The organism is Catalinimonas locisalis (genome assembly GCF_038039535.1).
Taxonomy (GTDB): domain Bacteria; phylum Bacteroidota; class Bacteroidia; order Cytophagales; family Cyclobacteriaceae; genus Catalinimonas.
This window is the reverse complement of record NZ_JBBPHP010000025.1, coordinates 1-57671: the sequence shown is the minus strand read 5'-3', so window position 1 is coordinate 57671 and position 57671 is coordinate 1. Positions and strand designations below refer to the sequence as shown.

Here is a 57671-nt window from a genome sequence, read left to right as displayed (position 1 = left end):
GTACTGTTGAGATAAGGGGTTACCTTTTCCAGGCAACCTGTACATTTGATGTTGGATTTAAATTTTAGAGTTTTCATATTATTTAATTTTATATCATATAGTAAAGGTACTATCTGCACGGGTTTTACTTTTACATCATTACCGACAAGTGTTTCAAAATTCATTGATAGCTTAAAGTGATTTTCTTAGTTTCGGCTTTAGATGAACAAAGCAGTACATAACCTTCCTGTAATTGTTTATCTGTCAAGGCATAATTTTCTACCATATTCACTTTACCTAAAAGTAATTTGATTTTACAGCTGCCGCACATGGCTTCCTGGCAAGAGTAAGGAAGAGGAAGCCCTTGTTGCAGTGCCTCCTGTAAAATGTATTTGTCCTGGGAAAGCTGAATTTTGAAAGCGTGTTCTCCCTTCAAAAAGGTAATCTCAGCCTTTCCTGAAGCATTTTTGGATACAGCATTAACTTTGAGGCTGAAAGATGCAAAAGACTCAGTGTAAATATGGTCCTTCCTGAAATTCAGTTCCTGAAGATGAGCCAGCATTGCTTTCATCATAGCTTCTGGCCCACAGAGATATACTTCAGGAGTACGACTTATCTCAGAATAAAGTACCTGCTCTACAATGGCTTTGCTGATGTACCCGTGATGATAAGCAAAGTTGCTTTGGATAGAATATTCTTCCAGAAAATGATAAATGTTAAGCCGCTCTTCATGAAGTTTTTGTAAAGCTTTGAGTGATTCCTGAAAGATGATGGACTTTTCGCTCTTGTTGGCATAAATCAAGGTAATTTTTACTTTTTCAGACTTGTACAGCGCGGATTTAAGCAGTGCAAACAAAGGTGAAATGCCACTACCTCCGGCAATCATTATCAGATGTTTATCATCCAGATTATGGTTTTTCAAGCTAAACTTACCCATGGGTTCACTAATTTTTAATAAAGAGCCTTTCTTCACAGTGGCTATCAGATCAACGGACAGTCTGCCTCCCGCCATTTTTTTGATGGTAATGGCAGGCAACTCATCTGCTTCAGGAGATGATGAAAATGAATAAGACCTGCTGAGCATTTTTCCTCTATGCACTTTGAATATATTGATGAACTGCCCCGGAGTGTATCCTTCAAATGCTGGACTTGCTTCAAAACGAATTGTGATAGCATCTTCTGTCTCATAGTCAACGCTATGTATTTTGACTTTAAATTCCATAATGATATAGTGGTTGAGCTTGCACTACTTTTCCACCCTCAGCATTTGTATACATTGAACAAGGGGAAAAGTAGCGCAGCAATGGGTGAGGATATTAAATTTTGGCAGCTTTAAGCCTCAGGCTGTTGGCTACTACCGAAACTGAGCTAAAGGCCATGGCAGCTCCGGCAATCATTGGGTCCAGCAGAAAACCATTAATAGGGTAAAGAATACCTGCTGCCAGTGGTATACCAAGCAGGTTATAAATAAAGGCCCAAAAAAGATTCTGACGAATTCCCAAGACAGTCTTTCGTGAAAGTTGCAAAGCTTTTGGGATAGCGTTCAGATCTGAAGTAATCAGCGTCATTTTGGCAACATCCATGGCAATATCTGACCCTTTACCCATTGCTATACTTACATCCGCTTGTGCCAGAGCATGTGAATCATTGATACCGTCACCCACCATAGCTACTATTTTACCCTTTTGTTGCAATGCTTTTACAAATTCAGCTTTGTCAGAAGGGAGTACTTCTGCTTGGAAAAGGCTCAAGCCTACCTGCTTGGCTACTGCTTCTGCAGTTTCCTGGTTGTCTCCGGTAAGCATATAAACTTCAATACCTCTCTGCTGTAAGTGCGTAATTGCTTCCTTTGAAGTTGCCTTTATCTTATCAGCAATGGCCATGATGGACAGTACTTCTCTGTTATTGGTAAAATATATGACTGTTTTAGCCTGCTTTTGCCATTGATTTGCTTTTTGCAATAGGGCTGTGTCTATATGGATGTTTTTTTCTGTAATAAACCTCTTATTACCTACAAAATAGGCTTCATTCTGATAAAGAGATGTAACTCCCTGACCTGTGATACTCTCAAAATCGGTGATTGCTCTTACACTTATTTGCTCATTTTTAAGATGGTTTACCACAGCTTCGGCTAAAGGATGTTCACTTTGGGATTCCATGCTGAGTAGGATGCCTTTATAAGTATCCAAAGCCTGTTTTTCAAGCCAAATTGCCTCAGTGACTTCAGGTTTACCTTCGGTAATCGTTCCTGTCTTATCCAGAATAACAGCATTGACTTTATGCCCAAGTTCCAGGCTCTCCGCATCCTTGATCAGAATATTATTTTCCGCACCCTTACCAACACCTACCATGATAGCTGTTGGTGTAGCTAATCCAAGTGCACAGGGACAGGCAATGACCAGTACGGTTACTGAAGCAAGCAATGCATGCGTAAATGCATCTTCTCCACCTAATATCATCCAACTCACAAATGTGACGATGGAAATGCCCAAAACAATAGGAACAAATATTCCAGCGATCTTATCTACCAATTTCTGGACAGGCGCTTTACTTCCCTGAGCTTCCTGCACCATTTTGATGATGCTTGCCAACACTGTGCCTCCTCCAACTTTCTCTGCAATCATCTTAAAGCTTCCTTTTTGATTGACTGTTCCGGCAAAAAGCTTATCGCCAGCCGACTTGGCAACAGCTAATGGTTCGCCGGTAATCATACTTTCATCCACATAAGATTGGCCTTCTGTTACTCCTCCATCCACAGGAATCTTTTCACCAGGACGTACAATCAATACATACCCTTCTTTTACTGCTGAAATGGGGATTTCTACTTCCTCACCTTCTATCCATGCCTTTACAGTTTTGGGCTGTAGACCCATCAGCTTTTTGATGGCAGAAGAGGTATTGGATTTTGCTTTTTCTTCCAGCAGCTTGCCTAAAGATATAAAGGTAATGATCACAACAGCTGCTTCGTAATAGACATGGGCATGTATGCCCCTGCTATGCCAGAACTCAGGAAAGAAAGTATTGAATACGCTAAATACAAAAGCGATTCCAGTACTTAATGCTACCAGCGTATCCATATTGGCTTTACCATGACGGGTCTGCTTCCAGGCTGTTACAAAAAAAGAACTCCCGAAATAAAATAAGACAATAGCCGATAATCCCATGGAAATCCACTTGCCAGCCTCCCATTCCATCATAAACATACCAATGATAAAGACAGGGAGTGTCAAAATGGCTGACCAAATGAATCTGGTTTTAATGGTTTGATAATGTTTAGCCTGTATGTCTGCATGAACCTGTGAAGGATCTTCCACATCTACAATCAAATCATAACCAATAGACTGGATAGCTTGTCTTAGGTCTGCTGTGCTAGTCTGTAAAGGGTCATATTCTGCCCAGGCTGTTTGAGTTGCAAAATTTACGCCTGCACTTACTACTCCTGGAGTAGTATTAAGCATAGATTCTACACTCACGGCACAGGCAGCACATGTCATACCTGTCACTGGAAAGGTTTGTTTTATAATGCTGTTAGCCTCATCATTAAGGGGCTCAGTTTGTAAGATTTCTGTTTTCATGTCAAATAATATTTTTCTCAAAAGTAGAATGAAGCTCTCAGCAGAGCTTTACAAAATTTTGGGTTTGCGTTTCAGATTTACCTGGCCAATTGAACGGTGTCTGACTTCTTTTTCTTAATGTCTCTTAGAGTAGAAGGAGATAGACCTGTATTTTTCTTGAATTGAGATGAGAGATGGTGTGCACTGCTAAAGCCTGTTTGGAAAGCAATTTCTGAGAGGGAAAGATCCGTATATACTAGGAGTTCTCTCACTCTATCCAGTCTGATGGCTATGTAGTACTTTTCTATGGTCTTTCCTTCATACTTGCTAAAGAACTCCCCTAAGGAATCGTAATTTTTGCTGAATTTTTGGGAAATAAATTCGGAGAGTTTCAATTGCCTCAATCCATCTTCACTGGCTGAGATCCATTCCCGAATGGCTTGCTTGATAGCCTCCAAACACTGCTCGTTTTTATCCGAGATCAGTTCAAAACCCAAACTGCTGAGGAGTTGGGCTACCTCTTCTTTTCTGTTTATTTCAATGGCATTGCTAAAAATTACTTTGCCCAGTGAAATTTGCTGAACAGCATACCCTTTTTGGGTAAGTAGACCTTGAATAGTAGATATGCACCTGTTGCATACCATTCCTTTGATGTTGATTTCAGTAATTGTTCCCATCCTGATATTGTTTTATGCAAAGCTCAGGAGTTTGATGGCAGGAAGTGTTATAAAATAACCTGATAGGCTTACATGTTTATATGATATTGTCCAGGGGTTTTCTTAAGCTAGTCTGGCGGGATTCTTTGAATTCAGATGGAGTGAGTCCGGTAATTTTTTTGAACTGAGAAGAAAGGTGTGCTACGCTACTATAGCCCAACTTGTAGGCAATTTCTTTCACCGATAGCTCGTCGTAGAAGAGGTATTCTTTGACTTTTTCAATTTTTTGTTTGATGATATACTGTTCCAGGGTAATGCCTGTCACACTTGAAAAAAGGCTGCTAAGGTAGTTGTAGTCATAATGGAGTTTTTCGGAAAGAAAAAGTGACCAGTTGATATGCATTTCAAAATGCTCCTGACGATGAATGGCCTCAATGACAGTGGCTTTGATTTTTTCAAGCAGCTGGCTTTTTTTATCATCTATCCTTTCAAAACCATTTTCTGCGAGTAAACCATCAAGTTGTGCTTTTTGATCCTGCATAAGCGTTTCTTCTTCAATTTTTACTTCTCCAAGGCTTACAGACAGTGGTTTCAATCCTGCTTGATGGAAAAGCTGTTCTACCACCATGATACAGCGGTCACAAACCATGTTTCTAATATGTAGAGTGGGCATCGCTATTATGTTAAAATACTAATCTTCTTATAAACAATGTTAAGCCTAATTGAAGTCCATGCAAAGAGAAGTATGCACAAAATTTTTAAAAAAGATTCGATTTTCCCGTGAAATCTAAGTTTAAGTGTACTAGATTGATGTCATATTATAACCAACAACCGATGAAGCCTTTTATACTTTTCTTATTTCTGAGTGCTATGCTGTTCCAGCAGGCGTTTTTTCAGGCAAATGCACAAAACATGCTGGCAAAAGGCAGACAAGCTCAAGTATCTGTAGATCCTCAAGGCGTAATGCGTATCGTGTTTGGAACCAATGATTCAATCATGGTAATGAACTCTTCAGATCAAGGCAAAACTTTCTCAAAACCTGAACTTATAGCCCAGCTGGAAGGAATGCACCTGGGTATGTCCAGAGGTCCTCAGATAGCCAGTTCTGCTAACTATACGCTTGTCACTGCTATGAGTAATGATGGCAATATTCACACCTTTCAGCTTAATCATGTAACTAATCAATGGAAAAAGATCGCCAATGTAAATGATGTTCCCGCATCTGCCCCTGAAGGTCTGATGAATATTGCTGCTGATGATCAGGATAATTTTTTTGCGGTCTGGCTTGATGTCCGATCAGACAAAAGTAACAAGATTTATGTAGCTAAGAGAAAAACAGGAGAGCAATGGTCAAAAAATGTAATGGCCTATCAATCCCCTGATGGAACCGTCTGTGAGTGCTGTAAACCTAACATTGCTGTGGGCGACTCTAAGGTTTATGTGATGTTTAGAAACTGGTTGGATGGCTCCAGAGATATGTATGTGATGCAATCTGAGTCTGATAGACTTTCATTTGCTCCCCCAAAAAAAATGGGTGAAGGGAATTGGCCCTTGAAAGGTTGCCCTATGGATGGTGGTGGAGTTTTGATTGATGATCAAAATGAAGTGCATACCAGCTGGCAGCGGGAGGGCAAAATATTCTATGCCCAACCTGGAAAAAAGGAAATGCAAGTTGGAGAGGGAAGAGCCAGTAGCATCAGTGGGCAGAAAAACCCGGTGGTTGCCTGGCAAGATGGCGGTACATTAAAAATCAAGTATCTGGATTCAGGCAAAGAAATTCAGGTAGGAGAAGGCGCTTTTATTGAGGTAGTAACTTTGAAAGATAATAGTATCTTCTGTGTATGGGAAAATGAGGGTGAAATTTATTCCAAAAGAGAATAGAAAATTGGAATGTCAACTTTGAAAGTGATGACCGCATACTTACTGTAGAGACTTTTGATCTAACTGAAGAAGAAGTAAAGAAAACGGTGCAGAAAGCGGGTTTTAAGACTGAGGCCTTATAGCACAAGGACTTCTGAGATCCATTGGGTTTAAGAAGTGCACCTTTTTCTAGTAGTCCAATCCAACTTTGCAATACCCTTGCATTGCATTAATCCGTATATTTGTAATAGTGAAAATTGCGTGCTACATATTGAGCTTCTACTTCATGGCCTTGGCAGGGGTAGCCTGTGCCGATACAGTACCTCAGAGGGATACTTCAGAAAACATCACGGTAGTTAATACTGCTAATAACAATCATGACCATGATCACAATCAGGGTTGGGACGGTTGCTCCCCACTTTGCGTTTGTCATTGTTGCCACGTACATTTCTTATTTACTTCGGGAGTTGACTTCACACAGATTGTTGTGAAATTACCTGCTATTTACACTTCTTATTTTCAGGATTTCAGAAGCATTGAAATCTCTGGATTTCTCAAGCCCCCAAGATCATAATCCTTCCTGCCTGATAGGATAAGTATGCGCTGTCGTTAAAGTCCCCTTTATCAGGACTGATCAGGCATTTTACTTACCACTCAGGCATTTTCTTTAATGAACCTTTAATCTTCAAAGGCATCCTTTCATTGTGTTCAATCTTATTCAGAAAGTTGAAAAAATTGAATAAAAACAAAACCAAAAAAAGGAAAAAGAGAAGGAAGAAAGTCACAGTCAATCAGATCCTAAAGTGGTTTTTTATTGTGTTGGTCTGCATCATACTGATAGTAGCTATGATTGCCAAAGTTTATCACTTCTTCTCTGTCCATTTCAAATAATTAAAAGTCATATGATCAATAAAATCATTTCTTTTTCAATAAAGAATAAATTCATCGTGGGCCTGCTTACCCTGGCCCTCATTGGAGTTGGAATACACTCCATGTATACGGTCAATCTGGGTTCTGTACCTGATATCACCAATAACCAGGTACAGGTAATGACCGTATCGCCCAACCTTGCCACAGAAGATATAGAACAATTTGTGACCTATCCGGTGGAACTGGCCATGGGTAATTTGCCAGGGGTAGACGAAATCCGCTCTATTTCCAGGTTTGGCCTATCGGTAGTCACCATTGTTTTTGAAGACGATATGGGTACTTACCTGCCCCGTCAACTGGTGCAGGAAAAACTGAACGAATTAAAAGAAGCCATTCCGGAGAAATTTGGCAGCCCTACTATGGGGCCGATTTCCACTGGTTTAGGACAGATTTATGAATACACTATTCAACCACAAGAGGGTTATGACTCGCTGTATTCACCAATGGAGTTGCGTACAATCCAGGATTGGATTGTTAAAAGGCAACTGACCTTGCTTGATGGTGTGGTTGAGGTAAATTCTTTCGGTGGCTACATCAAGCAATATGAGGTAGCTATTAGCCCGGATAAACTCAATGCGCAGAATGTGAGCATCTCTCAGGTATATGAGGCACTGGCCAGAAACAATGTCAATACCGGTGGGGCGTACATTGAGAAGAACAGGATGTCCAATTTCATCCGGGGAGAAGGATTGGTGCGCTCTCTGGAAGATATCAGAAAAATTGTCATAAAAACGGAAAACGGAATTCCAGTCACCATAGGAGACGTGGCTTCTAAGGTACATTTCGGCAGTCAGGTACGATATGGGGCTTTCACACAGGATGGAAAGGAAGCTGTTGGGGGTATCATTATGATGCTGAAAGGATCTAATCCCAATGCGGTAATCCAAAATGTAAAAGAGCGTATGACCGAGGTAGAAAAGTCCCTGCCCGAAGGATTGGCCATTAATACCATCATAGATCGGAGCGACCTGATTTCCAGAACGACAGATACCTTAAAAACCAACCTGTTGGAAGGCGCATTAATTGTGATTTTTGCCCTGGTAATTCTATTGGGTAGCGTCCGTGGTGGTATTATCACTGCTACCACCATTCCGCTTTCCTTGCTTTTTGCTTTCATCTTGATGAAGCAGTTTAATGTGTGGGCCAACCTCATGAGTCTGGGGGCTATTGACTTTGGGATCATCATTGACGGGGCGGTGATCATCATTGAAGGTACGGTCTACGAAATCCAGAAACGCATCCGATCAGGGAAAATTAAGTTCAATCAGGGTGTGATGGACGAGGTGGCTTATGATGCCGGTAGTACCATGATGAGTTCGGCATTTTTCGGACAGATTATCATCCTTATTGTTTTTGCTCCTATCCTATTCCTCACCGGTGTGGAAGGTAAAATGTTCCAGCCCATGGCCTACACCTTTGGCTTTGCCATGATTGGTGCCATTATCCTGTGCCTTACCTATGTACCGATGATGTCGGCCTTATTCATGAAACCTATTCAAAACAAAAAAAACTGGTTTGGACGATTTGAACGCTGGCTGGAAAGGGTAAGTGATAAAATCATTGGTGGTATTCAAAAGGCTTATCTGCCCTTGCTAAAAAGCGCCCTGCGTTTTAAAGCAATTGTGATTATCGTAGCTATTGTGCTGCTGGGAACAGCCGGGTTTATTTTTTCACGAATGGGAGGTGAGTTTGTGCCTCAGCTTGATGAAGGAGATATCGCCATGCAGGCACTCATCAGGCCCGGAAGCTCCCTAAGTGAATCAAAAGAGGTATCTATCAGGATTGAAAACCTTTTGTTGGAAAGTTTCCCCGAAATAAAAACAGTAACTGCCCGGATCGGGGTGGCGGACATCCCTACCGACCCTATGCCGATGGATATAGCCGATATGTACCTCATCTTAGAAAAAGATAAAGACCAATGGGTGTCTGCAGAGACTAAAGATGAACTAATTGAGCAAATCAAGGATAAGCTTGAGACGCATCTTACAGGAGTAAACCTGGTATTTACCCAGCCGGTAGAGCTGCGTTTTAATGAGTTGCTGGAAGGGGTACGGGAGGATATTGCCGTTAAACTCTATGGTGAAGACCTGGAAGTGCTTTCCGAAAAAGTGCAGGAGATGGCCGATATCATTTCTACCGTGCCAGGAGCTGGTGATGTAAACCCCGAACGGACATCAGGACTTCCCCAAATGACCGTTCGTTACAACCGGGATAAAATTGCACAATACGGCCTGGATATTCAAAAGCTCAATGAGTATGTAAGCTCTGCTTTTGCCGGTGGTGTGGCCGGGGTAATTTTTGAGGGAGAAAAAAGGTTTGACTTAGTCATCCGCTTTGATGAGGCGCACCGTCAAAGTATAGATGACCTGCGCACACTCTATATTGATCTGCCCGATGGCACACAAGTACCCATCAAAGAAGTCGCTGATATTAGCTATGTACCGGGTCCTATGCAGATATCGCGTGACAACACCTATAGAAGAACTTATGTTGGAGTCAATACCAGGGGACGTGACGTAGAGTCAGTGGTGAATGAAATACAGGAGAAACTGGATACACAACTAGATTTACCTCCAGGCTATTACATTACCTATGGCGGTGAATTTGAAAACCTTGAACGGGCTAAGAGCAGATTAGCCATTGTTGTTCCAATAGCACTGTTTCTGATTTTCGTTTTACTCTATTTTGCTCTACAGTCATTTTCACAATCCATCATGATTTATATCGCTATACCCCTGGCAGCTATTGGGGGTGTATTTGCTCTATGGATTAGAGATATGCCATTTAGTATTTCAGCGGGCGTTGGTTTTATTGTGCTTTTTGGAGTGGCTGTGTTAAATGGCCTGGTCTTGATTAACCGCTTTAATTCCCTAAAAGAGGAAGGAGTCACCAGCATCAGAGACCGCATTTTTACAGGAACAAAAGAACGAATCAGACCCATTATGCTTACCGCAACAACAGATATTTTCGGATTTCTGCCCATGGCTTTTTCAGCATCTGCAGGAGCTGAAGTGCAGCGGCCTTTGGCTACTGTAGTGATTGGTGGTATGCTTACCGCAACTTTGCTTACGCTGGTAGTGCTGCCCGTGCTATACACTTTTGTAGAAGGCAGAAGTGACAGAAGAAAAAGCCTGAAAGCACCGAATGCCAACGTGATTGTTGTCCTGATCGTTTGCGGTGGATTGCTAGGATTACCGGCTGTGTCCAATGCCCAACAGCAGGAACAAGAGCAAGACAGCCTGCCTACAGTCACATTAAAACAGGCCAGGAAGCGGGCGGTAGAGAGTTATCCTAAAATTCAATCGGCACGTCTGGAAATTGAAAGCCAACAAGCCCTGAAGAAAACTGCCTGGGATTTTGGCAATACCCAAATATTCACCGGGAGAGAAGAGGTAGGCAATGGTTCGGAGGTGAGTGCTGAAGGAGTGTACACCCAAATAGGCATTCAACAACAACAGATTGACATTTTTGGGATAGCACCCCGTTTGAAATTGCAAAAAGAACGGGTGGCACTGGCCGAATCCGCCCTTGACCTGTCCGTGATAGAGTTGGAAAGGGAAGTAAGCCAGGCATGGGCAATGGTATATGCAGCCAAAAATAATTATCAGGTCTATGAGCAGTTGGATTCTGTCTTTACGGATATTGAGCGGGCAGCCAGAATTAGGCTTGAAGTTGAGGCTACCTCCAAGCTAGAATACTTGGCAACTTCTAACCAGGCCAATCAGGTGAAGATTCAAAAAGAGCAGTATTATCGTGACTATTTGAGTGCTTTACAGCGCCTCAATTTATGGTTTGTCAATGACACCTTGTTCACTGTACCGGACATTCCCGCAAATCAGTTGGATGAACCCTTAAACTATGTAGCCGACTCTCTCGGTAGTCATCCTGTACTCAATGTTTTTCGCCAAAGAGTGAACGTGGCCGACGCAACCATAAAGGAAAGGCGTTCTCAGTTTTATCCCCAACTACAAGGCCAGTACGGAAAACAAACAGTAGACGGACAAAGTGGTTTTTATACCTATCAGCTTGGGGTGCGGATTCCCTTGTTTTTTGGACCAGAATTAGGTAGGACTCAAGCGGCAAAAATTAACCGGGAAATTGCCAACCAAGATTTGCAACAAACTCAATTGGAATTAAATACAGCCTATCAAAGTATGCGAGAGCAGTACCTGAAATGGCTCAATTCCTGGAATTATTACCAGGAAGAAGCCTTGCCCTTGGCACAAGAACAGCGAGCAGGTGCCCTTACAGCTTACCGGGAAGGCGCTATTGATTATGTTTCTTTCCTGCAAAATATCCGGGATGCTATCCAAATAGAGATAGATGCTTGGAATGCGTTTGGCAACTACCTGGATAGCCGCTACCAACTGGAATACTACTTAAAAACATCAAATTAAGCATTTAATAAAATCTGAATGGATAATCAGATTAAAAATATAAGCAAAATGAAAAAGCAAATTATATATATACTGACCCTGGTACTGATTGTATCGGTATTTACGGGTTGCGGAAGCAAGTCGGCTGATAACCAGGATGAAGCTTCCCATGAAGCGCATAATGAGGGTAAAGAGGGGCAGGAAGGGGAAGGTCATAGTGAAGAAGGAATGGCCGAGCTCCACCTTTCGGACCTCAAATTTGAAAGCTTGGGCATCAAAGTTGACACACTACCCACCCGCCCACTATCGGGTGTGGTAGAAGCCAATGGCCAGTTAGAAGTGCCTCCTCAGCATGAGGCTACCGTTACGGCTATTCTGGGAGCCAATGTTACTTCCATAAAAGTGATAGAGGGAGACCAGGTGAGCAAAGGGCAGGTATTGGCATATCTCTCCCATCCCAACCTGTCTAAATTGCAGACGGATTATATACGAGCTTACAGCCAACTACAGTTTCTGGAAAAAGAAAACCAACGACAAAAAAGGTTGTACGAAGAGGAAGTAGGTTCCGGAAAAACCTACCAGCAAATACAGGCGGACTACCAAGCCATGAAAGGGGAAGTAAAAGGCTATGAAGCTCAGCTCAGGCAACTCAGCCTGAATGAGAATAAGGTGCAAAGCGGTGATATTTATCAATACGTACCCGTAGTGAGTCCCATAGATGGATATATTGAAAAAGTAAAAGTTCAGGTCGGTCAATATGTAGACCCTCAGACCGAGATGTTTATGATTGTCAATACCGACCACATTCATGCCGACCTGATGGTGTTTGAAAAGGATGTATATAAAGTGAAGAAAGGGCAGAAAGTGTCCTTTACTGTGGAGTCTGTTCCGGGAAATACGCTGACTGCCAAAATTTATTCAGTGGGTAAGCAGTTTGAGCAAAATCCGAAAGCGGTGCATGTGCATGCAGAGATCGAGAACAAGGAAGATTTTCTGATCCCGGGAATGTATATCAATGGTAAAATCCACACAGAAAATGAGGAGGTAAAAGCACTGCCAGAAGCAGCGATCATTGAAGAAGAAGGCAAACCCTACATTTTTATGGCGGAAGCCCATGAGGAAGAGGGAAAAACGGAATGGGCATTTACCCCTGTTGAAGTGCGAACCGGTATTACTGACGAGGGCTGGACCGAGATCAACCTGCTAGAGCCGCTTCCTAATGGCACTTTGGTAGCTTGGAATAATGCCTATTACCTGATTTCAGAGATGCAGAAAAGCCAGACTTCACATAGTCACTAAATAAAGCAGTTGACAAGAAAACATGTCAACTGCCAAACTTTGAAAAGATTAAAAACTGAAAAAAATAGCAAGATGAAAGAAATCAAAGCACTTATAAAGCCGAAAAAAGTACAAGTAGTGGTAAAGTCTCTGCGCGATGCAGGGTTTGAAAGTGTGACCTTATCTAAAGGAGAGGGAACAGGAGCTCATAAAGATCCCGATGCATCTCCTTCCCTTGACTTTCACTTTACCGATAGCGCGATTGTCAAATTAGAGCTGGTCTGCCAAAATGAAGAATTGGAAAAAGCAGTACAATTAATATGTGGCAAGGCACAAACCCCTGAACCAGGCGATGGGATCATTTACGTCTCTGAAATAGATGATGCGTATAGAATAAAGACATGTGATTCTTTAAAAGAATAATCTCAAGCAAATGATCAAGGATTTAGAACAAAACTTAAAGGCTCACAATATCAAACCTACAGCTATGCGGTTGTTGGTATTAGAGTACCTCATGGGTAGGGAAGCCGCAGTAAGCCTGACCGATCTGTATAAAGACTTTGAGAAATCGGACCGGACGACTATCTACAGAACGCTGAAGGCTTTTGAGGATAATGGCTTGGCACACAGCATTGATGATGGTACAGGTGTTCCTAAATACGCCTTGTGTGAAGAAGGTTGTAAATGCGAAATTGAAAGGGACTTACATCTGCACTTTCACTGCAGAATATGTGGACAAACCAAATGTCTGACCAGTTATAAAATTCCCGAAGTGGATTTGCCTCCGAAGTATGTTCCTGAAGAGGCCAACTTAGTGGTAAAAGGTGTTTGTGATAATTGCTCAGAAGATAAATAGAGAAATTATGAAAAAATTACAAATAAATATACCATTGCTCCTGCCCGAAGTACCGGATGAGAAGGATCAATGTGTGCAAAAACTTATTCAACAGCTTCAAGACAAAGAAGGCCTGGAAAAAGTGCATGTGGCTGACGAAACAGACAATGGTGTGCCTCAGCTTTGCTTTCATTATGATCCTGAAGTCATTTCTATTGACCGCATTCAGTCGATGGCAGAGCAAACCGGGGCGGAAATCACTCAGAAATTTGGACATAAACTCATAGAGGTAGAAGGCATTCGCCATACCCGTCATGCCCGTCACATTGAGCGTGACCTTCGGGATATAGCGGGTATTATGGAAGCCTCAGTATCGGCATCCGGTATGGTGCGGGTAGAGTATGATACGGCCAAGGTGGATGAGGCGGAAATCTTGAAAGCGATGAGAAAAGAGGGGCTTGATATACCGGATACCCAGGTAAGTGCCGAACGATTTCTTGAGCAGGTAGAAAAAACTGAAAAAGAGCATGACCACCAAGAAGGTGATAGTCATGGAGCAGGTGAGGAACATTCTCATTCGCATGGGGGCATTTTCGGTAAAAACACCGAGCTGATTTTTTCCATTATCTGTGGAGCATTGCTCGGAATTGGCTTTGGATTGTCTTATGTAGAGGCTGTGCCTTCCTGGGTGAGCCTCGCATTGTATATCGGAGCCTATTTCTTTGGCGGATATTTCACGGCCAAAGAGGCCATTCAAACAGTGGCAAAAGGCGGCTTTGAAATTGATTTCCTGATGCTGGTAGCGGCCATTGGTGCAGCAATTTTAGGCGAATGGGCCGAAGGTGCTTTGTTATTGTTCCTATTTAGCATGGGGCATGCGTTGGAACACTATGCCATGAACAAAGCCCGTAAATCCATTGCTGCTTTGGCAGAGCTCGCTCCTAAAACGGCATTGCTTAAGAGAAATGGTAAGACCAAAGAAGTCGGTATTGAGGAATTGAGCATCGGTGATATCATCGTGGTGAAGCCCAATAGCAAAATTTCGGCCGATGGGGTGGTTGTCAGCGGTACCAGTAGTGTCAATCAGGCTCCTATCACCGGGGAAAGTGTGCCGGTAGATAAAGAACCGGTGGATAATCCTGATAAAGACTGGTCGGAGGAAAAAGACATCAAAGACGAGAACCGTGCTTTTTCGGGTACTATCAATGGCAACAATACGCTGGAAATCAAAGTGATCAAAGAAGCCAAAGACTCTACACTTTCCCGATTGGTGAAACTGGTGAATGAAGCCCAGACCCAGAAATCACCTACACAGCGGCTCACCGACAAATTTGAGAAGTATTTTGTGCCTTCTGTATTGGTCTTGGTGGTCATACTCAATTTCGCTTTTTTGGTACTGGACGAAACGTTTAGCGAAAGTTTCTACCGTGCAATGGCCGTATTGGTGGCAGCCAGCCCTTGCGCTTTGGCCATTGCCACACCAAGTGCAGTGCTAAGCGGAGTAGCCAGGGCAGCCAAAAGCGGGGTGCTTATCAAAGGTGGCCGTCCGTTGGAAGATCTGGGTGTACTCACCGCCCTGGCTTTTGACAAAACCGGAACACTAACAGAAGGTAAGCCCAAGCTCACCGAAATAACTCCTTTAGGTGATGTAAACGAGCAAGAACTGTTAAAAATAGCAGTAGCCGTAGAAAACCTCAGTGACCATCCACTGGCCAAAGCTGTAGTGCGGGATGGTAAAGAGCGATTGGATGGTACTGATATACCTGATGCGAAAGATCTGGAAGCGGTGCTTGGTAAGGGGATCAAAGCCTCCTTGGGTGATGACAAAGTGTACATCGGCAACCTGGACCTGTTTGAATCCCTGGATGATAATAAGCCGGAGAAGGAAACAGAAGAAAAAGTAAAGTCACTGGAGTCAGATGGCAATACCACCATGCTGATCCGTCAAAATGACAAATACATTGGCATAATTGCCCTGATGGATACCCCGAGGGAAGAAGCTAAAAACACATTGGAACGACTGAAAGAAATCGGTATCAAGCGTATGATTATGCTTACGGGTGATAATCAGAAAGTAGCCGATGCAGTGGCCAAAGAGATTGGACTCACGGATGCTTGGGGCAGCCTGCTGCCGGAAGAAAAAGTAGAAGCCATTAAAGAACTCAGAGAAAAAGAATCCAAAGTGGCGATGGTCGGTGATGGCGTAAATGATGCTCCGGCCATGGCCAATAGTACTGTGGGTATTGCAATGGGAGCAGCAGGCAGTGATGTAGCCCTGGAAACAGCTGATATTGCCCTGATGGCCGACAAGCTGGAAACACTGCCTTTTGCTATCGGTTTAAGTAGACAAGCCAAAGGCATTATCAAACAAAACCTTTGGGTCAGCCTGGGTATTGTAGGTATTTTAATTCCTCTGACGATTTCAGGCATTGCGACCATCGGGCCTGCTGTGTTGATCCATGAAGGTTCCACTTTGCTGGTAGTCTTTAATGCGTTGAGATTGTTAGCTTATAAGAAGTAGCATATAAAAATTAAAAGGATGAAACTAAATACAAGAATGCCCAATTCGCTCAAACCCTACTTTGAAGAAGAGCTGAATCAGTATAGGTTTTATAAAAATCAAAACGATCTACGTACTGCATGGTATCATCTGGAAAGGGCGCACATTTTAGGCCAGACTTATCCCTGGCACCACAGTTATGTTCACTGGAAAATGCTCCTGTTTGGAATCCATATTAAGAACACCAAAGAAATTATTGGACAGATTCCTCGGCTTTTAGTTGGAGGTGTAAAATCATTTGTGGGTCATATTCCGGTTGGCAATACCGGAGGGGCGAATGTTCCGCCTCTTAAGCCAATGACGATTCCCGATGAAATTATGGATATTTTTAAAAGATCCGGTGTAAAGCCGCTCGCATAAATAGAATGAAAAAAACCACATTCCATATCAGCAAAATGGACTGCCCCTCAGAGGAGCAGATGATCCGTATGAAGCTGGAACCTTATAAAGAGGTAAAGCAGCTTTCTTTTGATATCTCAAACCGTAAACTGGAGGTATATCACACGGAAGAAGTAGACAAGATCCATCAGGCCATTAGCGAACTCAAACTCAACGACCGGCTGGAAAACACAGAAGATGAAGCTGAGTTGCCATTAGCTGCTGACGATTCTCACCAGCGCAAAATCCTGTGGTGGGTACTGGGCATCAATTTCGGGTTCTTTGTTGTAGAGATGACTACCGGATGGATTTCCCGTTCTATGGGCTTAATAGCCGACTCTCTGGATATGCTAGCGGATTCCATCGTCTACGGCCTGAGCTTATTTGCTGTAGGTGCAGCTATGTCTCGCAAGAAAAAAGTAGCCAAAATCAGTGGGTATTTTCAAATGGGTCTGGCACTATTAGGCTTTTCAGAAGTATTGCGCAGGTTTTTCAGCGAAAGCGAAACACCTCTGTTTCAGTGGATGATCATCATATCAGTACTGGCCCTCATCGGCAACCTGGTTTCACTCTGGCTGATCAATAAAGCCAAAAGCGATGAAGCGCATATGCAGGCCAGCGCCATTTTTACCTCTAATGATATTATTGTTAATGGCGGAGTGATCCTGGCCGGTGTGTTGGTTTATTTTCTGGAAAGTAAATGGCCTGATCTGGCGATTGGTGGGATAGTTTTCGCCTTTGTGATGAGGGGGGCAGTAAGGATTTTGAAATTAGCTAAATGAAAATGCATGCCTGTTAAAGGAAAACTTTACCTTAAAGAAGCTGCTATTGTTGGCGAAAAAGATGGCAAGACTTTATGAGCGATACTGAGATTCGGTGTTTTGATAAATTCTGGAAAAATAAGAAAATGAAATAATATCAACTAAATGTATATGGAGAAGCAAAGGGAAAAATACCTCAAAAAAGCTCGTAAAGTTCAGGTTTACAATATCATTTATGATACGATTGAAGTAATAGTATCTCTGATCGCAGGTTTCACTTCTGGCAGTGCTGCTTTAATCGGTTGGGGATTAGACAGTGTAATTGAAGTGGTATCGGCAAGTACATTGTGGTGGCGCTTGCACGGAGAAATAAAAGACATTAAGGAACAACAGGTGCGGAAGCGGGAAAAGATAACCTTTTTTGTTATTGCCTCTTCCTTTTTACTGGTGAGTTTGTTTATTACCTACGATTCTATTTCAAAGCTATTAGCTCAGAAAACTCCTTCATGGAGTACAACAGGAGTAATTATACTTGTCATTTCCCTTGTAGTAAATCCTATTCTCATTTGGTACAAATACCGCTATGGCAAAAAGCTGGATAGCAAAGAGCTTATTGCAGATTCCAAGGATACCTTTGTATGCCTTTATCAAACCATTGCGGTATTGAGTGGTTTGCTTGTTGTTCGCTATTTAGATTGGTGGTGGGCCGATCCCGTTGCGGCCTTTCTAATTGTACCCTATGCTCTTAAAGAAGGATGGGAAGCTTTCCAGAATGGAAGAAAGATTTCATATGATCCAAGCAAATAAGAAAGTTTGCGGTAAAGCAAGACAATAGAGTAGCAAGTCGGGCATTTTAAATTTGAAGTAATAAAAATGACAGAGCACTTATTCAACGACTATAAGCACCGTCTCAATGCATTGGATGAGGATATCAGGAAGCTGGCTTTAAAATATGCCGAAGAATTCTACGTCCATGATAAATGCACAAAGGCAGAAGCCATAGACCGGGCAATTGCGAAAGCTGAAATGAAAAAAAGAAAATTATAACTTAACTATTGACCACTATGCTACAGATACTTGAATTCACCAAAAAACAATATAATAGCCACCAGGGCTGAGGATAACCTGACAAAAACGGATATCCAGAAAATACATCCGCTGATTCATAATATTGTGAATCGTGAACAAAAAGTACGGTGGTACTTTGAGATGGAGAATTTTTCCGGATGGAAATTCAATGCGTTCTGGAAGGATTTAAAAATGGATATGTCCCATGCCAGTGATTATGAAAAAATTGCAATGGTAGGCGAAAAGAAATGGCAGGATTGGATCACTCAATTCATGAAACCGTTTACCGATGCAGAGATCCGTTACTTTGATCTGGAAGAAAAAGAAGAAGCAAAGGAATGGATTGGGCAGTAGAAAATAATATAGGAGGAGGTTTTAGAAAAGAGTCAGGCCAAAGCAATCCTTCGGCTTGACTTGAATTATGCTTCACTTTCTCGCTACTAGCAATTGATACTCACAAGGTATCACCACCAAACTCAAAATCCATCACTCTATTTGGGCATACCCACAAGCTCTACCATCGCAAACTCTCATACAATGTGGAGAAAGCCTCCAAAGTCGTGGAAGAAAGTGTATTGCTAGATGCTTATACGAGGCTTTTAGGAAAGCCCGCTAGGATATTTTTACGCTTCTTACACTTTTTGTTTTTAAGTTCAGGTTACTATATTTCTTTATGATTGCAATCTTAAAGTCTATTTTCTTATTTATTCTGGCAGGACTTTGTGAGATAGGCGGGGGCTATTTGATCTGCCTTAAGGGAAAACAAATCGTGGTGGGTTGGTGCTATTGGAAGCCTAATCCTCATTGGTTATGGTGTAGTTGCTACCTGGCAACCTGCTAATTTCGGCCGTGTTTATGCGGCTTATGGTGGAATCTTCATAATCATGGCCATACTGTGGGGATGGAAAGTAGATGGTATTATTCCGGATCGGTATGACATTATTGGTGGGATAATCGCCCTTCTTGGTATGTTAATCATTATGTACGCACCGAGAGCGCATTAAAGTATTTAAGCATTTGCTTAAACTTTAATCTCTTATCTTCGTTATTTAAGTAGTTGCTTAAATATTAAGAGATATGAGTAAATCGTGTATTCGTGTTTTTGCAGATGTTGAGCAGATCCAGCAATGTAAAATCGAAATAGACCGTGTGAAGCCATCAATCGCAAGTGTTGCCAATGCCTTGAGCTTATCGGGCAATGAGGTCAGGCTTAAAATCCTTTACCTACTCAGCAGGGAATTAAAGCTATGTCCCTGTGACCTGAGTGACATTTTGGAAATGACCGTGCCTGCCATTTCCCAACATTTAAAGAAATTGAGAGAAGGAGGTCTTGTAACCAGTGAGAAGGTGGGGCAAACGGTTTTCTATTCACTTCATGAAGAAAACCTGAAGGTAATCAACCCAATTTTAAAAAGTCTTGCTCTAAGTGAACAAAAATCTACTGCATCATGAATACAAGTAACCAACATTCCAAACAGACAGATTTATCAACTAAAAGCGCTGGTGCTGGATTATTCGCAGCAATTATAGCTTCATTATGTTGCATTACTCCTGTTTTTTCATTGCTAGCAGGTATCAGCGGTATTGCCGCCACCTTTTCATGGATGGAGCCATTCAGACCCTATTTAATAGCACTGACAATTGGGGTTTTGGCTTTTGCCTGGTATCAGAAATTAAAACCATGGACAAAAGAAGGCATTGAATGTGCCTGTGAGGAAGATGAGAAACCTTCATTTTGGCAATCAAAGAGATTTCTTGGCATTGTCACCGTTTTTGTAGGGTTAATGCTCGCCTTTCCTAGTTACTCACAAATTTTTTATCCTGATTCGGATAGTTCAAGTTCAGTAGTTGACGAACAGCCGTCAGATGTCAAACAAGCAGCTTTCAAGATAAAAGGAATGACTTGCTCGGGATGCGAGTCTCATGTCAACAATGAGGTTGGCAAATTAGAAGGAGTTCAGGAAGTAAAAGCCTCTTATGAAAATGAGAATGCAGTAGTTAAGTATGACCCTGAAAAAGTAAAAGAGGAACAGATTGTAGAAGCAATTAATAAGACCGGATACAAAGTAGTTGACAAACCTAACGAGAATTAGCATGGAGAAAGAAATCATTTTACAATCCATTATTACCTGTCCCTACTGTGGACACGAGAAAGAGGAAACCATGCCCACAGATGCATGTCAGTATTTCTACGAATGTGAAAATTGTAAAGAAGTAATCAGGCCTGAAGATGGAGATTGCTGTGTTTACTGTTCCTATGGTACAATCGCTTGCCCACCTATTCAGGAAGGCAGTAAAAACAATTGTTGCGGATGAAAAAATACGATGTAATAATAATCGGATCAGGCATGGCGGGGATGACCATTGCCAATAAATGCGCCAAAAAAGGACTAAAAACTGCCATAACCGATTCCCGCCCTTATGGAGGCACCTGTGCTTTGCGTGGCTGTGACCCCAAGAAAATATTGGTAGGAACTGCTGAGATCATTGACCGGGCCAATAAAATGAAAGGAATCGGTATTGAAGGGGATATCTCCATCAATTGGAAGGATTTGATAGCTTACAAAAATGAGTTTGTCTCCAAAATGCCTAAAGGCGTGGAGAAGGGCTATGAAAAAGCGGGTGTAGAAATGTATCATGGATCAGCCAGCTTTGAGTCGGAAAACACGGTACGCATCGGGGAAGATTTGCTTCAAGCTGAGAAAATAGTCATTGCAACGGGAGCAAGACCTGCAATACCAGGCATTCCCGGAGGTGATCTTTCGATAGACAGCACTTGCTTTTTAGATTTAGAACGACTTCCCAAATATATTACGTTTATCGGAGGTGGATATATAGCTATGGAATTTGCCCATCTGGCTGCCAGAGCAGGTAGCAAGGTTACTATCCTGCATAGAGGGAAGCTGCCTTTGGAAAACTTTGAACCCGATATTGTGAAACACCTTGTGAAAGCTACCGAAGAATTGGGGATTGCCTTGCATCTAGAGTCAGAAGTGGTAGCCATTGAAAAAGTAGATAAAGGGTATACGGTAAAGGCTCAAGCAAAAGATGGTGAAAAAACCATACAAACGGATTTGGTAGTGAATGCAGCCGGTAGAGTACCGGAACTGGATAGCCTTAATCTGGAAAAAGCTAATATTTCCTACGGAAAGAAAGGAATTGAAGTAAATGAATACCTACAAAGTGTAATAAATGAGCGGGTGTACGCAGCAGGTGATGCGGCTGCTAGCAAGGGGCTTAATCTAACCCCAGTGGCCGTATTGGAAGGTCATGCAGTGGCAGCCAATATTATCCGGGGAAATTCCAAAAAGCCTGACTATACGGAAATGCCGAGCGCAGTCTTTACCTTACCCACACTTGCTGCGGTTGGCATGACGGAAGAACAGGCAAAAGAGTCAGGCGTTGAATATCAGGTAAAAGGCGGCTCTGCATCAAAGTGGTACAATGCCAAACGGATCAATGAATCAACCTATGCTTATAAAGTCATTTCTGACAAAGAAGGATACATTTTAGGAGCACACATCATCGGGCCTCATGCAGAGGAAATGATCAACCTTTTTGCGATGGCCATTCGTGGAAAACTTAAAGTATCTGATATACGAAACATGGTTTATTCCTATCCCTCCATGGGATCGGATATCGGGTCAATGGTTTAATTGAAATTAGAAAAACCACAAAATTTGTTGTTTACCACCCCGGAAGGAAACGTACCTTTAACAAAAAGCGAAGTATTATGATACCCAAAGACCTAACAAAGGATATAAAAACCCGCCTGCAAAGTATCAAAGGCCAGGTAGATGGTCTGATAAAAATGCTGGATGAAGGAAAAGATCCGGAAAAAATTTTGATACAGTTCAAAGCAGCCCAAAAAGGGTTGGACAAAGCCCATTATTTATTACTGGATGAAGCCTACCGCAAAGCATTAGCCATTAAAATATCCGAAACCGTAGAAGCCTGTCCGGGCAATTGTGGTAATGAAGACCGTATAGAATTTATCCGTCAACAATTTCCTAATCTAGAATTGGACAATCTTACCACTATGATGAATGAGATTGCTAAATTAAAACAGCGCATAGGCTCAGATAATGGCCAAGAGAAGGAATAATTCAGTTTTCTTATTCATGAACCCTTCACAAATATCGATCTTTCTCCATTTTTAGCCATTTCCGTGCTTCCTATACTAACCTTTATCCTTACAAAAAAAATAAATCAAATTTTCTAGCCTTATTCACTTGGCTACCACCCCCTCCCTGAACTTACCTTTGAATTGTTCTTATCCAGAGAGACCCTCAAACATATAAAACTGTACATTTTAAAAGGAGGTAAAGATGAAAAGACAAGTAGAAATATTTACAGCAAACTGCCCTGTTTGCGATCCGGTAGTTCAAATAGTGAAAGATTTGGCATGTGAGCAATGTGAGATCACAATTTATGATTTGGTAAAACAGTGTGAGGACAAAACCTGTCTGAGCAAGCTGGAAGAATATGGAATCAAAAAAGTACCTGCTATTGCTGTGAATGGCTCACTTTTATCCTGCTGTGAAAATCAGGGGATTTCTAAAGAAGAGCTGATCAAAGCGGGTATAGGACAAGGGTAAAAACAAGTAAGGCACGGCTTACATTATATTTTCCCCTTGCTGCCGTGCAGGCAAGGGAATTCATTTAAATCACAAAAATTATGAAACCATTGAGTAATGATTTACAACAATGCATTGACAATTGTAACGAATGTATCACCGCAGCACGCATCTGTCTGGATCAGCACTTAGGCGAGCCGGACATGAAAAAGTGCCACCAGCTTTGCCTGGATTGTATTGCCCTTTGTACGGCATGTACACAGATGTTGGCCTCCCAGTCCGATTACGCCCGCAGGGTATGTGCTATTTGCGCGGATCTTTGCAAGGCGTGTGCAGAAGAGTGCGGCAAATTTGACAGTGAAGTGTGCAAGCAGTGTGCAGAAAAATGTGCAGCCTGCGCAGAAAGTTGTGCTAAAATGGCGGCATAATCTTATGGAAGTCTTAAAATCATTAAAGCAGGATTTCGTCAGCATAGCTTCCTTATTTACATCAGTATCTACCTTGCTGTGCTGTGCCCTTCCATCATTACTGGTGGCTGTTGGTATGGGAGCGGTAGTGGCAGGATTAGTTTCGGACTTTCCGGCATTGATTTGGCTGAGCAAGTACAAGGAATGGACTTTTCTAGGAGCCGGAATATTGATCGGATTTAACTTTTGGCTGTTTTATGGACGTAAGAATAATCAGGTATGTAAAATTGACGAATATGGCAATGAAACACCATGTGATACAGCCGCCCGATGGAGCAAAGTGATTCTTTGGGTTTCATTTGGGCTATACATACTCGGATTATTCTCTGCTTATCTATTGCTTCCGCTTCAACAACTTTTAGGAATGTGAAATGCATACGATGAAAAGAACAATCTTTATAACATTACTAACAATTATAGTCATTTCTCAGGTAAAAGCTCAGGGACACGGACCGCTTTATGGTTTACAAACCCCCACATTGGTGAAAGGAGGGGTAGATTTTAATGCAGCAGCCATGAGCTTAGCCACCGAAGATGATCAATCCTTTATGCTTAGATACATCTGGTCGTATGGGGTGACTGAAGATCTGCAACTCAACATTACAACACCCACCATGATCAACAGACTGTCTGAAGCCCCCAGAACAAGAGGTAACAGCAATATGCCAGCGAATGGGGACATAGAAGCATCTGTCTGGTATCGTTTCTTTTCTAATGCATTTGGCGTTGGCAAACGCTTTGAATCCACCGCCATTTTAAGTGTTTCGGCACCAACGGAGAAAACCCGAGGAGAGATCAATGTAAGCAACTCCATTTACGGAGCGATCTCTACCGGCTATGCTTCCCGTATCTGGTACGCCTGGATAGGCGGTGGTTATCAGTATTACTTCAAAGAGTCTAATGATCAGTTGGGTGACCTTCCTTATGCAAGTCTGGTAGTCGGTTATCGGCCGAATATATTTATGGGTGATTATCCAAAGCCGGACTGGAGAATGTTTGTTGAATCACTAGCGGAGTTTCCGGGAGCTAATACCCTTGAAGGTCAGCTTACTCCCGTTGACCAAAGAGGGAAAAAAGTAATGATTGGGCCTTCATTCCTCGGGCTTTATGGAGCCTGGGGTATATCCTTCGGAGCTTTATTTCCGGTCTATCAGGATGTAGTGCAAAGCCCCAAAGAGCGATACAGACTTTCAATGAATATCAGTTATTGGTTATAACATTAAATAAACAAAAATATGAAAAAGATAGGAATAATAGTAGCATTAACCATTTTCAGCTTCAGTAGTTCAATGGCTCAGTTGATCAAAGTAGATCAGGAGGTATTTGGAATGGACTGTGCTCCGTGTGCCTATGGTCTGGAGCGTGGGCTCAAGAAAATGGATGGGCTGGAAAGTGTAAAAGTAAGCCTCAATGACGGCAAAGCTTATCTTACGCTTGCTACCGACAATGAACTTACCTTGCAAAAAATCCAGAAAGAAGTGAAGAATAATGGATTTTCAGCCAAAAGTGCGGAAGTAATTTTGCAAGGCGAGTTACAGCAAAAAGGAAATCACTGGCAGGTCAATGTAAACAACGAGACCTTTCAGATAGATTCAGATACTGAGGGCAGGATTACTACAGCTATGAAACCTGGAACGGTAAAGCTAAAAGGATTAGTTCACGATGAAGAAGAAGACAATGTGGAAAATTTATGGAAAATTGAGGTAACAGAAATCTATTAGAGTGATGATGACTTGTTACCAAGACTGTGAATAAAAGTAAAAATTTCCAATACGGATTTAAAAGCTTAATATGTGTTTATCGCTCCTTTGTTTTAGGGCATAATAAGCAAGCTTACTTATGCAATAGGTAAAGATATGCTCATTCATTTGCTGCATTTAATTAGTAACTTTGTTAGCAATAATTCTTAAGCTAAGGCTAAAATTGATAGAACTCTTCACAATTCATACTTAGGTTCTTTCAGTAATATAAGCCTTCCAATAGCCTGGTTCCACTTCGAATGAAGAACATTTTTTTATAATTAAATAATAGAAAAGTACAAACTCTTTTTGTGCTTTTAAATACTTTTTCACTATAAAATGAATAATCATGAGGAACTATGCACTAAACAACGAACCCGGGGCTATTACTTATCGATCAACAGCTACCAAACTATTTGTCATTTTTGCTGTCTTTGCTTGTATATCAGGCTGTCGCTTTATAGATGACTTGGAAGATGTGCTGGATGACAAAAAAGACAAGGCAAAAAAACCAGCTCTTGAACTGGTTGCTGAAGGACTCACCGCGCCAGTTATGGTCACTGAGGTACCTGATGGCAGCGGAAGATTACTTGTTGTGGATCAAATTGGCCTGATTCGGGTAGTGATGCCGGATGGGACACTCCGGGAAGAGCCTTTCTTAGATATCCGCGACAAATTAGTAGAGCTCAATGAGCATTACGATGAGAGAGGGCTGCTGGGATTAGCCCTGCATCCCGACCATCTCAGCAACGGTAAATTATATGTTTACTACAGCGCACCGCTGCGGGCAGAGGCTCCTGATGATTGGGACCATACCAATTATGTATCTGAGTTCACCGCCTCGGCAGCACCTTTGATGGCTGATCCTAATTCGGAGAAGACCCTCTTACATTTTGACTTCCCTTACTCAAATCATAACGCCGGCACACTGGTCTTCGGGCCTATGGATGGCTATCTCTACATCTCTGTAGGCGATGGTGGCAATCGGGATGATGAGGGCATGGGCCATGTAGATGACTGGTACGAAGATAATGCTGGTGGTAATGGACAGGATATCACAGAAAACCTGCTGGGTAATATCCTGAGGATTGATGTGGATGGTGGTGATCCTTATGGCATACCGGCTGATAATCCTTTTGTAGATAAGGAAGGACTGGATGAGATTTATGCCTATGGCTTCCGGAATCCGTATCGCTTTTCCTTTGACATGGAAGGCCGCCACCAACTATTTGCAGGTGATGCAGGGCAGGAACTATGGGAGGAAGTAAGCATTGTAAGAAAAGGAGGCAACTATGGTTGGAATGTAAAAGAAGGCTCCCACTGCTTTGATGCAGAAAACCCTGAACATGTTCCTGCTGATTGCCCGGATACCGATCCGGAAGGAGATCCGCTGATTGATCCTGTCATTGAATTTAAAAATTCTAAACAACCTGGTGGTTTAGGTCTTGTGGTAGTGGCGGGATATGTTTACAGGGGAGATGAATTACCAAAATGGAACGGCCAGTATATTTTTGGTACCTGGAGTGCCACTCATGAAGCACCTAATGGATTGGTGTTCATAGCAAAACCCAAAGGGAGTGCAGGGCTATGGGATTTCCATCAGATAGAATTTACTAACACACCCACTGGTGATTTGAACTCTTACTTGTTAGGCTTTGGACAAAATTCCAAAGGGGAAGTCTACATATTAACTTCTGATACGGAAGGTCCAAGCGGCCATTCAGGTAAGGTATATATGATGGTTGAAAAAGATAAATAAGGCCAGGTTCTTCCAGCCCTCAGCGTGCTGATAGCCTTAGTCATTAATGGAAAGTAATCATACTGATCATTTGGGCTGTCAGCTTTTGTGGTCTTTGGCCTCTTTGCTGTACGATAAAAATTAATATACTTTTCTTACTTAAGCTCCCAAATCAAATTTATCCATATCAGTTAGCTTTTACTGTAAGAGAAAGAAGAGCATGAAATGTCCTTAAGTCAGGAAAATTATTTTATCTTTGGCTTAATGAACTGGCGATCTACCATAGCAAGTACTTTGATGCTTATTCTTTATGCAGGTGTATTGTTGCATAATGCTATACCTCATGTACATATTGAAGCAGAAGAGGTGGATCATTCCGTAACGCATCATCATAGTGATGGATCACATCATCATCACGGCGAAAGTTCAGAGAATAATTCTTCAGAAGATACAGATTCGCTTCTGGGTCTAACCAGCTTACTGGCGCATGCCAATATGGGAGTGAACCATTTTACCGACTTTACCAGTAACAAAAGCTTGTTTGTTCCTCTGGTAGCGGTCCTGTTATTCCTGCTCTATAGCATTGCCTGGAGCCTCTTTCTTTTATTCAAGATTCCCAAGCCTCCCGAATGGCAACACCATAAAGCACTTCAACTTTTATATCTCAACACTACTTCCCGCCGTGGCCCTCCTTCATTTTCTTAAATGTTGCATGGGATCTTTATCACATTACAGGTAAAGGTCTGTCTTTTCTATTCCCTTGTTTTAACATTCAAATTTTTAAGAAAATGAAAAGCTTCTTATATATCGCTTTACTATCAATTCTATACCTATCTGCCTGCACTGGTACATCTACTGATGATCATGGACATAGCCATGATGAAGGCACCCATACTCACGAAGATGGTTCTACCCATGCCGATCATGAAGATCATGAGCAGGAAGAATTCAGTGTAACCGACTCTACGCATCACGAACAGATGCACGAGGACGGAGAGGATCATGACCATTAAGCTCATCTAAAAATTACATTTCTTATGTATAAACCAGTTTGCTTACTGGTGACCATAGCCCTTTTGGGTTATGGTTGCCAGACTAGTCCAGATGAGGAGCATACGCATGGAGAGGGTGGGCACGAACATGGTGCTGAGGCTTTATCCTATACCGTATGGACCGATAGCCTGGAGCTATTTGTAGAATTCCCGCCTTTGATAGTAGGTCAGCTCAGCTCTTTTGCCGCGCATTTCACCCGATTAGAAGATTATAAGCCTTTTACAGAAGGTTCTGTATCAGTGAGCCTGGTGCAGGGAGATAAGGGCATACGTCAAAAGGTAGATGCGCCTTCTTCACCCGGGATCTTCAACCCTGCCTTACAGCCCAAACAGGCAGGGCAAGCCCAGCTTATTTTTGAATTGAATGCGCCTGGTATGCAGGAGCGTATTATCATTGATTCACTGGAAGTATATGCCACTACCGAAGAGGCTGTGGAGCATGCCCCCGAACAGGAGGAAGGAGAAGTCACTTTCTTGAAAGAGCAAGCCTGGAAAGTCAATTTTCAGGTGCAGGAAGCCCAGAAAAGAGACATCCATGAAGTAATCAAAACTTCCGGGCAGATCATGCCCGTTCCAGGGGAAGAAAGAGTGATTAATGCCCGGACCAGCGGTAATGTTACTTTTGCAGGTTCTCAGATCGTAGTAGGTAAGCCTGTGCAAAATGGGGAAAGAATTTTCAATATTCAGTCTGCGGGTTTTACCGAAAACAACCTTGGCACCCGCCTGCAACAGGCAAGGGCTGAATTTGAACGGGCACAGGCCGATTATGAAAGAGCACAGGCACTGGTAGAAGATCAGATCATTTCAAGAAAAAACTTCCAGGAGATCAAAGCCGACTTTGAAGTTGCCCAGGCCAATTATAATAACCTGGCAAATAATTACGGCGCTCAGGGACAGCAGATACAGTCACCTATCCGGGGGTTTATCAAAAACATACTGGTAGAAGAAGGAGCTTATGTCAACAGTGGTGCTCCATTGGCTACTATTTCACAAGATCAGCGGCTGATGATCAAAGGAGAAGTATCCCAAAAGTACTTTCAGAAGCTTCCCCAGATACGTTCAGCCAATTTCAAGACTTCTTATCAGGAGCAGGTACATGATCTGGACAGCTTTAATGGTAAGCTGCTATCCTATGGAAAGAGTGCCGGAGGAGATGCGCATTATCTGCCAGTCTACTTTGAGCTTGATAATCAGGGAAATCTGCTTTCCGGTTCATTTCTGGAGCTTTACCTCAAAACCCAAACCCTGGAGAATGTACTGGTCATCCCCAAATCAGCACTGATGGAAGACTACGGCACCTATTATGTCTATGAACAGATCAGCGGTGAGTCTTTTGCCAAAAGAGAAGTTCGGTTGGGTGCTGATGATGGATTGCAGGTACAAGTGTTAAAAGGCATAGCTCCGGGGGCTATGGTGGTTACACAAGGGGCCTATCAGGTCAAAATGGCTTCTATGTCTTCTTCTGTACCGGCGCATGGTCATTCCCACTAAAGCAGAACAGCTATGCTGAATAGAATTATCAATGCATCTTTACAAAACCGCCTGCTGGTCCTTTTTCTGGCACTGGCAGTTTCTGTAGCCGGTACGGTCATTGCCCTTGAAATGGATGTGGATGTCTTTCCTGACCTCACTGCTCCCACCGTAACCGTGCTTACCGAAGCACATGGTATGGCTACTGAAGAAGTGGAACGTTTGGTGAGTTATCAGATAGAATCTGCACTCAATGGGGCTCCCAATGTACGCAGGATACGCTCTTCTTCTGCGATGGGGATTTCCATCGTATGGGCAGAATTTGAATGGGGAACGGAAATCTACCGAGCCAGGCAGATTGTCAGCGAAAAGCTTACTCAGGTAGAAGAAAACCTGCCCCCGGGTATCGGAAGTCCGGTGCTGGCACCGGTATCTTCTATCATGGGAGAGATTATGCTTATTAGTGTGAGTTCTGATGAAGTTTCCCCCATGGAACTGCGCACCCTTTCTGACTGGACCATCCGGAAACGTTTGTTATCGGTAGGTGGAGTTTCTCAAGTAGTTGTCATTGGAGGAGATTATAAGCAGTATCAGGTACTGGCCTCACCGGAACGGATGAAGTATTATGGTGTCACTTTCTCAGAACTGGAAGAAGCAGTGGCCGGAGCCAATGTGAATGCTTCCGGGGGCTTTTTGAATGAATACGGTAATCAATACATCATCCGTGGAGAAGGGAAAACCACTGCGCTTCCTGAGATGGGGCAATCTGTCATCAAAGTAGTAGACCAAACGCCAGTCACCATCGCTGATGTGGCTGAACTCACCATCGGCGCTGCTCCCAAGATCGGGGATGGTTCCATGAAAGGAGAAGATGCGGTGATTTTGACCGTGCTCAAACAACCTGAAACCAATACGCTGGAACTCACCGAGCGCATAGACTCAGAACTGGCGGATATGCAGACGCAACTTCCTGAAGGGGTTAACATCAATACCCACATCTTCCGGCAGGCCAACTTCATCCAGGCTTCCATTGACAATCTACAAAGAACCCTGCTGGAAGGAGCCTTTTTTGTAACGCTGGTGCTCTTTCTGTTTCTGCTCAACTTTAGGACTACCATCATTTCTCTGCTGGCTATTCCGCTCTCTTTGTTTGTGACCATCATTGTACTTAAGCTATTGGGATTGACCATCAATACCATGAGTCTGGGAGGGATGGCCATTGCCATTGGGGTGCTGGTAGATGACGCCATCATAGATGTGGAGAATATCTATAAACGACTGCGGGAGAATGCCCGAAAGTCTGAAGCTGAGCGTATGCCAGTCGTACAAATTGTCTATCAGGCATCCAAAGAGATCAGAAACTCCATCATGATCGCTACGCTGATCATCATTGTAGCCTTCATTCCTTTGTTTTTCCTTTCCGGTATGGAAGGGCGACTGCTGCGTCCTTTAGGAATCTCTTTTATCACCGCCGTACTCACTTCTTTGCTGGTAGCCGTAACCCTTACTCCGGTACTGAGCAGCTATCTGCTCAAGAATCGGGACCGCCTCCTCAAACAGGCGGAAGGTAGTAAAGTAGAACGCTGGTTATCTCACCGTTACCGCTGGGTGCTGGAACGCGTACTGAAATTGCCCAAAGCAGTGCTGGCGGGTACGCTAGTGCTTTTTGCAGTAGCACTGGTGATGATGACGCAGCTGGGCAGAAGTTTCCTGCCTGAATTTAACGAAGGCTCGTTAGTGATCAGCGTAGTGACGCCTCCTGGAATTTCATTAGAAGAATCAGATAAAACCGGTACACTGGTGGAAGAGATACTGCTTTCCATGCCTGAGATTGAGGTCACTTCACGCCGTACGGGCCGGGCAGAACTGGATGAACATGCGCAAGGGGTCAATGCCTCTGAAGTGGATGCACCCTTTGTTTTGCAGGATCGCTCAGAAGAAGCCTTTCTATCAGACTTAAGGGAAAAGCTCAGTGTAGTGCCGGGGGCTAATATTACCATAGGCCAGCCTATTGCCCACCGCATTGACCATATGCTCTCCGGCACAAGAGCCAATATCGCCATCAAAATCTTCGGTCCTGACCTTTCTCGCTTATTCAACCTGGGTAATGAAATTCAAACGCAAATTGAAGGGGTGGAAGGATTGGTAGACCTGAATGTAGAGCAGCAGATAGAAGTGCCTCAACTCAGGATTAAACCCAAACGTGCACTGCTGGCCAAATATGGTATCCGTATGCAGGAACTCATGGACTTTGTAGACGTGGCTTTTGCGGGAGAAACAGTTTCTCAAGTGTATGAAGGACAGCAAAGCTTTGATCTGGTCCTGCGCTATGAAGAGGAGAGCCGTGGTGATTTGGAAAGTATCCGCAATGCCCCACTGGATACTTATGAAGGTAAAAAAATACCCCTCTATTATGTAGCTGATGTCAGTGTAGCCGGTAGTCCGTATAACGTCAACCGGGAAGATGTACAGCGTAAAGTGGTAGTATCCGCCAATGTCTCAGGAAGAGATTTAAGAGGAGTAGTCAATGAGATTCAGCAGCGCATTGCTGAAAATGTAGAACTACCTCAGGAATACAGGATAGAATATGGTGGACAGTTTGAAAGTGAGGCCAATGCTTCCCGTTTACTTCTCCTGGCTTCTATTGCTGCTATGATCATTATCTTTCTCTTACTCTATCTAGAGTTTAATGATCTGACGTTATCCGGGATTGTACTGCTTAATCTGCCACTAGCACTCATTGGTGGGGTGATCATTGTCTTTTTTACTTCCGGTATCGTATCCATTGCTTCCACCATTGGTTTTATCAGTTTGTTTGGCATTGCCACCCGTAATGGCATATTGCTTATTTCGCATTACCAAAGTCTGCTCATTGAAGGAAAAAACCTGTATGAAACCCTGATTGAAGGTTCTCTGGACAGGCTGAATCCCATTCTAATGACTGCTTTTACTACGGGGCTGGCCCTGATTCCTCTGGCCTTATCCGGGGCAGAAGCAGGCAATGAAATACAAAGCCCTATGGCAGTGGTGATATTGGGAGGTTTACTCAGTGCTACCCTGCTTAACCTGGCCGTCATTCCGGCAGTGTTCTTTCTGCTCTACCGCAAAAAATACGCATGATTAACGCATCCTATGCTATGAAAAAATATTGTTTTTTTATCATCCTGCTGACTATAATCTTTGGCTTGAATCGGAAAGTAGAGGCACAAAACACCGTGGAGGAAGTATTACGTGCTGTGGAGCAAAATAATCCTACACTACAAGCCAGAAGACAGTACGTTGAAGCGCAGGCTTTGTCCTTTAAGACAGATATTTACCTGCCCAACCCAATGCTTGCTTTTGAATACCTGCCCGGCACACCTGCTGAGGCAGGAACGCAGAAAGACTTGACCGTATCCCAGGCTTTTGACTTTCCTTCTGTTTATTTCAGAAAAAAAGACTTAGCAGAAGCACAGATCAACCAACTCTCTTTTGTATTGGATTCATTGCGTCAGCAAGTGCTTTTGGAAGCCAAACTGCTTTGCCTGGAGTTAATTTATGCACGTAAACAACAGGCTCTATTTAACCAACGCCTTAGCAATGCTGAGCAATTGGTACGGGATTATGGGCGCAGATTAGCGCAAGGGAATGCCAATATCTTGGAAGTCAACAAAGCCAAATTGCTGAGGCTCAATTTGAATAATGAACTCATAGTATTGGAAAGTCAGATTGTGCAAATGACAGAAAAGCTTACAGCCCTGAATGGAGGGGAAGAAATGTTGTTTACTGCCGATAACTATCCTGAGATGGATAACATTCCTGAGTTTGAGGTACTGGAGCCTCTCACCGAAGCCAATGATCCGACACTTAATTATTATGAGCAGCAGCAAGAGGTCAGTCAGGAACAGTTGTCAGTAAACCGGGCATTAGTTTTACCTTCTTTTCAGGCAGGTTATCGGTACCAGGCTATCTTAGGTCAGCAATACAATGGCTTTATGGCTGGCATTTCCATTCCACTTTGGGAAGATAAAAACAAAATTAAGCTAGCGCAAGCGCAAATCAATTGGAGTAATCAGGCAGTGGCAAGAGAAAGGACTGAGCATCTCTATACAATTCGCAGATTGTATGAGAAACAGCAGACTTTACAGAACACTTTGCAGGAATATGAGGGATTGCTTTCAGAACTAAACAATACCGCATTGCTGGAAAAGGCTTTGCGCTTGGGAGAAATCTCATCCATAGAATTCTTTATGGAAATCATGTATTTCTATGAAGCAGAAGACAAGTATCTGAGACTGGAAAATGAGTATCAGCAGGCTGTGGCAGAATTGCTGAAGTATCAGCTATGAACTCACGTAAATGAGTTCTCTTATTGATGGACTATTATTAAATACGAACTGAAATTTTATTTGTGTAACAGCCACGATCGTTTTAAGAAAATCAAATCAACAACAAGATCAAATCACTTTCTTACTATATTAACAGGAATCATATTTGTTTATGAAGGTTCTACTCATTGAAGATGACTCTACACTATCAGAAGCGATTGTTAGTTTTCTTAGCAAGGAAAAATATCTCTGTGAGATTGCAAGTGATTATAAGGCCGCCGAGGAGAAAGTCAATATGTACGAGTATGATTGTATTCTGGTAGATATCACTTTGCCGGGTGGAAATGGATTGGAGATTATCCGCACGCTAAAGAAAATTTACTCGTTGGCAGGGATCATCATCATTTCGGCAAAACATTCCCTGGATGATAAAATCACAGGACTAGATATTGGTGCTGATGATTACTTAACCAAACCCTTTCACCTGGCAGAATTAAACGCCCGCATCAAATCTTTGATTAGAAGGCGAAACTTTCAGGGCAACAATGAAATTAACTTTCAGGATATACTGGTTATCCCTGAGCGCAAAGAAGTTTATGTCAATGGCCATGCTGTAGACCTGACGCCAAAAGAATATTTACTGTTAGAGTTTTTTATGGCCAATGCGCAGCGGGTCATTTCCAAAGAGGCTATTGCCGAACACTTATGGGGTGACCATATGGATGTAGCCGATTCTTATGATTTCATCTATTCCCAAGTCAAAAACCTGAGGAAAAAGCTGAATCAGTATAGTCAGAACCACTACCTTCATGCTGTTTATGGAATGGGGTATAAATTCGTCAAAGATTGAAGCTGCTCTCTAAGGCCAACCGCTATTATCTGCTGCTCGCTACGCCTGTATTTCTGACAGCAGGCCTGATGTTTTATTTTATGATACAGGCAGCCATTAGGGAGGAAATCTCTGAAATCCTGGATTTTGAGATAGAAAAGAAGATAGAAGAACTTAGAGCGCAAGATATACCGCTGGAAAATATTGCTGAAGTAGAGTTTGAAATCAAACAAGTTGATACTTATCAGGATACCCGCACATTCCAGGATACCGTACTATGGGACCACTACCGGGGGCAATGGATACCCTATCGGCAGATCACCGTATACGAAACTTTTGAAGGTCAGCCTTTTCAGCTCACTTTTAGGGAGTCTTTGATAGAATCTGATAAATTACTGCTTGCAGTCACAGTGTCTCTGGTATTGTTGTTTATGCTCATGGTCTTGGCACTTTTGCTGGTGAACTACTTTCAGATACGAAAACTTTGGGCAGGTTTTTATGAAAATATTCAACTCTTGCGCAGCTACGAACTAGATAATCCCCAGGCCGTTAAAGAGACCCAATCCGATATCCAGGAGTTTCAGGAGCTTAATGCAGCCATCAGAAAAATGACTGATAAGATCCACGGAGATTATTTGAGGTTAAAAGAATTTACTGAAAATGCCTCCCATGAAATACAAACACCGCTGGCGGTCATCAAAAGTAACCTGGACCTTTTACAGGAAGAGATTCAGCAGGAGAAAGCCGCTAAAATTGTAACTAAAATCAGCCAGGGGCTTCACCGCATTTCTAAAATCAACCAAAGCCTGCTGTTGCTTTCTAAAATTGAAAACCGGCAGTTTAAGCATCTGGAAAAGATCAATTTAAAGGAGGTCATCAGCAACACCCTGAAAGACTTTAAGGAGATGCTTGCCGATAAACAGCTGAGCATCAAGTTTATTTCGGAGGAATATACGCGGACATTTCCTATAAATCCAGCCCTTGCAGGCATACTCATCAATAACCTGATGAGCAACGCTATCAAACATAATATAGCAGAAGGGGAGATCAATATTTACCTGGATAACCAAGGACTAGAATTCAGTAATACCGGACTGGCTTTGACGAATCCACCGGAAAAACTTTTTGAGCGTTTCGTCAAAGAAAATCCCAGTCATGAATCATCGGGCCTGGGGCTTTCACTGGTGCAAAAGATTTGTGAGACTTATCACTGGAAAGTCACTTATCAACAAAAGGAGCAAACCCATACCATTCATATTCTTTTTTGAAAGCCACCTCAATATCCAGAATTTCTACAGAATTACTTCATTCATTTGCATAACTCAAAGCAGGCAAATGAAGCACTACATTTTTTTACTCGCACTGATGTTACTTTCAGCATCATTGACGGCTCAGGGAGACAATACGATTTCCGGAAAAGTATCGGAGGCCAGTGCTAATGAACCGCTTCCCTATTCGTCCGTCTCTGTTTTTTCTGTCCCGGACAGTACCTTGGTGAGCGGAGTGATTACTGATGAAGAGGGGCTGTTTTCTATTGAAGGTTTAAGGAAAGGTAAATATAGCCTGCATTTTTCTTTTGTCGGTTATCAGCCCAGGAATGTGGATGTTTTGTTAGGTGAACTCAATACGTATTTTGATGTAGGTACTATTGCGCTGGAGGCAGTTAGCGCTCAACTGGATGAGGTAGTGGTGGAAGGGCAAAGGGAAATTGTATCCTCCGGCCTTGATCAAAAATCCTTTAATGTAGACAATATCCTTTCCCAGTCTGGCGGCTCAGTACTGGATGTGATGAAAACCATGCCCGGCGTAACGGTAGATCAGGAGGGAAAAGTAATCCTCCGGGGGAGCGATAAAGTGGCAGTCCTGATAGATGGTAAGCAGTCCAGCCTTACCGGTTTTGGCAACCAGAAAGCCCTGGATAATATTCCCGCTGCCAATATTGAACGCATTGAGATCATCAACAACCCATCTGCTAAGTACGATGCCTCAGGCATGGCCGGTATCATCAATATCATTTATAAGAAAGAAAAAGAATCCGGTTTCAGCGGTGATGTGGGATTAAGTCTTGGTTTAGGCGCGTTTTCAGCACCACCCAGGGAAGATCTGCCCACCGAACTTGGCAGCTTCCAAAATAACCCTAAGGCTATCCCCAGCCTCAACCTGAACTATCGTACACCCAAGCTCAATTATTTTCTGCAATCGCAAGTCATTTTGCAGGAGGCGCTTCCCAACAATGAATTTACCATCCGTAACTATAGTGATGGGCGGAATACCATTTCACAGGTACCTGAAAACCGCCGACAGGTACACTATATCCTGAACGGAGGCGTAGACTGGAACCTGGATGACAATAACACCCTTACCTTCTCTGGTATTTATGACTTTGAAAGACACGTGGATACAGCACAGGTGGCCTACATTGATCAGAATGCAGAAAGGCGCTACCGCTACTACGCCTGGAATGAGGAAGAGGTAACCGGCTATATCAATCTCTCAGCACAGTACAAACATAAATTTGAATCCGCCGGGCATACGCTGGACGCTGGGCTTCAGTACACCCGGGGCTGGGAAGACGAAACCTATTCCCTCAACGATAGCTCAGCTGTGCGACAAGGTAAAGACAAGACCAATATCCTGGCGATTGAACATACCACCACCGCCAGTATTGACTATGTGAAACCGCTGATGAGCGGCAGGCTGGAAGCCGGTGCCAAAGTAAGAATCAGAAGACTGCCGGTAGAGTATGCCATCACTCCCGGAGAAAATTCTATCATTTATCCTGATCTGGGCGATTGGTCCAGATGGGGAGAAGATCTCTATGCTGCTTACCTTAACTATATCTTGGAGCAGCCCTTCTATGATATTGAGGGCGGTATAAGGGCAGAGCAGACCGAAGTGTTTTATAATCTGGACCCGGCTAATGCTTATTATCCCACCAATGATGCTTATGATTATTTCCGGCTGTTTCCTAATATCCGCTTCACCTACAAAATCAATGAAAGCAACCGCCTTTCAGCTTTTTACAATAACCGGGTAGACAGAACCGGCGAGCCCGAACTGCGGGTCTTCCCCAAATTTGATGATCCTGAACTGCTCAAAGTAGGTAATCCTTACCTTCGCCCTCAATTTACCCAGACTTTTGAGCTGGCCTATAAATACCTCTGGGCCACTGGTTCTATGTATGTGGCGGGCTTTCATCGTATTATTGAAGATCCTTTCATGCGTATTTTTGCCATTGACAGCAGTAATACTGATTATAATATCATCAACAAAACTTATCAAAACACCGGGGGGGCTACCAATACTGGGGTTGAACTTATCCTTACCCAGGATATCAATGAATTTGCCAAGCTATCGGGTAGTTTCAACTGGTACAACAATCATATTGATGCCTATACGGGCACAATACTTTTTCCTTATGAACGTCCATTTAACATCAATGAGTATGATGATAATACCTGGGATTTCAAACTCAATGGCCTGTTCAACTTGCCTAGAGATATTCAGCTTCAACTGACAGGAATCTATTACGCACCGAAAAATATTCCCCAGGGAGAGCAGCTTTCCCGTTCCTCAGTGGATTTAGGTATCAAAAAAGGCATGATGAATGGCAAAGGAGAACTCACCTTCTCTATCAGCGATATGTTTTACAATTTTGGTATCCGACAGGATATTGTGGAGGAAGCCTTTACAGCTCGTTATGAGAACAATTACGAGACGCAGGTAATGCGACTAGACTTTAACTATAAGTTTTGATTTAAGCAATGCAAATTATTTAAGTAGAGCATGTAATTGACTTTAATTTTATGAAAGATTCAGTAAACGAAGGAGTGAAAGATATCTCCGAAAAGACTATTGATATTAAAGATGAGGTGTTTAAAGAACCTACCAACCGGGTAGATGACTTTAAATTCAGCAAAAAAGTAGCTACCGTCTTTGATGACATGGTGAGCCGTTCTGTTCCCTTCTACGGGGAAATGCAGCGCATGGTGGCTGAAATCGCCGCTGATTTTGCTATGCCCGGCTCAGTGGTTTACGACCTGGGCTGCTCTACCGGTACCACTATGATTGGTATGGACAGCATGCTGGACAACAGTATTAAATTTGTGGGCATAGATGAGTCGGATGATATGCTCAGCAAGTGTGATGAGAAGCTCAAAGAAGCAAATTTCACCAGAGCGTACGAATTAAGGAATACGAATCTGCACCAAGGTATACAATTAGAGAATGCTTCCGTGGTGGTGCTTTGCCTTACCCTTCAGTTTGTGCGTCCCCTTTACCGGGACAAACTGATCACCGAGATTTATGAGCAGATGAACCCCAATGGCGCATTAATCCTGGTGGAGAAAGTGCTGGGTGAAGATTCTATTTTCAACCGCCTGTTTATCAACTACTATTATAATTATAAACGAAGGAATAGCTATAGTGAAATGGAAATATCGCAGAAGCGTGAGGCGCTGGAAAATGTGCTGATCCCTTACAAACTGATGGAGAACCGGGAAATGCTGCTCAACCATAAATTCCGGTACTTTGAGGTCTTTTTCAAATGGTATAACTTCTGTGGACTCGTAGCTGTAAAATAATGGTTAAAATAGGTAATTTCATCTTTCACTACCGGAACTTCATGTTTCCGGTATTTTATCTGGCACTTTTTCTTCCCTCTCCTCCCATCTTTGGACATTATGTAACAGCCATCATATTGGGAGGAATCATAGCCCTTACGGGACAAAGTATACGCTGGACAACCATAGGATTGGTGTATATTATCCGTGGTGGCAAAAACCGACAGGTATATGCTGAGAAGCTGGTTACTGACGGTATTTTCGCTCACTGCCGGAACCCCATGTATGTAGGAAATGTGCTGATGCTGATTGGTACCGGAGTACTGGCCAATAGTTTATACTTTCTACTGATCGGAGGGCCTTTCTTTATCTTTGTGTATCAGGCAATCATCATGGCAGAAGAAAATTTTCTGCATAACAAATTTGGCGCTGAGTTTGAAGCCTACAAAGCCACTACCGGACGTTGGATTCCTAAATTCAAAGGGCTGGGTACGACTTTAAACAGCATGACTTTTCAGTGGAAGCGGGTCATTCTTAAAGAGTACAACACCTCGTATATCTGGTTGCTGGGCTGCATGCTCTTGATCCTGAAACAGACCTATGAGCATGAACCTACAGCAGCGTTTGATAATGCTTTGCACATTCTTATCGGGGTGATTGCCTTGATTACATTGACCTATGGTACCATTAAGTACCTGAAAAAAATCAAAAGATTTACCAGTGCCTGAGTAGTTTGACTAATTTTCGGATGTGCCAAAAAGTTGCTTAATTTCGATTTGTACTAGGGGGATAGAATTATTAGTTAGTAACCTCAAACCTAATCGTAAAAGTATAAGCGTGCTCTTCAAAAATTTTATCTACCTTGATCTGCATGTATTTTTCATTCAGTTCATCCACCATCCAGTTTTCAAAAGTGTAGGATTCTTCTGTTTCATAGCCATAGAGCATGCTGTGGCCGGAGTCAAAAAGAGAGACTGAAAAGATACTGTGGTCATCATTGAGCTTCCATCCGGCAATGTGGGGGATGTAGGATAGGTCATTCTCCTTGCAAAGTGTACTACCTTCTTCAGCATGCAGTTCGCCTACAGCACCGGTACCGGGAGCTTCTGTGAAGAAGATATTGTCTTTGATACAGGCAGGTAGTTGTTCGTACCAGTCCAGCACTTCACCATCACTTTTTCTCTCTGCCTGTATGGAGACTACCTTCCAGCTTTTCTCATGCAGTAATTCTTTGAGAGGATACTTGGGTGTAACTTCAACCTGAGAATTACAGGAAACAAGGCATAGCATGGCTAGCCAGAAAAAAGCAAAATAGTTTTTCATGGGGTATAAAAATTTAATAATCCAGTACTATGGTATTGGCAATAGTGGTTCTTTCCAGTCTTTTTTGTTGCTGATCTCTTTGAGTCTGTAAAGATCGGCAATGAGCCACTTCTAACAAAAACTTATCTGATCTTTCTAGCATCTCACTGGCTAATTGCAGATAGTCTTCAGAGAAAGATTGCAGTCGCATCCTTTCAGTTTCTGTCATGGAAAAACGAGTTGGTTGTTTTAGGACTTCATCCATTTCCGTAGACTTTAAGATCAGGTCTTCTGCTAAATATTGAAAAGCCACGGCGGCATAGGCCTTTCGTTCATTGGCTATGCTTTGAAAGCTGTTGGAAAGCGCATGAGATCTTTGTTTCGCTTCCCGAAAAGAAGACAGATCATCAGGCAAAGGATCAGCAGAGCTTGTAAGGAATACATCCCGATAAATCCTATCCGGAGAGTCTTCAAAGAGAGGATGCTCCACAACAAAATCTATCTCCAATCCTGGCTGTACTACTCCATTGACCAACTCATTGGCCAGATAAATTGACTTAGACAAATCTGCCCAGTGCAGATCCCGTATGCTCTCTGCCTGCTTGAGATCATCCAGTACCTGTTGCTGTAGCATTTCAATACGGGTATAGCTGGCAAAGATATCTTCAGTCAAGTCCAGAGTTTTCTTGTACTGCTGTTGTTTGATGATGTTTAGTGCCAGGTTTTCACTGCTTTTGGCAATGGCTTGTTTGTCTATGACAAAGATGACATAGGGCTGGGCTTTTGCTGAAAATGATAGCAAAAGCATGAGCATCAAGAGGTATTTCCAGATCATAAGCATGTTATTAATTCAATACAATGGAGTTGCTGAGAGTACTTCCCTTTCCTGTTTAAGCTTGTATGTATTCACCACCTGTTGCTTTTGAAAGGAAGGTGTTGAAGCCTGCCTAATCAACTGATCGGCTTTCTCCTTCAACTGCTTCGCTGCAAGTAAATGATCCTGCATCCGGCTAATCATTTCCAGTCGTTCTGCTTCAGTCATGGAAAATACCTGATCCGTATTGAGCAATGTACGTAGCTCCTCTGCCTGTTCTGTCTTCGTCTGTGCTAAGACCTGCCAGGCTATGGCAAGCTGTAGCTTTCGTCTCTGACTCATCTCTTCTAAGGCAGTGACATTGAGATTTATCTGTTGTTGATAAGCTTCAAAGGGAGCAAGCTGGGTAAAGATGATATCATCCCGATATGGTATGATAAGGTCATGTAGCATCTGGCTTTTTTCTATAGGTTCAGTCTGCTCATGATACAGCTCATGAAGTTGAGCAGCAAAAGTATAGTCATCCAGATGATGAGAAGAACCTACTGCCTGACCTATAGCCTGTTGTTCTTGTCCAGCCTCTGAAATCCTAAGTCCTGCGGTGCTGGTAGTTTGCTTGAGGAATTCCCGGTAGTCATACTGAAGCTGGTCAGTAGCTTCCACATTTTCTTTGGTATCTTCAGTTGCTTCCCGGATCACTTCCAGCAGCGCTGCCTGTTTGAGGTTGGTTTTCATGTGGTCATCCAGGCTTTCTTTGAGCAGATTATCCATTACAGGAATCATTTGCTGGGCCTGCACCTGAAAGCTGAATATCAATACAATGGTTAGTGGAAGAATAAATGCTTTTTTCATGGGGAAGAGAAAAGTTTGATTAATCATATACATACAAAGGAGTAGCAGAGAGCACTTCTCTTTCAAGTTGTTGCTCGTAATGCTTGAGTGGCCCTGATTGACTTTTTTCTGCTTCCTTCATCACATCCAGCACCAGTTGATCGGATTGCAGCTTGAGATCCATGCTTTTTAAGATATAATCATGAGCCTGTTTGATGCTGGAAAGCCTTTCTCCTTCTGTCATAGAAAAACGTTCATTGACAAGCAGGGCCTGGCTAAGTTCTTGGGCTTTTTCCAGCAAGTCTGCTGCTACCTGATTGTAAGAAAGCGCTACCTGTAACTTCTTTTTATAAGCCATCTCATCAAAGGCCGCCCGATTAACTGAGAGTTTCTCCAGCGTCATTTGCAAAGCAGTAAAGTTAGGAGGTAGTGGACTATCTGATCCAAAGCCATCCAACTCCTGGTAAAGTCTCAGACCACCTTCTATGCCTTCAAGGGTTTGGTATGCCTCTTTGAGCATACCAATTTCTTCATAAGCCGGTACATAAACATCCATAGAAGTTTGTAAGGCTAAAGCATGGGCTTCGCTTTCCACCAGGTCTGCCCATTGCAGTTCCTGAACCGTTTCAGCTTGCTTTAGAAATTCCTTGTAGTCATACTGTAGTTCATAGATATCTGAAACTTTATCTCTGATCAAAAAGGAAACCGCAAGCTGATCCTCCAGTTTGTCTAGTTGGTCATCCAACGTTACTCCATTGGCAATGGTGATGGCAATATGGGCAGGATCTACTACCGGTATTCCTTGGGCACAGGTAAATCCAAAAAGAGTAATCATAACTAAGATAATGACGATTGATTGTTTCATGATTAATACTTTCAAGGTTAATTTTCTTTAGATAAATACAGGGGAAAGCCGTCCGGTAAAAAGATCGTGATCTTCTTTCTTCTGGAGCCTTGCAGGATATTGCGTCCCAGTTCAGTAGCGACATCTAAAGGAAGATCCTGCACAGACCGCTGTCCCTGACGGTAAACCGTTTGCCTTGTGACTTCTTCCAGTACATTTTTAGATTCATCCAGCAAAATACCTTCATGATAGGTATGATGATGGACCTGCAATTGTACCGGAGTCTGAAGAATCCTTGAAACCATAACCAGGATACGGTTCTGGGCTATTCTTGCTGTTCCATACAAGATGGTTCCCACAGGAAAGCTTTGTCCATCAAAAGACAAATCTTCCGTTAACCGCAGGCTCAGCATGCTGTTGTTGCTCAACAGCTGATCTTCATGCACTACACAGGCTGTAAAGCTTTGTTGAGAAGCAGTAGCAGCTACTCTCACCGGCTGAAAGAAATCTGTGCTTTTCACCTCAATTTCTTGTTGGATCACTGCTGCTGCTTTTTGGGCAAGCTGGGGTTTTCTTTTTATTGGTTTTGCAGTATTCTTTCTATACCTAATTTCGTGCTGAGGTGCAGCCTGAACCACTACTGTTTTCAATGTATCGGCGACTATATAAACAGAGTCATCTACCGATACAGCTTTAGGATTCACTTTTTGATGCATCATCTGCCAATCAGGATTTGTCACTTTTAGTTTCGCTGAGGCTTTACTAGACATCTCTTTTCTTCTTTCCTTTGCTTCTTTTTTGAGCACTTCCTCATAGACGGCTGTCTTATCCGGAAGGCTTTTAGGATGAATATTCTCTTCCCAGCCAAAGCTTGGCAGAGGTGTACCTTTTAGTGCCTGTAAAAGTCCTTGACCCTTGAAGTGTAGCAATGTAATAAACACCGCTGCTACACCTACAATGAGTAAGAGACTGTATCTGGATAAGTTTTTCAGGAGTTTCTCTTTCCAGCTTTTGGCTGCCACCGGGGCTTCAAAGCGAAGCTTTTCAGCGTTTATATGCTCCTCATCAATATTATCTTTAAAATCCATCCTTTTTTGAAGTTTATAAGTTCAATGTTCAGAGTTCAAAGTTGTCTTAATCTCCCAGTCTGAATCTGAACTGTGAACAGTGAACTAATACAAATTCGCCCGTTTGATCAATTGATAAGGAAGCTTAAGCGAGACACTGCGACGTGCTCCTTTTTCTCTAAGCGTAGCAATAACAGACTCCTTTCTTTCCAGTGCCTGCAGTGGTAGTATATAGTAGAGATAGTCAGTTGAATAAGGTAAGATATCATTGATCTGCAGATTTTCAGTCTCTGTTATCGGAAAGTGAGCCACCTGCGTTTTGGCAAAGAACCCTTTCTTGTACTTTTTGAGTCTTTCAAAACCTACAAACTCAGTTTGATAGACTACGGAAGTATGGTTCTTCACCCTGAACTTGAGATAGGTAGCCTGATGATCATGCAGTATGCCTACCAGCCTGAAAGTGATGCCATTTTCCTTGTTGCCGACATAATGAAGATCTGTTGGGCTCTCAAGTACTTTGAATCTCTTTTCAACTTCACTAATCATTGACTCTTCCTGCTCCCAAATATTTTTCCTAAAGTCATAGAAGGCTTTAGGATGAGAATGAAAGACAAGCACCCCTTGAAAAGGTTTACCACCTACCACAGCATAAAATGGCGTAGGAGGGACAGTATCAGCTTTTGCAATCACCATGACACTTTTGCCTTCAATGCTGGCTTGAAAAAGCATAGGATTTCCTATGTCTGCTAAACTCACCACCTCATCAAAGAGTAGGTAAGACTTCGCCTGATCGGACACATAAATGGTATCTTGGCCAAAACTGTGAGTAGATAATAAGAACAATAAAACGAGTAATACACTGAATCTGATCATAGTTTCTTGTCTTCTTTACGAGGGTAGGCGATAAAATCAAAATCAGTGAGCAAAAGACCATAAGGATTCTTTTCATGCCGGTAGGCTTGAACCACTTTAAAGCTTGCTGCAATGGGAAGACTGCGGACATTGTCTCCGATATGTACCTCCTGTAAAGCATAGAATTTACCTTCTATGGGCAAAGTGTTCATATCCAGTACCACAGAGTCTAATTTGACTTCAGTATGAGAGCCATAACGGACATAGTTTTTCTGCACTTCCCCTTCCTCAAAGTCATGGTATATTCTTTTACCTGATTCTTCATCAATGAGGTTCAGCGCATAGTTGATATGCTCATAATACGTCTCAGCACTATGGGCAAACATATGCTTGACAAAAGTCTCCACATGGTTCTGGGTCTCAATGCGTGATACTTTTCTTCCATCATAGTAGCTGGCAGGAAAGGTGCCCCAGGAGGTAATGACATAGGTCTGTTGCTGATAATACTCTGCTACTTTTCTGTACTGTATGATGTAGATCACAGTAGCAGTGATAAAACCCAGGATGCTGACAGCTGCCAGCATCTGCATGGTCTTGAAGGTCTTGTTAAAGTCTTTTACGTTTGACATGGTTCGTTTAAATGTATGGTTTGAATAAAGTGAACATTAGGATGATCCTCCCTGGGGTCGTTGTCTATGAGCGTATCTAGCTGCCTGAACACCAGCATTGGCTGATGAACTACCTGCTGCTCCGGTACCGACGACTACTTTACTGGCCTGCATGGCCGCCTTTCCCTTTTGGTATGCTATCCCTGCACCAAGCATTGCCGTACTAAACACCCTGCTCTGAAAAACAGCTGCATGCGAATGGCCGATGATATAACTGGTCAGATGGGGTACCATAAAGTAGAGAATGACAATGACCAGACTAACCAGCACAAAGTTGGTGGTGCTTAGCTCATCAGGGAATAGATAACCATTGAAGTAGAGGCTGTTGAACTCTGATACCAGGGTATCCAGAATAATGAGCGTAACGCTCCAGAACTGCACCGTCAGATAGCTTTGCAGCCACTTCATAGCCAGGTTATTCAAGCCAGGAATCACAGACAATCCAATGGCCAGTGGTCCTACGATGTAGAGAAACGCCAGCAGCACCAGACGGATCAGCTCAATGCCTTTTCTTACGATATGCACGAAAGATCCTTCCAGCAAAGCCAATAGCCAGTTGACCAGGTCAAACTGCATCAGGCGAGTAAAGGATGCATACAGCTCTTCCATATTGCTGGGCAACTCTCCGTTCTGACTTCCCGGCAAGAGCAGGTTCCACATTTCAGCAAGCTTCTGCATGAAAGTTCTGTCAGGGCCTATATAATCTGAGATAGATTGAATGGTTGCACTGATTACATCCAGAAAGTCTGTGTAGAAAGTAAGTCCAATCCACAGCACCACGCCTCTCACCATAGGCTGAAAGTCCAGGCGGAAGCGCTGGGAGAAGACCAGTGCCGCAAAGACCTGGTTGAACATCACGATCAACAGAAAGACCGGAATCATCGCCAGTCCAATCCCTAATGTCCTTTCCAGCAAGGTATTGACAGCCGCTAAAAACTCAGCACTCGCAGCAACGTTGTTCATTACAAATTAAAAATTGAAGATTAAAAATTGCTTGGAATAGTAGGCCCTCAAGAATATATACAGTCTCAATAATTTTCAATTTGTAATCTTCAATCTGGAATTTTGAACAAATTGGTTGACAGCAAAAGGCAGATTGCCCTGATAGCGCTCAATGAGCTTCTTGAGATAGTTTCGCTCTTCGGGTTTGGAAGAAAGCACCGCATCCATATGAGGAGAGGTTTCCAGTCTGAAGACTCTTGCTTCTTCTCCCTGCTTAATGAAGAGTTCTCTAAATGACTTCTCTACCCTCATGGAGTGGATCAGGTCTACTTCATGATCGGTAAAGCCAAGATGGGCCGCCAGTTCACTTACCAGCCTTTTGTCCTGATGCTTTAAGATGATCTTAGTATCAGCATTGACCAGTACTGCTTCGCCTACACTGGACTTTTTGATCTCTCCCAAGCCTTGTGTGATGATGCAAACAGCACCGTTATTTTTTCTAATCGTTCTAAAAAGCTCATTGATAAACTCCTGCAAGCTTCCTGAAAGCATAGTCCAGGCTTCATCCAGATAGAGGTACTTGATTTCATCAGGATACTTTCTGATCTGGTCCAGGGCAAGTTCAGTGATTAGAAGTGTTACCAGTGGATACAAAACCGGATCAGTATTGATCTTGTCCATGTCAAAACAAACAAGTCTATGCTCACTGATGCTAATCTCCTGTACTGCATTGAGCACTTGCCGATATTCTCCCGAGACAAAAGGCCTCAGCACCGTTAAGAACTGCTCCATATCAAAGTACCTGATCTCAGAGCGGTATTCTTCTTCTGTGTGGTGAATCCTGTGGTACTGCCGAAGGAAATGAAAGAAAGAGTTAACCCCCGGATAGGATGAAGGGTTCTCATCCAGATGTTGGTAGTATCGTGGAAGGATCAATTTGAAGATTGCCCTTTCAGCAGGCTTCAAGTCCTGGCTAGTTGATCCTTCTGATTTACCTCCTTTCCAAATGGTGCTTAGCACTGCAATCAAGAAGTTACTCTTCTCTGCCGTAAGCACATACTTTCCTTGCTTATCTTTCTCTAACAAGAATGGATTAAAAGCCAGGGGCTTTTCCGCACTGTATTCAAAATAGGTCTCATCAAACCGTTTACCATTCAGGGCATAGATCACATTCCTGTATGTACCTCCTTTGTCAATGATGATCTGCCGGGCACCTCGCTCTAACCTCTGGGCAATGAAGTTACCCATAGTGTAAGACTTGCCAGAACCTGAAGGGCCAATGACTACACAGTTCTGATTGGCTTGCCGGGTGTTAAAGAGATTTACCAGCAAAAGATTGCCAAACCTGTCACAAAGGTAGTCGCCTACTCGTTCTCCATGCCAAGAAGTCATAAAGTGCAGGTAACAGGCAGCAAGGTCAGCGGAGGTGATGAGCCAGCGGTAGTGCTGAAAACCGTTGCCCGGCAAAGAAGCAAAGAATAGATTAGCCGTATCAAAACTCTCCACAATAGCCTCTGCTCCATAGAACTGACGAATGGCTGAGATGGTCCTTTCAACATAGGATTTCCTTAAGGGCTCATCACTCTCAAAGACCATCACTGACTGATGAAGGCTCACAAGGCCAGTGTTACCTGATCTGACATAAGCGGTGAACTCTTCTAATTCCCGAGATTTCAACTCATGATCCTGGGTGGTGAGCCACTCTAGTGAATCGTTCAATTTTCTCTCGAAGTCCAGGTTTTTCAGCTCTTTTTCAGTGTCTTCCACCAGCAAACTCTGGGTTACCACATGAGGAAATTGCATGTACTGGGATAGCTGATAGGTATAGGGACTACTCACTCCATAGTGATTTTTGACACTGGCAAAGACTTCACTGCCTTGACCGGTCATAGTAATGACATTGGCTTTCTTTTCTCCCACTGCAAGACCTGAAAGATCATTGTAGATCACCCGGTTGAGACTTGTACACGACTCATCAAAAGAAAGATTGAGGTAGCGCAGGTACAGGTGATTCAACTCCTCTTCTTTAAGTCTGCTAAATGACACATCTTTTAAACTGTAGAGTCCTTTGATAAAGGAGGATGCCAGATTTTCAGCTTCTTTGAGTAAGTCCTCTATGCCATCAAATGGATTTTTTAAGATTGATCCTCCATAAGCAAACATGCTGCTCACTGGGTTGATCCGGTGAATAGATGTGTTGTCCATTCTTCCTTTGGCCCTGCTGGGAAAAGAAAGAAACAGATAACTCTCATGCAAAAGCGTTAATCGGGCAAAGAAATGCTCATGCAGTTTAGATTCATAGTAAGCTGAGCTCTTTATGTTTTCTGCTTTGTATTCTTTGTCAAAATAGACATCCGTCTTTTGCACTACGGTGCCCACCGGCAGCATCTTGAGCTGCTGGCTGAGCACATCATTGGCCTGACTGTACTGGCTTTCCGTCCAGGACTCTAATGGAGCCCCAGACACACGAAAGCCTATGCCTACCCTTCCGTCTTTGAAGATGACTTTATCTTCTTCCAAAGCAAAGATGGGAAGCCGGTCACGCAAGTAGGCAGATTTTTTCTTAACTGGTTTGATCAACATGGTTTGGTTTAATGTGGATTTAATAGTAGTCATTTTGATAGATCATTTCTCCTATTTCCCCAGACTTCCAAACACTTAGGCTGAAAGAAACGATAGGAAAGCAAAGAGAAAAGAAAACTGGGATGCCGACGCAGATTGACGCGCTTCAAAAGAAAGAAAGCAATAACGGTTGCTGCCAGCACCGCAAAGAAATAATACTTGCTTACCGGCAAAAAGAAGTTGATCACAATGCCCAGCACCATGGCCAGCGCCAAACCAAAGAGCAGAGCAAACAAATCCTGCATGGGCAGTCCCAGCAGCTGTGCTTTTCTTTCAATGGATTTAAATGATTTCATTCTGAAGTCTTTTCTAGTTGGTATCGTCTAAAAGGATATCTCCTCCCAAGAATGCGGCAAGGTCATCCACGATGAACTGAAAGCCTCCGAAAAGCGCAATAGCAATCACGATTCCGATCATGAACTCTACTTTGTCAGGTGCCCCGGTGAAGAACTTCATGGCGGCTTTGAATATGCCGATAGCAATGCCAATCAGAAATGCTACATTCAGGATGATGACGATCCAGCTTTTGATGCTGTTCATAGCATTCTCTACCATAGCCTGTCCAAAGGATTGCTGCATGGACAGCACAACAAATAATGTGAGTAGCATCAGCGGCCTGCTCTGGAATAAGTGTGTGGCAAGGTGCAAGACACGAGCTTTGACAAAAACATATAAGTTTTGCATAAGTAAAAAGGGTTTGGTGTACAAAATTGAGTTAATAAATACTTTCTGCATCAGACATCCCAGCTATGCTTTAGCATTTCCAGTCGTTCTACCTGCTTTTCCGGGTTGAGCTTAGGCTGCTTGAGTTTACTGGCTAAGATGAGCTTTGACTTTTCCTCTACTTCATCATGTACCACAAACTCAGAAAGTTTATATTCTTTAACCGGAATAGCAGGATGATTTTGACAGAAAATTTTTTCATGCTGACTGGCTTTTGCCCACCTTTTACACTGCCGGACAACCAAAAAGATCAGCAATACCCACAACAGCAGGGCAACCAAGGCTAGGGGTGAGTTCATTAAGTTTGATAGACTTTGTGTCATTTTGATGTTTCTCTTAAAAATATAATTATTACCAAAGTATCAAATAGCTATAAATATGGATAAATAACGTAAAATGATTATTTATAAATTATTGATTGTTAGGTGATTATAGTAAAAATATTCTTTTGCATGGCAATTAATGGGGCAAAAAATTACTTTCCTTTCTAAGCAATTTTGTAGAACAATATTGTAAAAGTTCAATTATTAGTTGATGTGAAGTATACTTAAACATCATCTGAAAACGCATAGGTCTGTTATGCTAAATAAATATTATTAGTTTTGCGTTGCGAAATGCACCAAAAATAGGTATATTCCGCAACGAAAAACCAAACTATGGGCACTGTAGCAGCATTTGTCAGAGAACTACAATCTTACGAGGAATTTGCTTTCTCCACAGAGGAGTTGCTGCAAAAGACGGCTGCCCCAGAGTCATCGGTCAGAAAAGAGCTCGCCAGGCTTTCCTCTGACCGGCAGGTCATCAACCTCCGGAAAGGATTTTATCTTATCATTCCTCCGCGTTATCAGCATTACGGCAAATTACCCCTTGAACTATATGTAGAGAAGCTCTTCAAATTTTTAAAGAAACCCTATTATATCGGCTTCTATTCAGCAGCAGCCTATTTAGGTGCAGCACACCAAAGGGTTCAGCAGGATTATATGATCACCGTGCCACCGGCATTGAGAAATATTACTAAAGGAAATATCAAAATCAGGTTCTTCAACAGCCAGAACTGGCCGGATAAAAACATCATACAAAAAAAATCGGATGCAGGATATTTCAAACTTTCCTCTCCGGCACTCACCTTTGCGGACTTAATTGAAAACCAACATCAGTTAGGCGGCTTAAACCGGATGCTGGCTATTTTAGAAGAACTTTCAGAATCTTTAGAGAAAAAGGATGTAGAAGACCTGCTTACCTGGTATCATAATAAAAGTGTGTTACAGCGCATGGGTTTCCTGTTGGAGGAAATAGAACTGAATAATAACTTAGCTCAGGTCATTTACGGTCACCTCAGCAAAGAGAATTTTTTTTCTACTCTGCTAAGCCCACATAAAGGACAGAAAGCCGGCAGCACAGGTAACCGCTGGAAAATAGATGCCAACATAGTACTTGAAAGTGATTTATGATTCCTAAACCATACATAGCCCAATGGAAAGATCATGCTCCCTGGAATACAAACGAACAGGTAGAGCAAGACCTGATCATCTCCCGAACACTGGTCGCTTTGTTTTCAGATGATTTCCTTAGGGAAAATCTGGCCTTCAGAGGAGGTACCGCACTGCACAAACTCTACCTGAAACCTGTGGGCGACATTCCGCCTCCAAGGTATTCCGAAGATATTGATCTGGTACAGATCAAAGAAGGCCCCATCAAGCCTATCTTGAAGCAGATTGGAGAGGTTATCAACTTTTTTGAAGAAGAAAGAGTGGTGAAAGTTAAGGCCAATAACAATACTTTGCTTTACCGCTTTTATTCTGAGTATGCACCGGACATACGGCTGCGCTTAAAAATAGAGATCAATTGCAGGGAACATTTTAATGTATTGGAGTGGCAATCTTTTCCTTTTAAAGTCAGCAATGATTGGTTCTCCGGCAAAGCTGAAATTACCACCTATCATATCAACGAATTATTAGGCACCAAACTCAGGGCATTATACCAGCGCAGCAAAGGCAGAGATCTCTTTGACTTATTCTATGCAGATCAGCATATAGCCTTTGATAGAGATCAGCTCATACATTGTTATCAGGAGTATATGGCATTTGTAGTAGGTAAGTCCCCCACCGCGAAACAATTCCTGCTTAACCTGGAAGAGAAACAAGCAAACCCTGATTTTACAGGAGATCTGGAAGGACTTTTACGACCTGGTATAACTTACGATGCGGACAAAGCTTTTGATTGGGTAAAATCTTTGGTGGAAGATGGATTGAACCTCAGATAACGAAACGCCTATTAACAAATATAGACCAATCTTTTTCAATCCCACCTGTACCTCACCGGACTACTGCTCAGGATCTTTGGCTTGACGGAAGCAGTAGGAATGTTACCTTCTGAGGATTGGAAGAGTTATTAGTAAAGTTTGAGAGCATATAAAGATGGCACTAAGAGATGTTTAGATTTTTTTAGAAAATTTAGGCAGAAAAGAGATAGTAAATAGGGATTAAATAAACCAAGGAGTTCTTTCCAAAGCTGAATGAAGTTTAAAATTACCTCCTTGCCGGAGGAAGGCCGCCGTTAGATAGGCTATATTTCCTGCGTACTTAGTAGTGATCGGTTCAGCACACCAAGAATCTGTAGATGCCCAGTTTAGCTTAGTTAAGCTTAACACATGAGAGGCGAAAATTCGCATGTCCGGTTCAATAACTCTTCCGTTTGCATCCTCACTGTAGACGTTAATTTCTAAAGCTTTGGGCGTTCCCAAAGCATTCCGATAAGGGTTATGACCGGAAGTAGAGAGATAGATTTGATTACTACTACCGACAACATATCTACCTCTGGCTAAACTTCCGTTAGTTTCAGCGCGGCTGTCGTAGAAACGTAGTTTGTGATCTGTATTAATCCAGACAAACACATAGTTTCCTCTGGGGCGGATACTTCTAGCAGCTTGTAAAATTACCTTTCGGTCTTCTTTGGAGAACTTAGCTGAGTAGTGAAAACAAACCGTAGGCTCTTCTGAAAGGTCAAGTCTGGCCAGTGTAGTTTTTACAAGTTGATCGTAATGCTTAGCTTTTTCTTCGAAAGAAAAAGCGTCACTACCTCCTGAATAAAATTCCCATCTTCCGTATTGATTAAATACGTTAGCGAATGCCATCAGGCGACTGTTTTGCGCTCTAGAGCTTTGGGTATACGATAAGCCAACGAAAAAGTCACAATCAGGAATAGATTCTGGAAGCACCCAAGGTGTCTGTCCGCATTTGGCAACGATATTCAAGGCTAGATTCAAGTCTTTGAAATCGGGATTTGATAGAGTGGCTGAACTGATCATTTGGCAAGGTATCCCTGCTTCAAATAGTATTCTCTTGACTTTGTAGTAAGGAGAGTTCTCATCATCCTTCGCATATCCCTCATTTGGACAATGAACCAGAAATATTCTTGGTAGATTAGTATTACCGTACCAGTTTGGGTGTTGTTCTAATAGTCTCTTTACCTCTTTCTCCAGATGCTCTTGGTCTGCATTGATGATGGTACTATAGAGAAATTTGGTTCCGAACGTTCTTTCGCTTCCCTTGAATTTAAATTTTCCATTTCTTAGTCTACTAATCAAATCTTCCATCTGCGATGTGAGAGCCCGGCTACACAGAGGGATGATCTCTACATCTTTAGGATTGTTCTCGTAAGAGCCAAAAGCGGTAATCCCTTGCCTTATATCTGCTTCAGCATGGTGTCTAGAAAATTCAACTTGCGGCTCTTTTAGGCTATCTGCTTTCAATTGATGGAGTCCATCGCCACGAGAAGATATAAGCAGAGGTGTACTTGCTAGAGAGATTGCTTGATTAGAAAAGCTAAGTGGAAAAATATTTCGTAGCAGATCATCAACTAGATTTTGGGTGCGCTCAGCCCGCAGTCTTGAAGCATCTCTACCCTGCATCAGAGAAGCTTTTTTAATTTCTTTGGTTAAATCGTAGCGGACATTCTTCCTTTCCAACACCTTTTCAATAAGTGCCAAAGGTAACCTTGGAATTATTTTACTGTTAGGTATCTTCTCTACCAAATCAGTATTAAAGACAAATACTTCGCTGTATTCGCTTTCAACGGTAGTTATCTTGCCTTTAGACCATCCTTGAAGGTTAGCCATACATCTTAAACTATAACCATTTAAAACTTGCGTTGAAAAGCACTCGAGGCACGTAGCTAGATTGATTACGCTTTGTAGTTCTACTGTATAGTCTACTATCAAATATTGCTTTCCGAAGTATTGCCTAATTTGAAAAGAATAAGCTGGGAACAACCGAACAATCTCTGATACCTTATCAGGTGCTGGGTTAGATAATCCTTTTCTATGTGCTACTAGGAGTCCATATCTGTCTTTGTCAATAAACCAACCGTTGGCTGCTAGCTTATTTTTAAAAGTTGATAATATCTCACGACGGCGTTGTCTGTTTTCTTCAATATTATCAGAGAATCCGGTTAGCCGATACAGATTAGTGTACTCAGGGTAACCTTCGGCTGCGTTAAGATTTGGTACGTCTTTACGAAGCGAAGCATTGTTTCTAAGTACCAATGTAGTTTCGACGGCTGTCGTCTTGTATTCAGGCGCGGGTAAACCAAGCTTAGCCGTCTCTTCACGCATCCTTCGGGTTCCTTCTTGTAAGGCTAACACAAAGGCTCTACCCTGCACATCCTTCATTTGACCCAACCATTCCATAATCTTAGGATTTCTGCTGTAGTGCTGTAGCCTTGTATCATCCAGAGAGAAATGATCAGGGACGCTGTGATCTTGAATAATATTACCAGGATTGATTACTACGAAAGCATCTGTATATTTTTCACATTGGATAGGGCGAGTGATAGCATAATCTCTATGCGCTACAGCATTAACAACAGCCTCATCAATAGCGATAAGGGGGTATTCCGGCTCGTCGGTAAATCCACCACCTTCTTTTCGTTTCTGATAGGTTTCGAAGAAAGCTGATTCGCTTATGAATGTCCTGAAGTCGCGGATTTGCTTTGTTAAGGGTCCCTTGAATTTTTTATCATATGTGGGAGTGGGGCGGTTGTCACGTTCTTCATAGGAACTATCAAAACGCAGCAATCGGATATACGCGTGTGCGATACTGTTTCCCGGAAACTGAGAGAAAAACAATTTTCCAGCGTTAGTGAACCATTCTCCGGTGATATCAATGCCACCAGCGCGCTTTAAACAATCAATAGTAGCCCATTCGTAGGAAGTATTACTCAAAAAGCCTTTGACAAATTCTCTGTAAACACCTTGATCTACTTCATCTTCGCTAAACCTTGAGCAATTAGTATTCTCATAATCTACAATTCCTTTTTCTCTTTTTAGCCTTTCGACGTCTTGATCATTTAGTTCCAAATTCTGTATGCCACCTCTTCGGAAAGCTTTGCGGGACTGACCTACAGTAGCGCAAATAGTGTTAACGGAGCAGGAGGTATAGATCAAAACTATTTCTACGTCGTTTCCTACTACTGTTTGTTTATGAACTTTTGCTTGATAATTATGACCCACCAAATAGTCTATGCTACATAGTGAATTTACTTGTTCCTCAGATAGATGATTTAAACCCGGTACACTTCCATCAGAAGCTATGCCCAATACTAACAATCCACCTTCCTTGTTTTCATTAGCAAATGCAGATATTGTTTCAGCTATCTGACTGTTCCGAAAGTTTTTAAGGTCGCCTCTACTTACTTGTCCATTTGATCCTGCTCTGCAAACTTCTTTTCTATCAAAGTGCTGCCCCTCAAAACTCCTGTCATCGCTGACGGTTAGAAAATCCCAATACCTTCCTGGATTATCATATACTTCTTTTGGTAAGTAGTTGTTCGACATTAAGTTTAGGTATTAAATTGAAGTCTTTGTATAAAACAAATAATAATAGTACATGTGCAATTAAACAAAAAATTTTATTTGTCGCTATTTATCAAGCTTTTTCAACTAATCCAGTCATTGCTTTTCAGTAGGGAAGTACAACTGAAATGTGCTCTCGAGAATATATTTATTGTTTTCTGGTAGCCAGATTTTAATTAGTGCTTCATTTTTATCATCACATAGTAATTCGCCATTGGTGGGGTTTTCAAAACATTGCTCTACGAACTGACTTATTTAGCCAAGTAAAATTGTCTACTAAAGCTTTTCCTAGACTCAAGCTCCTCAAGTAAACGGATTAGTCAATTCTATAGCCGCCCAATCCTTCTACTACTGGTCTTTTTTTTTAAATACACTCTCAAGTATTACAAAAAATACAAATACCCACCGCACAAGGTTCATGCAAATGGATAGAGCAATTTAGGCTTGGTTGCTGGAAAATAAGCAAGAAATTCCGGCATAAAGCTATCCCTCAATCCCTCCGCTAGTTTATTCCGTTGCTTCGTTGCCCGAATTCCAGCCTCAAGCCTGATAGTCTGCTCATCAATTTTTTTCACCGTCCCACCCCGGGACACAAACCCATTACACGTATGAAAAAGCACGGAAAATCCCCGGTACGTCAGGATGTCTACCAGATAATCACTGACATTATCCTTGACAAATTAGACCAAGGTGTCATCCCCTGGAAACAACGCTGGAACGCTCAAGGCCCAGCTGCCAATTATCTCACCAAGAAACCCTATCGTGGCATCAATGCATTATTGCTCAACTGCTTTAACTTTGCCCAGCCTTACTTCCTCACTTTCCGGCAAGCCCAACAACTGGGAGGAAGAATAAAGAAGGGTTCCAAATCGCTTCCGGTGATCTACTGGCAGTGGAATTTTTACCGCAAGCTTACCGGCCGCAAGCTCACTGAAGAAGAAGCCAAAGCTCTGCCTAATACTGAAGTGGAACGCAAAGCCTTCCTGCGCTACTATTCAGTATTTAATATCCAGGATACCGAAGGTATTGCCTTTGATTTACCGTCTGAAAACACCTTAATTTTAAATGATGAAGACAAACTGATGCAAGGCTTACAACCTCTTAACACCATGCCGCATCCGGTAGCTGTCAAGACCGAGAGCAATACGCCCTTCTACCACCCAAAAAGGGACTACATCAATATGCCACCCATGACAGCATTTTATAGCACCGAAGCGTATTTTCAGGTACTTTACCACGAACTTACGCATGCTACTGGCCACCAAAAGCGCCTGAACCGTACCAGTGTCACTGAACCCCAACGTTTTGGCTCATGGACGTATGGCCAAGAGGAACTTATTGCCGAGATGGGAGCAAGCTTCCTTTCCAACCTGATGGGATTGCAAACCGAAGAAGAACTTACCGATTCAGCTGCCTATATCCAGGGATGGCTCAAAGTACTGCATGATGACAAGCGTTTCGTCGTAGAAGCAGCCCAACACGCCCAGAAAGCAGTAGATTATATACTAGGTAATAACGAGGGGGGAGATTGACCTTCCTTTTTTTGCTAAAACCATTACAGAATACTCCAAGTGAGAGCTGGAGATGATATAGCATCTACTTTCTCTCGGTGGCACATTCATGGTTTGCAAAAATAGCTTTCCTGCCTTCATCTGTGTCAAGAGCTTCCGTCATAAAGCCAGGTGCTCAGGCTCAGCGAGTATAAGCCTTTTCCTCTTGACACAGATACCCACAACCCACAAGTGGAGCAAAGCTAAGGTGAGGCAAACATGATGTGTCACCTAAAGAAAAAATGCTATGAAACCATCACCTGCTTCACCACTTTACCAAGTCTCAGAAATCACGCTTCACTACCAAAGCAAAGTAAAAGCTTCCCTACGTCCCAAGGTTACCTCTTCAGAAGATGCCTATCGTATCCTCCATCTACATTGGGACAAAAACAAATTGGAACTGCTGGAAGAATTTAAAATCCTGCTGCTCAACCGTGCCAACAAAGTGCTGGGTATTGTCAACATTTCTTCGGGTGGCATTGCCGGGACCGTAGCTGATCCCAAGCTGATATTTGCTGCTGCTTTAAAAAGTTCTGCTAGTTCCCTTATTTTATCACATTATGTAGAGTAGATATTTATGTGAAGTAATGTAGCTAAAGTGCTCATACTGAAGAATTACTCTTTCATTA

56 protein-coding genes (1 of these 56 running past the window's edge) are annotated in these 57671 nt (G+C 42.6%); 38 read left to right on the top strand and 18 right to left on the bottom strand.

Annotated features, from left to right (window positions below; genetic code table 11):
* The 5 genes from WJR50_RS23005 to WJR50_RS22985 all read right to left on the bottom strand — a co-directional run.
* A protein-coding gene (locus WJR50_RS23005) for a heavy-metal-associated domain-containing protein (protein WP_341295646.1) crosses the window boundary here: on the bottom strand, positions 1-77 show its 5' end (the start). The gene continues 133 nt to the left of window position 1, outside the view; the window shows 77 of its 210 coding nt (coding positions 1-77); the start codon lies at positions 75-77; its stop codon lies off the left edge, out of view.
* Positions 78-160: 83 nt separating this feature from the next.
* Positions 161-1201, bottom strand: a complete 1041-nt coding sequence (locus tag WJR50_RS23000) for a flavin reductase family protein (RefSeq protein WP_341295645.1) — start codon at positions 1199-1201, stop codon at positions 161-163.
* Between the two features lie 94 nt (positions 1202-1295).
* Positions 1296-3554: a heavy metal translocating P-type ATPase gene (locus WJR50_RS22995; RefSeq protein ID WP_341295644.1), complete on the bottom strand. Its 2259-nt coding sequence runs from the start codon at positions 3552-3554 to the stop codon at positions 1296-1298.
* 77 nt (positions 3555-3631) lie between these two features.
* On the bottom strand, positions 3632-4210 hold the full coding sequence (locus WJR50_RS22990) for a helix-turn-helix domain-containing protein (RefSeq protein WP_341295643.1): 579 nt from the start codon (positions 4208-4210) through the stop codon (positions 3632-3634).
* Between the two features lie 76 nt (positions 4211-4286).
* Entirely contained in the window at positions 4287-4862 is a 576-nt protein-coding gene (locus WJR50_RS22985) for a helix-turn-helix domain-containing protein (RefSeq protein ID WP_341295642.1), read from the bottom strand.
* 161 nt (positions 4863-5023) lie between these two features.
* On the opposite strand from WJR50_RS22985, the gene WJR50_RS22980 reads away from it, so the two are divergent.
* The 34 genes from WJR50_RS22980 to WJR50_RS22820 all read left to right on the top strand — a co-directional run bounded on the left by WJR50_RS22980 (position 5024) and on the right by WJR50_RS22820 (position 39704).
* Positions 5024-6070 carry a hypothetical protein gene (locus WJR50_RS22980; protein ID WP_341295641.1) on the top strand — a complete coding sequence of 349 codons (1047 nt, stop codon included), beginning with the start codon at positions 5024-5026 and terminating at the stop codon, positions 6068-6070.
* Positions 6071-6299: 229 nt separating this feature from the next.
* Entirely contained in the window at positions 6300-6623 is a 324-nt protein-coding gene (locus WJR50_RS22975; protein ID WP_341295640.1) for a DUF6660 family protein, read from the top strand.
* 328 nt (positions 6624-6951) lie between these two features.
* Positions 6952-11376, top strand: coding sequence for a CusA/CzcA family heavy metal efflux RND transporter (locus tag WJR50_RS22970; RefSeq protein ID WP_341295639.1), 4425 nt, complete (start codon positions 6952-6954; stop codon positions 11374-11376).
* A 48-nt stretch (positions 11377-11424) separates the two neighbouring features.
* Complete coding sequence (locus WJR50_RS22965) at positions 11425-12654, top strand: efflux RND transporter periplasmic adaptor subunit (protein WP_277483174.1); 1230 nt, start codon at positions 11425-11427, stop codon at positions 12652-12654.
* Positions 12655-12693: 39 nt separating this feature from the next.
* The gene (locus WJR50_RS22960; RefSeq protein WP_277483172.1) at positions 12694-13056 is read left to right on the top strand and encodes a P-II family nitrogen regulator; all 363 of its coding nucleotides are present in this window, start codon (positions 12694-12696) and stop codon (positions 13054-13056) included.
* A 10-nt stretch (positions 13057-13066) separates the two neighbouring features.
* Positions 13067-13489, top strand: a complete 423-nt coding sequence (locus WJR50_RS22955) for a Fur family transcriptional regulator (RefSeq protein WP_277483169.1) — start codon at positions 13067-13069, stop codon at positions 13487-13489.
* Positions 13490-13496: 7 nt separating this feature from the next.
* Positions 13497-15989: a heavy metal translocating P-type ATPase gene (locus WJR50_RS22950; RefSeq protein WP_277483166.1), complete on the top strand. Its 2493-nt coding sequence runs from the start codon at positions 13497-13499 to the stop codon at positions 15987-15989.
* A gap of 18 nt (positions 15990-16007) precedes the next feature.
* On the top strand, positions 16008-16388 hold the full coding sequence (locus WJR50_RS22945; protein ID WP_277483163.1) for a DUF3703 domain-containing protein: 381 nt from the start codon (positions 16008-16010) through the stop codon (positions 16386-16388).
* A 5-nt stretch (positions 16389-16393) separates the two neighbouring features.
* On the top strand, positions 16394-17188 hold the full coding sequence (locus WJR50_RS22940) for a cation efflux transmembrane domain-containing protein (RefSeq protein WP_277483161.1): 795 nt from the start codon (positions 16394-16396) through the stop codon (positions 17186-17188).
* 150 nt (positions 17189-17338) lie between these two features.
* A complete protein-coding gene (locus tag WJR50_RS22935; RefSeq protein ID WP_341295638.1) occupies positions 17339-17974 on the top strand; it encodes a cation diffusion facilitator family transporter in 636 nt (211 codons plus the stop codon).
* Positions 17975-18040: 66 nt separating this feature from the next.
* Positions 18041-18214: a hypothetical protein gene (locus WJR50_RS22930; RefSeq protein ID WP_277483157.1), complete on the top strand. Its 174-nt coding sequence runs from the start codon at positions 18041-18043 to the stop codon at positions 18212-18214.
* Positions 18215-18244: 30 nt separating this feature from the next.
* A complete protein-coding gene (locus WJR50_RS22925; RefSeq protein WP_277483155.1) occupies positions 18245-18589 on the top strand; it encodes a SpoIIAA family protein in 345 nt (114 codons plus the stop codon).
* Between the two features lie 431 nt (positions 18590-19020).
* Positions 19021-19239: a YnfA family protein gene (locus tag WJR50_RS22920; protein WP_338130122.1), complete on the top strand. Its 219-nt coding sequence runs from the start codon at positions 19021-19023 to the stop codon at positions 19237-19239.
* 73 nt (positions 19240-19312) lie between these two features.
* A complete protein-coding gene (locus WJR50_RS22915) occupies positions 19313-19687 on the top strand; it encodes an ArsR/SmtB family transcription factor (RefSeq protein ID WP_277483150.1) in 375 nt (124 codons plus the stop codon).
* On the top strand, positions 19684-20328 hold the full coding sequence (gene merTP / locus WJR50_RS22910; RefSeq protein WP_277483149.1) for a mercuric transport protein MerTP: 645 nt from the start codon (positions 19684-19686) through the stop codon (positions 20326-20328). Before WJR50_RS22915 ends, merTP begins: the two co-directional genes overlap by 4 nt.
* 1 nt (position 20329) lies before the next feature.
* The gene (locus WJR50_RS22905; RefSeq protein ID WP_277483148.1) at positions 20330-20551 is read left to right on the top strand and encodes a GDCCVxC domain-containing (seleno)protein; all 222 of its coding nucleotides are present in this window, start codon (positions 20330-20332) and stop codon (positions 20549-20551) included.
* A complete protein-coding gene (locus tag WJR50_RS22900) occupies positions 20548-21891 on the top strand; it encodes a dihydrolipoyl dehydrogenase family protein (protein WP_277483144.1) in 1344 nt (447 codons plus the stop codon). The genes WJR50_RS22905 and WJR50_RS22900 overlap by 4 nt, the downstream gene beginning before the upstream one ends.
* Positions 21892-21968: 77 nt before the next feature.
* Positions 21969-22340 (top strand): metal-sensitive transcriptional regulator, encoded by a 372-nt coding sequence (locus WJR50_RS22895; RefSeq protein WP_277483141.1) that lies wholly within the window; start codon positions 21969-21971, stop codon positions 22338-22340.
* A gap of 223 nt (positions 22341-22563) precedes the next feature.
* Complete coding sequence (locus WJR50_RS22890; RefSeq protein WP_277483137.1) at positions 22564-22833, top strand: thioredoxin family protein; 270 nt, start codon at positions 22564-22566, stop codon at positions 22831-22833.
* 80 nt (positions 22834-22913) lie between these two features.
* Positions 22914-23240 (top strand): four-helix bundle copper-binding protein, encoded by a 327-nt coding sequence (locus WJR50_RS34380; protein ID WP_477099977.1) that lies wholly within the window; start codon positions 22914-22916, stop codon positions 23238-23240.
* A 4-nt stretch (positions 23241-23244) separates the two neighbouring features.
* Complete coding sequence (locus WJR50_RS22885) at positions 23245-23649, top strand: hypothetical protein (protein WP_277483136.1); 405 nt, start codon at positions 23245-23247, stop codon at positions 23647-23649.
* Positions 23650-23659: 10 nt separating this feature from the next.
* Positions 23660-24496, top strand: a complete 837-nt coding sequence (locus WJR50_RS22880) for a hypothetical protein (RefSeq protein WP_341295637.1) — start codon at positions 23660-23662, stop codon at positions 24494-24496.
* A gap of 18 nt (positions 24497-24514) precedes the next feature.
* On the top strand, positions 24515-25000 hold the full coding sequence (locus tag WJR50_RS22875; protein WP_277483127.1) for a heavy-metal-associated domain-containing protein: 486 nt from the start codon (positions 24515-24517) through the stop codon (positions 24998-25000).
* 367 nt (positions 25001-25367) lie between these two features.
* Positions 25368-26777, top strand: a complete 1410-nt coding sequence (locus WJR50_RS22870; protein ID WP_277483124.1) for a PQQ-dependent sugar dehydrogenase — start codon at positions 25368-25370, stop codon at positions 26775-26777.
* A 243-nt stretch (positions 26778-27020) separates the two neighbouring features.
* Positions 27021-27461 (top strand): hypothetical protein, encoded by a 441-nt coding sequence (locus tag WJR50_RS22865; RefSeq protein ID WP_341295636.1) that lies wholly within the window; start codon positions 27021-27023, stop codon positions 27459-27461.
* An 83-nt stretch (positions 27462-27544) separates the two neighbouring features.
* A complete protein-coding gene (locus WJR50_RS22860) occupies positions 27545-27769 on the top strand; it encodes a hypothetical protein (RefSeq protein WP_341295635.1) in 225 nt (74 codons plus the stop codon).
* A gap of 24 nt (positions 27770-27793) precedes the next feature.
* The gene (locus tag WJR50_RS22855; protein WP_341295634.1) at positions 27794-29299 is read left to right on the top strand and encodes an efflux RND transporter periplasmic adaptor subunit; all 1506 of its coding nucleotides are present in this window, start codon (positions 27794-27796) and stop codon (positions 29297-29299) included.
* A 12-nt stretch (positions 29300-29311) separates the two neighbouring features.
* Positions 29312-32398 carry an efflux RND transporter permease subunit gene (locus WJR50_RS22850; RefSeq protein WP_277483114.1) on the top strand — a complete coding sequence of 1029 codons (3087 nt, stop codon included), beginning with the start codon at positions 29312-29314 and terminating at the stop codon, positions 32396-32398.
* A 17-nt stretch (positions 32399-32415) separates the two neighbouring features.
* Complete coding sequence (locus WJR50_RS22845; RefSeq protein WP_341295633.1) at positions 32416-33606, top strand: TolC family protein; 1191 nt, start codon at positions 32416-32418, stop codon at positions 33604-33606.
* A 151-nt stretch (positions 33607-33757) separates the two neighbouring features.
* The gene (locus tag WJR50_RS22840; protein WP_277483108.1) at positions 33758-34435 is read left to right on the top strand and encodes a response regulator transcription factor; all 678 of its coding nucleotides are present in this window, start codon (positions 33758-33760) and stop codon (positions 34433-34435) included.
* The gene (locus tag WJR50_RS22835; protein ID WP_277483106.1) at positions 34432-35682 is read left to right on the top strand and encodes an ATP-binding protein; all 1251 of its coding nucleotides are present in this window, start codon (positions 34432-34434) and stop codon (positions 35680-35682) included. The genes WJR50_RS22840 and WJR50_RS22835 overlap by 4 nt, the downstream gene beginning before the upstream one ends.
* 67 nt (positions 35683-35749) lie before the next feature.
* The gene (locus WJR50_RS22830; protein WP_341295632.1) at positions 35750-38170 is read left to right on the top strand and encodes a TonB-dependent receptor; all 2421 of its coding nucleotides are present in this window, start codon (positions 35750-35752) and stop codon (positions 38168-38170) included.
* A gap of 50 nt (positions 38171-38220) precedes the next feature.
* Positions 38221-38997 (top strand): carboxy-S-adenosyl-L-methionine synthase CmoA, encoded by a 777-nt coding sequence (cmoA, locus tag WJR50_RS22825; protein ID WP_277483102.1) that lies wholly within the window; start codon positions 38221-38223, stop codon positions 38995-38997.
* Between the two features lie 41 nt (positions 38998-39038).
* Entirely contained in the window at positions 39039-39704 is a 666-nt protein-coding gene (locus tag WJR50_RS22820) for a methyltransferase family protein (protein WP_277483099.1), read from the top strand.
* Positions 39705-39774: 70 nt separating this feature from the next.
* Here WJR50_RS22820 and WJR50_RS22815 read toward each other — a convergent pair whose 3' ends face one another.
* From WJR50_RS22815 to WJR50_RS22760, 12 genes are all read right to left on the bottom strand, one after another.
* Complete coding sequence (locus WJR50_RS22815; protein ID WP_277483097.1) at positions 39775-40299, bottom strand: hypothetical protein; 525 nt, start codon at positions 40297-40299, stop codon at positions 39775-39777.
* A 13-nt stretch (positions 40300-40312) separates the two neighbouring features.
* The gene (locus WJR50_RS22810; RefSeq protein WP_277483094.1) at positions 40313-41113 is read right to left on the bottom strand and encodes a hypothetical protein; all 801 of its coding nucleotides are present in this window, start codon (positions 41111-41113) and stop codon (positions 40313-40315) included.
* A 15-nt stretch (positions 41114-41128) separates the two neighbouring features.
* On the bottom strand, positions 41129-41944 hold the full coding sequence (locus tag WJR50_RS22805; protein ID WP_277483092.1) for a hypothetical protein: 816 nt from the start codon (positions 41942-41944) through the stop codon (positions 41129-41131).
* Between the two features lie 19 nt (positions 41945-41963).
* Positions 41964-42788, bottom strand: coding sequence for a hypothetical protein (locus WJR50_RS22800; protein WP_277483090.1), 825 nt, complete (start codon positions 42786-42788; stop codon positions 41964-41966).
* A 17-nt stretch (positions 42789-42805) separates the two neighbouring features.
* Positions 42806-43855 (bottom strand): conjugative transposon protein TraM, encoded by a 1050-nt coding sequence (gene traM / locus WJR50_RS22795; RefSeq protein WP_341295631.1) that lies wholly within the window; start codon positions 43853-43855, stop codon positions 42806-42808.
* Positions 43856-43939: 84 nt separating this feature from the next.
* The gene (locus WJR50_RS22790; protein ID WP_277483086.1) at positions 43940-44707 is read right to left on the bottom strand and encodes a hypothetical protein; all 768 of its coding nucleotides are present in this window, start codon (positions 44705-44707) and stop codon (positions 43940-43942) included.
* A complete protein-coding gene (locus WJR50_RS22785; protein WP_277483082.1) occupies positions 44704-45315 on the bottom strand; it encodes a conjugal transfer protein TraK in 612 nt (203 codons plus the stop codon). Before WJR50_RS22785 ends, WJR50_RS22790 begins: the two co-directional genes overlap by 4 nt.
* A 36-nt stretch (positions 45316-45351) precedes the next feature.
* Positions 45352-46317 carry a TraJ family protein gene (locus WJR50_RS22780; protein WP_277483079.1) on the bottom strand — a complete coding sequence of 322 codons (966 nt, stop codon included), beginning with the start codon at positions 46315-46317 and terminating at the stop codon, positions 45352-45354.
* 75 nt (positions 46318-46392) lie between these two features.
* Complete coding sequence (locus WJR50_RS22775) at positions 46393-48879, bottom strand: VirB4 family type IV secretion system protein (protein WP_277483077.1); 2487 nt, start codon at positions 48877-48879, stop codon at positions 46393-46395.
* Between the two features lie 29 nt (positions 48880-48908).
* A complete protein-coding gene (locus tag WJR50_RS22770) occupies positions 48909-49214 on the bottom strand; it encodes a hypothetical protein (RefSeq protein ID WP_277483075.1) in 306 nt (101 codons plus the stop codon).
* Between the two features lie 13 nt (positions 49215-49227).
* Entirely contained in the window at positions 49228-49602 is a 375-nt protein-coding gene (locus tag WJR50_RS22765) for a hypothetical protein (RefSeq protein WP_277483072.1), read from the bottom strand.
* A 50-nt stretch (positions 49603-49652) separates the two neighbouring features.
* The gene (locus WJR50_RS22760) at positions 49653-49940 is read right to left on the bottom strand and encodes a hypothetical protein (protein ID WP_277483068.1); all 288 of its coding nucleotides are present in this window, start codon (positions 49938-49940) and stop codon (positions 49653-49655) included.
* Positions 49941-50297: 357 nt separating this feature from the next.
* Here WJR50_RS22760 and WJR50_RS22755 point away from each other — a divergent pair, with 357 nt between their 5' ends.
* Both WJR50_RS22755 and WJR50_RS22750 read left to right on the top strand, forming a co-directional pair.
* On the top strand, positions 50298-51092 hold the full coding sequence (locus tag WJR50_RS22755) for a type IV toxin-antitoxin system AbiEi family antitoxin domain-containing protein (RefSeq protein ID WP_277483067.1): 795 nt from the start codon (positions 50298-50300) through the stop codon (positions 51090-51092).
* A complete protein-coding gene (locus WJR50_RS22750) occupies positions 51089-51904 on the top strand; it encodes a nucleotidyl transferase AbiEii/AbiGii toxin family protein (RefSeq protein WP_277483065.1) in 816 nt (271 codons plus the stop codon). Before WJR50_RS22755 ends, WJR50_RS22750 begins: the two co-directional genes overlap by 4 nt.
* 219 nt (positions 51905-52123) lie before the next feature.
* Here the strand turns inward: WJR50_RS22750 and WJR50_RS22745 are convergent, their stop codons facing one another.
* Complete coding sequence (locus WJR50_RS22745; protein WP_277483060.1) at positions 52124-55474, bottom strand: Piwi domain-containing protein; 3351 nt, start codon at positions 55472-55474, stop codon at positions 52124-52126.
* A 626-nt stretch (positions 55475-56100) separates the two neighbouring features.
* On the opposite strand from WJR50_RS22745, the gene WJR50_RS22740 reads away from it, so the two are divergent.
* Positions 56101-57024 (top strand): ArdC family protein, encoded by a 924-nt coding sequence (locus WJR50_RS22740; RefSeq protein WP_277483057.1) that lies wholly within the window; start codon positions 56101-56103, stop codon positions 57022-57024.
* Positions 57025-57289: 265 nt separating this feature from the next.
* Positions 57290-57613: a JAB domain-containing protein gene (locus WJR50_RS22735; RefSeq protein WP_341295630.1), complete on the top strand. Its 324-nt coding sequence runs from the start codon at positions 57290-57292 to the stop codon at positions 57611-57613.
* The last annotated feature ends 58 nt before the right edge of the window (positions 57614-57671 follow it).

What these genes read in the sequence shown, in the direction of transcription:
- WJR50_RS22805 (WP_277483092.1), bottom strand. Translation starts at nt 41,944, where the DNA reads ATGAAAAAAGCATTTATTCTTCCACTAACCATTGTATTGATATTCAGC.
- WJR50_RS22845 (WP_341295633.1), top strand. Translation starts at nt 32,416, where the DNA reads ATGAAAAAATATTGTTTTTTTATCATCCTGCTGACTATAATCTTTGGC.
- WJR50_RS22750 (WP_277483065.1), top strand. Translation starts at nt 51,089, where the DNA reads ATGATTCCTAAACCATACATAGCCCAATGGAAAGATCATGCTCCCTGG.
- WJR50_RS22950 (WP_277483166.1), top strand. Translation starts at nt 13,497, where the DNA reads ATGAAAAAATTACAAATAAATATACCATTGCTCCTGCCCGAAGTACCG.
- WJR50_RS22740 (WP_277483057.1), top strand. Translation starts at nt 56,101, where the DNA reads ATGAAAAAGCACGGAAAATCCCCGGTACGTCAGGATGTCTACCAGATA.
- WJR50_RS34380 (WP_477099977.1), top strand. Translation starts at nt 22,914, where the DNA reads ATGAAACCATTGAGTAATGATTTACAACAATGCATTGACAATTGTAAC.
- WJR50_RS22815 (WP_277483097.1), bottom strand. Translation starts at nt 40,299, where the DNA reads ATGAAAAACTATTTTGCTTTTTTCTGGCTAGCCATGCTATGCCTTGTT.
- merTP (WP_277483149.1), top strand. Translation starts at nt 19,684, where the DNA reads ATGAATACAAGTAACCAACATTCCAAACAGACAGATTTATCAACTAAA.
- WJR50_RS22770 (WP_277483075.1), bottom strand. Translation starts at nt 49,214, where the DNA reads ATGAAATCATTTAAATCCATTGAAAGAAAAGCACAGCTGCTGGGACTG.
- WJR50_RS22765 (WP_277483072.1), bottom strand. Translation starts at nt 49,602, where the DNA reads ATGCAAAACTTATATGTTTTTGTCAAAGCTCGTGTCTTGCACCTTGCC.
- WJR50_RS22735 (WP_341295630.1), top strand. Translation starts at nt 57,290, where the DNA reads ATGAAACCATCACCTGCTTCACCACTTTACCAAGTCTCAGAAATCACG.
- WJR50_RS22790 (WP_277483086.1), bottom strand. Translation starts at nt 44,707, where the DNA reads ATGATCAGATTCAGTGTATTACTCGTTTTATTGTTCTTATTATCTACT.
- WJR50_RS22820 (WP_277483099.1), top strand. Translation starts at nt 39,039, where the DNA reads ATGTTTCCGGTATTTTATCTGGCACTTTTTCTTCCCTCTCCTCCCATC.
- WJR50_RS22760 (WP_277483068.1), bottom strand. Translation starts at nt 49,940, where the DNA reads ATGAACTCACCCCTAGCCTTGGTTGCCCTGCTGTTGTGGGTATTGCTG.
- WJR50_RS22985 (WP_341295642.1), bottom strand. Translation starts at nt 4,862, where the DNA reads ATGCCCACTCTACATATTAGAAACATGGTTTGTGACCGCTGTATCATG.
- WJR50_RS22990 (WP_341295643.1), bottom strand. Translation starts at nt 4,210, where the DNA reads ATGGGAACAATTACTGAAATCAACATCAAAGGAATGGTATGCAACAGG.
- WJR50_RS22785 (WP_277483082.1), bottom strand. Translation starts at nt 45,315, where the DNA reads ATGTCAAACGTAAAAGACTTTAACAAGACCTTCAAGACCATGCAGATG.
- WJR50_RS22915 (WP_277483150.1), top strand. Translation starts at nt 19,313, where the DNA reads ATGAGTAAATCGTGTATTCGTGTTTTTGCAGATGTTGAGCAGATCCAG.
- WJR50_RS22905 (WP_277483148.1), top strand. Translation starts at nt 20,330, where the DNA reads ATGGAGAAAGAAATCATTTTACAATCCATTATTACCTGTCCCTACTGT.
- WJR50_RS22850 (WP_277483114.1), top strand. Translation starts at nt 29,312, where the DNA reads ATGCTGAATAGAATTATCAATGCATCTTTACAAAACCGCCTGCTGGTC.
- WJR50_RS22755 (WP_277483067.1), top strand. Translation starts at nt 50,298, where the DNA reads ATGGGCACTGTAGCAGCATTTGTCAGAGAACTACAATCTTACGAGGAA.
- WJR50_RS22940 (WP_277483161.1), top strand. Translation starts at nt 16,394, where the DNA reads ATGAAAAAAACCACATTCCATATCAGCAAAATGGACTGCCCCTCAGAG.
- WJR50_RS22935 (WP_341295638.1), top strand. Translation starts at nt 17,339, where the DNA reads ATGGAGAAGCAAAGGGAAAAATACCTCAAAAAAGCTCGTAAAGTTCAG.
- WJR50_RS22970 (WP_341295639.1), top strand. Translation starts at nt 6,952, where the DNA reads ATGATCAATAAAATCATTTCTTTTTCAATAAAGAATAAATTCATCGTG.
- WJR50_RS22775 (WP_277483077.1), bottom strand. Translation starts at nt 48,879, where the DNA reads ATGTTGATCAAACCAGTTAAGAAAAAATCTGCCTACTTGCGTGACCGG.
- WJR50_RS22945 (WP_277483163.1), top strand. Translation starts at nt 16,008, where the DNA reads ATGAAACTAAATACAAGAATGCCCAATTCGCTCAAACCCTACTTTGAA.
- WJR50_RS22745 (WP_277483060.1), bottom strand. Translation starts at nt 55,474, where the DNA reads ATGTCGAACAACTACTTACCAAAAGAAGTATATGATAATCCAGGAAGG.
- WJR50_RS22955 (WP_277483169.1), top strand. Translation starts at nt 13,067, where the DNA reads ATGATCAAGGATTTAGAACAAAACTTAAAGGCTCACAATATCAAACCT.
- WJR50_RS22900 (WP_277483144.1), top strand. Translation starts at nt 20,548, where the DNA reads ATGAAAAAATACGATGTAATAATAATCGGATCAGGCATGGCGGGGATG.
- WJR50_RS22995 (WP_341295644.1), bottom strand. Translation starts at nt 3,554, where the DNA reads ATGAAAACAGAAATCTTACAAACTGAGCCCCTTAATGATGAGGCTAAC.
- WJR50_RS23000 (WP_341295645.1), bottom strand. Translation starts at nt 1,201, where the DNA reads ATGGAATTTAAAGTCAAAATACATAGCGTTGACTATGAGACAGAAGAT.
- WJR50_RS22885 (WP_277483136.1), top strand. Translation starts at nt 23,245, where the DNA reads ATGGAAGTCTTAAAATCATTAAAGCAGGATTTCGTCAGCATAGCTTCC.
- WJR50_RS22895 (WP_277483141.1), top strand. Translation starts at nt 21,969, where the DNA reads ATGATACCCAAAGACCTAACAAAGGATATAAAAACCCGCCTGCAAAGT.
- traM (WP_341295631.1), bottom strand. Translation starts at nt 43,855, where the DNA reads ATGGATTTTAAAGATAATATTGATGAGGAGCATATAAACGCTGAAAAG.
- WJR50_RS22875 (WP_277483127.1), top strand. Translation starts at nt 24,515, where the DNA reads ATGAAAAAGATAGGAATAATAGTAGCATTAACCATTTTCAGCTTCAGT.
- WJR50_RS22865 (WP_341295636.1), top strand. Translation starts at nt 27,021, where the DNA reads ATGAACTGGCGATCTACCATAGCAAGTACTTTGATGCTTATTCTTTAT.
- WJR50_RS22870 (WP_277483124.1), top strand. Translation starts at nt 25,368, where the DNA reads ATGAGGAACTATGCACTAAACAACGAACCCGGGGCTATTACTTATCGA.
- cmoA (WP_277483102.1), top strand. Translation starts at nt 38,221, where the DNA reads ATGAAAGATTCAGTAAACGAAGGAGTGAAAGATATCTCCGAAAAGACT.
- WJR50_RS22800 (WP_277483090.1), bottom strand. Translation starts at nt 42,788, where the DNA reads ATGAAACAATCAATCGTCATTATCTTAGTTATGATTACTCTTTTTGGA.
- WJR50_RS22830 (WP_341295632.1), top strand. Translation starts at nt 35,750, where the DNA reads ATGAAGCACTACATTTTTTTACTCGCACTGATGTTACTTTCAGCATCA.
- WJR50_RS22840 (WP_277483108.1), top strand. Translation starts at nt 33,758, where the DNA reads ATGAAGGTTCTACTCATTGAAGATGACTCTACACTATCAGAAGCGATT.
- WJR50_RS22930 (WP_277483157.1), top strand. Translation starts at nt 18,041, where the DNA reads ATGACAGAGCACTTATTCAACGACTATAAGCACCGTCTCAATGCATTG.
- WJR50_RS22810 (WP_277483094.1), bottom strand. Translation starts at nt 41,113, where the DNA reads ATGATCTGGAAATACCTCTTGATGCTCATGCTTTTGCTATCATTTTCA.
- WJR50_RS22965 (WP_277483174.1), top strand. Translation starts at nt 11,425, where the DNA reads ATGAAAAAGCAAATTATATATATACTGACCCTGGTACTGATTGTATCG.
- WJR50_RS22880 (WP_341295637.1), top strand. Translation starts at nt 23,660, where the DNA reads ATGAAAAGAACAATCTTTATAACATTACTAACAATTATAGTCATTTCT.
- WJR50_RS22860 (WP_341295635.1), top strand. Translation starts at nt 27,545, where the DNA reads ATGAAAAGCTTCTTATATATCGCTTTACTATCAATTCTATACCTATCT.
- WJR50_RS22890 (WP_277483137.1), top strand. Translation starts at nt 22,564, where the DNA reads ATGAAAAGACAAGTAGAAATATTTACAGCAAACTGCCCTGTTTGCGAT.
- WJR50_RS22855 (WP_341295634.1), top strand. Translation starts at nt 27,794, where the DNA reads ATGTATAAACCAGTTTGCTTACTGGTGACCATAGCCCTTTTGGGTTAT.
- WJR50_RS22980 (WP_341295641.1), top strand. Translation starts at nt 5,024, where the DNA reads ATGAAGCCTTTTATACTTTTCTTATTTCTGAGTGCTATGCTGTTCCAG.
- WJR50_RS22780 (WP_277483079.1), bottom strand. Translation starts at nt 46,317, where the DNA reads ATGAACAACGTTGCTGCGAGTGCTGAGTTTTTAGCGGCTGTCAATACC.